23 protein-coding genes and 3 pseudogenes are annotated in these 43872 nt (G+C 42.7%); 9 read left to right on the top strand and 17 right to left on the bottom strand.

Annotation, left to right across the window (positions count from 1 at the left end; translation table 11 throughout):
• Positions 1 to 123: 123 nt before the first annotated feature.
• Positions 124 to 2100 carry a response regulator gene (locus F7734_RS36290; protein ID WP_155749333.1) on the bottom strand — a complete coding sequence of 659 codons (1977 nt, stop codon included), beginning with the start codon at positions 2098 to 2100 and terminating at the stop codon, positions 124 to 126.
• 826 nt (positions 2101 to 2926) lie between these two features.
• Between F7734_RS36290 and F7734_RS36285 the strand changes: the two genes are divergently transcribed.
• Both F7734_RS36285 and F7734_RS36280 read left to right on the top strand, forming a co-directional pair.
• Positions 2927 to 3688 (top strand): DUF4388 domain-containing protein, encoded by a 762-nt coding sequence (locus F7734_RS36285; protein ID WP_347566346.1) that lies wholly within the window; start codon positions 2927 to 2929, stop codon positions 3686 to 3688.
• 152 nt (positions 3689 to 3840) lie between these two features.
• Entirely contained in the window at positions 3841 to 7374 is a 3534-nt protein-coding gene (locus F7734_RS36280) for a caspase family protein (RefSeq protein ID WP_155749331.1), read from the top strand.
• Between the two features lie 255 nt (positions 7375 to 7629).
• Here the strand turns inward: F7734_RS36280 and F7734_RS36275 are convergent, their stop codons facing one another.
• The 3 genes and pseudogenes from F7734_RS36275 to F7734_RS64215 form a co-directional block, all read right to left on the bottom strand.
• Positions 7630 to 8424 carry an Rpn family recombination-promoting nuclease/putative transposase gene (locus tag F7734_RS36275; protein WP_155749330.1) on the bottom strand — a complete coding sequence of 265 codons (795 nt, stop codon included), beginning with the start codon at positions 8422 to 8424 and terminating at the stop codon, positions 7630 to 7632.
• Positions 8425 to 8727: 303 nt separating this feature from the next.
• Positions 8728 to 9099, bottom strand: a complete 372-nt coding sequence (gene tnpA / locus F7734_RS62360) for an IS200/IS605 family transposase (protein ID WP_207714295.1) — start codon at positions 9097 to 9099, stop codon at positions 8728 to 8730.
• A 3-nt stretch (positions 9100 to 9102) separates the two neighbouring features.
• A pseudogene (locus F7734_RS64215) lies at positions 9103 to 9372 on the bottom strand (caspase family protein); the annotation flags it as partial.
• Between the two features lie 235 nt (positions 9373 to 9607).
• Between F7734_RS64215 and F7734_RS36265 the strand changes: the two are divergent.
• Both F7734_RS36265 and F7734_RS36260 read left to right on the top strand, forming a co-directional pair.
• A complete protein-coding gene (locus tag F7734_RS36265; protein WP_155749328.1) occupies positions 9608 to 10072 on the top strand; it encodes a hypothetical protein in 465 nt (154 codons plus the stop codon).
• A gap of 120 nt (positions 10073 to 10192) precedes the next feature.
• Positions 10193 to 11605, top strand: coding sequence for a hypothetical protein (locus F7734_RS36260; RefSeq protein WP_155749327.1), 1413 nt, complete (start codon positions 10193 to 10195; stop codon positions 11603 to 11605).
• 266 nt (positions 11606 to 11871) lie between these two features.
• On the opposite strand, the gene F7734_RS36255 is transcribed toward F7734_RS36260, so the two are convergent.
• From F7734_RS36255 to F7734_RS36215, 9 genes are all read right to left on the bottom strand, one after another.
• The gene (locus tag F7734_RS36255; RefSeq protein WP_347566345.1) at positions 11872 to 12588 is read right to left on the bottom strand and encodes an Rpn family recombination-promoting nuclease/putative transposase; all 717 of its coding nucleotides are present in this window, start codon (positions 12586 to 12588) and stop codon (positions 11872 to 11874) included.
• Positions 12589 to 13029: 441 nt separating this feature from the next.
• Positions 13030 to 14529 carry a peptidase S10 gene (locus F7734_RS36250; RefSeq protein ID WP_155749337.1) on the bottom strand — a complete coding sequence of 500 codons (1500 nt, stop codon included), beginning with the start codon at positions 14527 to 14529 and terminating at the stop codon, positions 13030 to 13032.
• 77 nt (positions 14530 to 14606) lie between these two features.
• Positions 14607 to 15311, bottom strand: a complete 705-nt coding sequence (locus F7734_RS36245; RefSeq protein WP_155749336.1) for a hypothetical protein — start codon at positions 15309 to 15311, stop codon at positions 14607 to 14609.
• Positions 15312 to 15379: 68 nt separating this feature from the next.
• Positions 15380 to 16891 carry a DUF1565 domain-containing protein gene (locus F7734_RS36240; RefSeq protein ID WP_155749326.1) on the bottom strand — a complete coding sequence of 504 codons (1512 nt, stop codon included), beginning with the start codon at positions 16889 to 16891 and terminating at the stop codon, positions 15380 to 15382.
• Positions 16892 to 17085: 194 nt separating this feature from the next.
• Positions 17086 to 19821 (bottom strand): isopeptide-forming domain-containing fimbrial protein, encoded by a 2736-nt coding sequence (locus F7734_RS36235; protein WP_155749325.1) that lies wholly within the window; start codon positions 19819 to 19821, stop codon positions 17086 to 17088.
• Entirely contained in the window at positions 19818 to 23237 is a 3420-nt protein-coding gene (locus tag F7734_RS36230; protein WP_243147279.1) for a TonB-dependent receptor, read from the bottom strand. Before F7734_RS36230 ends, F7734_RS36235 begins: the two co-directional genes overlap by 4 nt.
• A 292-nt stretch (positions 23238 to 23529) precedes the next feature.
• Positions 23530 to 25095, bottom strand: a complete 1566-nt coding sequence (locus F7734_RS36225) for an isopeptide-forming domain-containing fimbrial protein (protein WP_243147278.1) — start codon at positions 25093 to 25095, stop codon at positions 23530 to 23532.
• 6 nt (positions 25096 to 25101) lie between these two features.
• Positions 25102 to 25656 (bottom strand): DUF11 domain-containing protein, encoded by a 555-nt coding sequence (locus F7734_RS36220; protein WP_155749324.1) that lies wholly within the window; start codon positions 25654 to 25656, stop codon positions 25102 to 25104.
• Between the two features lie 183 nt (positions 25657 to 25839).
• Positions 25840 to 28386, bottom strand: a complete 2547-nt coding sequence (locus F7734_RS36215) for a hypothetical protein (RefSeq protein ID WP_155749323.1) — start codon at positions 28384 to 28386, stop codon at positions 25840 to 25842.
• A 687-nt stretch (positions 28387 to 29073) separates the two neighbouring features.
• Here F7734_RS36215 and F7734_RS36210 point away from each other — a divergent pair.
• Positions 29074 to 34602: an ATP-binding sensor histidine kinase gene (locus F7734_RS36210; RefSeq protein ID WP_155749322.1), complete on the top strand. Its 5529-nt coding sequence runs from the start codon at positions 29074 to 29076 to the stop codon at positions 34600 to 34602.
• Here F7734_RS36210 and F7734_RS65630 read toward each other — a convergent pair.
• Positions 34574 to 34708 carry a hypothetical protein gene (locus tag F7734_RS65630; protein WP_279239803.1) on the bottom strand — a complete coding sequence of 45 codons (135 nt, stop codon included), beginning with the start codon at positions 34706 to 34708 and terminating at the stop codon, positions 34574 to 34576. The genes F7734_RS36210 and F7734_RS65630 overlap by 29 nt on opposite strands.
• A 306-nt stretch (positions 34709 to 35014) precedes the next feature.
• Between F7734_RS65630 and thrC the strand changes: the two genes are divergently transcribed.
• On the top strand, positions 35015 to 36319 hold the full coding sequence (gene thrC / locus F7734_RS36205) for a threonine synthase (RefSeq protein WP_155749321.1): 1305 nt from the start codon (positions 35015 to 35017) through the stop codon (positions 36317 to 36319).
• An 84-nt stretch (positions 36320 to 36403) separates the two neighbouring features.
• Positions 36404 to 36679, top strand: a complete 276-nt coding sequence (locus F7734_RS36200) for a MoaD/ThiS family protein (protein WP_155749320.1) — start codon at positions 36404 to 36406, stop codon at positions 36677 to 36679.
• Positions 36680 to 36753: 74 nt separating this feature from the next.
• On the opposite strand, the pseudogene F7734_RS61040 reads toward F7734_RS36200, so the two are convergent.
• Positions 36754 to 39569 (bottom strand): annotated as a pseudogene (locus tag F7734_RS61040) (PAS domain S-box protein).
• A gap of 327 nt (positions 39570 to 39896) precedes the next feature.
• Here F7734_RS61040 and F7734_RS36180 point away from each other — a divergent pair.
• Complete coding sequence (locus tag F7734_RS36180) at positions 39897 to 40079, top strand: DUF433 domain-containing protein (protein ID WP_155749319.1); 183 nt, start codon at positions 39897 to 39899, stop codon at positions 40077 to 40079.
• 15 nt (positions 40080 to 40094) lie between these two features.
• Here the strand turns inward: F7734_RS36180 and F7734_RS36175 are convergent, their stop codons facing one another.
• Entirely contained in the window at positions 40095 to 41186 is a 1092-nt protein-coding gene (locus F7734_RS36175; RefSeq protein ID WP_155749318.1) for a nucleotidyltransferase domain-containing protein, read from the bottom strand.
• Positions 41187 to 41423: 237 nt separating this feature from the next.
• Here F7734_RS36175 and F7734_RS36170 point away from each other — a divergent pair.
• Positions 41424 to 41627, top strand: a pseudogene (locus tag F7734_RS36170) (restriction endonuclease subunit R); the annotation flags it as partial.
• Between the two features lie 292 nt (positions 41628 to 41919).
• Here the strand turns inward: F7734_RS36170 and F7734_RS36165 are convergent.
• Positions 41920 to 43872: polynucleotide kinase-phosphatase (locus tag F7734_RS36165; protein WP_155749317.1), on the bottom strand; the 1953-nt coding region annotated here is incomplete at its 5' end.

The following is a 43872-nucleotide window of genomic DNA, read 5'->3' as shown; positions in this document are numbered from 1 at the left end:
ATTTAAGTCCCTCCCCTTTATAAGGGGAGGTTAGGAGGGGTAAAAATAATGTGCGGCTTCATAGAAAATTGGTATTAGCCATTAGCAATTAGCCATTAGCAATTAGCCATTAGCAATTAGCCATTAGCAATTAGCATTCAAAACCAGCTGTAAATTACTTAACAACTCGTCCAAGGAGAAAGGCTTTGGTAAAACAGTTGTGACATTATCTTTTAAGAATTTTAGCATCTCGTGGTTTGACCCAAGCCCACTAAAACCAACTATCTTAATTGTTGGATTAATCTTTCTTAAAATGCGGATTGTTGTTGGACCATCCATGGAAGGCATCATCATATCAATCAAGACAACGTTGATTTCACGGGTATGTTGCGTGTATAGGGCGATCGCTTCCATCCCATCACGAGCAACTAAAACTTTATATGCATTTTTTTCTAACAAAGTTTTAGTCATTTCACAAATTGAATCATCATCATCAACCACAAGAATCAGTTCTCCATGTCCTAACGGTAAACTATCGTTATCTATTGTTAATACATTTTCTGTTTCTATGGTTTGCTTGACTGGTAAATAGATCTGAAATTCCGAGCCCTTTCTTACCTCACTTTTCACGCTCACAAATCCACCGTGGCTTTTAACAATTCCCATCACTGTGGATAGTCCAAGCCCCGTACCTTGACCAACTTCTTTTGTTGTGAAAAATGGTTCAAACATTCTGTCGATGATTTCTTTGGGAATGCCTATTCCTGTATCAGATATTTCGAGCGCAACATAAGGTCCCACTTTAGCATCAATATTTTTGCGCGTATATTGAGCATCTACCCAAACGTTTTTTACAGCAATTCGTAACGTCCCGCCCACTGGCATGGCATCGCGGGCATTTATACAGAGATTCATCAGAACTTGGTGAAGTTGAGTCGCATCACCATAAATACTCCAGAGGTTTGGTTTGGGAATATCTAAAACGATATTGATAGATTTGGGAAATGATTGTTTGAGAATCTGCTCAACTTCTAAAATTAAATGCCTGAGTTGTAAAGTAGTAAATTGAGTTTCACTACCTTGAGAAAAGTACAATACCTGTTTGACTAAATCTGCAGCCCGTCTTACATTGTTTTCTAATAAAGCAATCCATTGCCGACTTTGCTCCCCCACCATTTTTGTTTCTAACAGTTGAATTATCATCATCATTGGGGTTAGGGTATTGTTGAGATCGTGAGCGATACCACTTGCTAGAGTTCCCAAACTTTCCATACGTTGCGCTTGCAGAAATTGTGCTTCTAGTTGTTTTTTCTCTGTTATATTTGTGTTGACAGTCAAGATAGAATTGGGTTGTCCTTCCACATTATCTATTAACGTCCATCGGCTAGCAACAATAATTGAGTGACCTGCTTTTGTAATTTGATGTAGCTCACCCTGCCAAGAACCAACATCAGCCAAAGTTTGTTGGATATTATCAAGTTGGGAAAGAGTTTCCGGTTTATACAAAATTTCGCAAGTATTTTTGCCAATGGCTTCTTCGGCTGTCCATCCATAAAGATTTTCAGCCCCTTTATTCCAATAACGGATGAGGTTGTTGGCATCTCGAACAAAAATTGCATCTGTGGTAATATCAAGTAATGCAGCTTGTTCTTGAATTTTCTTTTCTGCTTGCTGGCGATCGGAAATTTCTGTTTCCAGACGCGTATTTTGTTCTTGAAGTCTTTTAGTTAAATTTCTCAAGCTGAGATGAATTTTGACTCTTGCTAAAACTTCTTCATTTTCTAGTGGTTTGGTAATGTAATCGACAGCCCCGATATTTAAACCCTTGACTTTGTCTGCTTTTTGTAATGATGCTGTTAGAAAAATGATAGGGATATCCTGAGTTGCTGCATTGCTTTTCAAACGACGGCAAGTTTCAAAGCCATCCATATTTGGCATTAAAACGTCTAACAATATCAGATCTGGGTAAGAAGTTTCCGCTATCTGTATTGCACTTTCCCCATCATCGGCTGCTAAAACTTGAAAATCAGCATTTGCTAGTAAAGCAAACAATATCTGTAGGTTGATGGGATTATCATCAACGATAAGAATGGTGTTTTTTTCTTGATTGCTAAGATTCATTGAATCCTCAGAAAATTGATTTTAAAAATTGTCAATTGATTTTCTAAAATTATAGTCATTATTTATAGCAAGCTTTGATAGCAGTAGAAAAAATCGGAGAGACCCTGTTGAGACAACTATATGCGCTGTCTGTGGGAATTGCAGACGCTTGCTATTCAATTAATTTCTGTCAACTACCTCAGTTATGTATTCATTACGCAATTGAAAGTTAAAATACTTAACGGAAAGTAAACTTAGTTGAAGTAATTACTTACATATAGATTTCATTTAAGTTACATTCTTCTTGTTGATCTACCGTATTAAATTTCAGGGTGAGGGGCAGTCGAAACTTCCTATGACCACCTCGTTCCCAGTAGTAATAGGGCTATGCCGCACAACAACCAATGGTGGGCTTTATCCCTACCTACTGACCCATCAAAACTTGTGTGGCCGACCACTACTACCAAGGGAGTAAAATGTTTGGTAGAATAGAGATATTTTTGTATAAATTTTAACAAGTATTTTTTACTTTGCTTTTCTTCCAGTCATATTTCACTTTTTCTTTATTTTTCTTTACGGAAATTTAAATTATATTTTTCTTATGTTAGGTAACTTAACTATGTAACACTAAATAGATAAAATCTTAAATAGTACTTATATATCCAAGATGAGCCAGTTTAGTATCTCTAAAAGCTGGTAGAAAATGTAGAGTTTGGGGCTGCGATCGCCCAATATTGAACTTATAATCTACCATGGTAGTAAAAAGGGTGTTCAAAATCCCCGGCTTATTTAAGAAGTTGGGGATCTTACCGACTTGAGAGATCGGTATTTTAAGGAAATAACTGTGATGGAACTAGAAGACCCAGACTTTGTTAATGTTAATGAGAGCTTGGCAAGGTTGTCCCAACAACGAGCAACAGGAGAACTATTTCTATCGTCAATCAATAAACACTGGTATTTATATTTTTTTTGGGGACGGTTACTATACGCTACAGGCGGGAACCATCGCGTTCGACGTTGGTATAGAACAGTTGCACAAATATGCCCTAGATGGAATTTTGAGGAACATAACCTAAATTTGAAAAAGGATGAGTTTTGGGAATATCGCTTGCTTAAGTTGGGTCTCGAAAAAAAACAGTTGACCTTAACTCAAGCAAAAAGTATTATTAGCAAGAGTACTGATGAAGTTTTGTTCGATATTGTAGGTTATTCCAAATTAAACAGTTGTTGGTTGCCGAAAAAATTACACCCAATTGCTTTATTAGACGTAATACCATACTTAAATACAGCTGTTGAACGAAAAAATAAATGGCGAAATACAGGGTTTGGGCATTTACATCCTGATGTTGCACTAGTTGTGAACTATCTCCATTTAGAAAACTTTAAATTGTCCAAAGATTGTGCCAAAATCATCCAATATGTCAATAGTGAAAATACAATTTGGGACATAGCTTCACAACTTAAACAAGAAATAACGGAAGTTGTCGATCTCATACAAAATTTAGTCAACCAAAGGGTTCTTGAAGTCTCAATTCTTTCAGATCTGCTATTGCCAAACCAAGGTACAAGTTTAACAATCTCGTTCCCCGGTTCTACCTGCACCTACTGAATGTGAGGCTCTGTGTTGAAAATAGCGGCTTTTCAATCCGAAATCTCAAATGCCGAATGAGTATCACTTATTAAGTCATTGTTAAAGCTGTGTTAATCAACACAGTACTTAGCAAATATTTAAGAACAAAAGCAATATTGGGGTAAACGGACATGGCTAAAAGTATTTACGCGCTGCTTGTCGGTATCGATGAATACGACCCTAACTCAGTCTCTCAAGTCCCTTCATTACAGGGGTGCGTTCATGATATTGAAGCCGCGCAAGAATATCTTAAAGAGCGCACAAAAGACGGCGAATGGCAATTGGTAGAACCTTTAATTCTGAAGAACGAACAAGCTACTCGCGAAGCAATTATTCAAGGTTTTAAGGAGCATCTGTGCAAGGCAGAAAGTAGTGATGTTGTGTTTTTCTACTATGCCGGTCATGGGGGTCAAGAAAAAGCACCAGAGGAATTTTGGGTTTTAGAACCAGACCGTCTGAATGAAAGCTTGATTTGTTACGATAGCCGTACAGCGAATGGGAAAGACCTTGCAGATAAGGAGTTATCTTACCTGATCTCTCTAGTGGCAAAGAAAGACCCTCATGTCTTGATTGTGCTCGATTGCTGTCACTCTGGTTCGGGAACGAGAGATTTAGCACCGGATGTGAAAGTTCGTCGCGGTCCTGTCGATAATCGAGAACGAGATTTGAAGAGTTATCTTTTTTATGAAGACCAAGCGGCATTGCACGAGCTGTTAACGTCTTCTCGCAATCTGGATGACCAGAAAAAGAAAACTGGTGTGATTTTACCACCAAGAGGCAAGCATATCATGTTTTCCGCCTGTCGGGACTATGAGTTGGCTAAAGAGTACAAAGGTGATGACGGTCAGCCAAGAGGTGCTTTTTCTTACTTCTTTATGCAAACTCTCCAACGGACTAATGGTAAGATTACTTATCGAGACTTAGCCAGAAATATTAATGCGATCGTCAGTGGTAAAGTTAAGGAACAATCGCCACAAGTTGATGCAACCAATCCCGATGAATTAGACCAGCCTTTCTTGGGTGGTGCGATTGGCGATCGCGATGTGTTCTTTGCCCTAACTTATAACAGGAATGAAAGAGGTTGGGTCATTGATGGCGGTGCTCTACACGGTTTGAAAGCTTCTCAAGAGACAGAAACTCTATTGGCAATTTTTCCCATAACAGCTAATTCAGAAGAGTTACGCAACCTAGATGCTGCCTTGGGCGAAGTAAAAGTAACTAAAGTACTTCCTCAACGCAGTAAAGTACAAATTATCAAGGGTGAAGAAAAGTTATCAGAAAAAGAAAGTTATAAGGCTGTAGCTATCAGCTTACCACTTCCACCTTTAAAAGTTTACTTTCAGACTGATAAAAGTGATGCAGCAGGTATAGAACTGGCACGGAAAACATTACAAACAGCTGGACTGAGGAATCAACCTTCGTTATATGTGCGTGAAGTAGAGCAAGCCGCAGATGCAAATTACTATATAGTTGCCGCTCAAAGTCAGTATTGGATTTTACAGCGTGAAGACTTAAGCCCTACCGTTGCTCCAATTCCAGAAACTCCAGGAGAAAGTTACACGTCTGAATCTGCTTCCGAACTCATAACTCGTTTAGAGCACATTGCTCGTTGGAAGAATGTTTTAGATCTCTCCACTCCTGCAACCAGCCGCATTAAACCGGATGATATAAAGATGGAGATTGCAATTATTTCCGGACAGCAAGAGTCGCCATCAAGTTCAGAATTGCGCGTAGAGTACACCTATGACAGTAACAACTATGAGTGGCTTGGTCCAGTTCTTCAAGTAAAATTAACAAATCTCAGTTCTAAAACTCTCTATGCCAACATCTTACTTCTCTCGGAAGATTACGCAATCAATGCCGACTTGTTTGAGCAAAAAAGCAGTATTAAGTTAGCACCCAGCGATAGCGGAGGAACCACTTCTGTTGAAAGTGAAGAACTTGTTTTCTACATACCAGAGGCATTTTTGGAACAGGGAATTACAGAGTATAAAGATATTTTCAAGTTGATTGTCTGTACCACAGAATTTAATGCCAGTTTGCTGCAGCAAGATGGATTGAACCCTCCCCCAGGAAATCGTTCGCCAGAACAGTATCGGGGAACTTTGGATCGGTTGTTAGACGGAGTGCATACGCGCAATGCTGTGAGAGCACAAGGCAATTATGATGACTGGATGACAAAAGAAATTACAGTCACTCTCATTCGACCGCAAGATGCCAAAGTCGTTAAGTCTAATGGTAGCACTTCATTACAAGATGGTTTGGTTGAGGTACAAGCCCATCCCAGTTTGCGTGCCAAGGTGAATTTGACTACAGTACCCCAAGCAAGTCGGGATTTGGGTAACTTAATTTTGCCTGCGATACTGCGTCAAGAACCTCGGATTACCGAATCTTTTGAGTTGACAACTAGCCGAGGAAGCGATCCGGGATTGAGTGCAATAGAGTTAAGTGATATCGAAGACTATACTGTTGTCAACAAAGATGCTCCTTTGAAGATATTGCTTGACAAAGGGTTAGCAGAAAATGAATACCTCTTACCATTTGCTTACGATAGTGAGGACAAGTTTTTCTTACCGTTAGGAAAAGGAATTAGAACGGAAAACGGCAAAACTGAGATTGTTTTGGAACGTTTGCCAAAACCAAGTACAAGCAGTCGGAGTTTGCAAGGTTCTATCAAAATTTTCTTGGAAAAAGTTGCCCATAAAAAGTTGGGAAGACCATATAATTACCCTCTTTTACGTTCTATAATGAACGTTGATGAGAAAGATACCGTCACTTACGAAGCTGATAAGGAGACAATTAAAGCACAAGTTGCCCAAGCACAAAAAATTGTTCTCTTCATTCATGGTATTCTTGGTGCTACACAACGCAGTCTCTGCTCCATTAACAAAGCCAAAGTTACGGTTGATGGGCAAGAGTGTACTTTGAAAGAACACTATGACTTAGTGTTAGCTTTTGATTATGAAAATCTTTATACCACTATTGAAGAAAACGCAAAGCTTTTAGGACAACGGCTGCAAGAAATTGGCTTGGGAGCCAATCATGGTAAAGAATTACACATAGTCGCTCACTCTATGGGTGGTTTGATAAGTCGATGGTTTATTGAGCAAGAAGGTGGCAATCAAGTTGTACAACACTTAGTGATGTTTGGTACACCAAACGCAGGTTCTCCCTGGCCTAGCATTGAAGATTGGGTATTTGCAACCCTTGGTTTGGGGTTAAATCAACTGTCAGCCGTTGTTTGGCCCACACAAATTGTAGCTATGTTACTTGAACTTGTGGAAAATAACGATCTGTCTTTAGATCAAATGCATCCAGATTCAGAATTTTTCAAAGCGATCGCATCCTCAAGCGATCCCCGCGTTCCCTATACAATTGTTGCAGGTGACAGGTCATTGATACCGGGGGCTTCAGATGAGAAAACCGGTCAACTCCATCGATTAATGCAAAAGCTATTTGGTAAAGCAATGGATAAAGCCATTGATTTAGCGTTCTTTAAGCAACCCAACGATCTTGCCGTCAGCGTGGCTAGTATTACAAGTGTAAGTAGTGACAGAACACCGCCACCGAGAATATTAGAACCATATGTTGCGTGCGATCACGTAACTTACTTTACTCTTCCACCAGGCTTAGCAGCCCTATCAGAAGCACTATCTCGAAAATAGGGAGTAGGGAGTTTCTCGTTCCCAGGCGGAGCCTGGGAATGCCTACTTGGGAGGCTCCGCCTCCCGTATCCAAGCTAAGGCTTAGGTAGAGCTGTGCCATACAAAATCGAATGTGGGCGATCGCTGGGATTATCGTCAAGAATCAACGTAGGTTGGGTTGAACAAAGTGAAACCCAACACAAGCGAGAATTCATGTTGGGTTTCGTTCCTCAACACAAGCGAGAATTCATGTTGGGTTTCGTTCCTCAACACAACCTACTGTTGAGTATTCTTTCTCACAGTTTCGACATCCAGTTTTAGGGATTCGGCAATTTGCTCAATGCTTAACCCTAACCTCATTAGTGTGGGAATCGTCTCTAACTTTGTCGCTAATGCACCCTCCTCAAAACCTTCCCCAAAAGCTTCCTGATAAACTTTACTTTTTCTCAAAGAATCTAACTTCAGCATTGCTTCAAGTTCCTCCCGACTCAAATTCGCAAACTTATCAATCACTATCGCTTTAATAAATTCTAAAACTTTTTCCTCCAAAGTGGCATCAGTGAGTTCTTGTTGAGCTTGCCCGATCAACTGCCTAGCCAGTTCTCCCGTTTTTTCCTGGCTTTTCTGTTCGACTATTAAACGCATCACTCCTACAGCTAGAGATTGGTTGGGAGTTTTTGCTAGTTCATCCAAATAAAAGCGGCTGAGATTCGGTAGGAAAAAATTCAAGTATTTAGGATAATTCCCTTCATGACTTTTTGTGTCATAAATGACCATAGCGTACCATTCTTCATTGGGAGGTTGGTATTGAGTCAGATAAAGAATGATTTTGGCAACGAACTGGTTGTAGAAATTATCATCTTTATAAGACTGAGCCTCAATAAAGTAAATTGGTTCGTGCGGGTAAGCTTCGTTCGTTGAGAGCAACCCATCTAAACGAAATCCTCTTTGTTTAATTTCTGGAGCGCTGAATTTATAGATGCTTGGGTCTTTTTCTGGTTGACCGATAAGCTCAAAAAATAATTCCGGTATTTCTTTGAAAATCTCATAAAAAAGTGGATCGGCAGTCATGCATTTCTTGCTAATAAAATTGCAGTTTTATTAGTTTAAAATAATTTATTTTTCTTTATTAAAAAGTTTTTGATTTACAGCCATTTTTAGGTAATCTGTAGGGGCGCAAGGCCTTGATCCCCTACAGATGTGTTTCATTTAGGTGAAAACTGCTATAAAATTATACACTTAAAATACGTAGGATGCCTGGTAGCCCCGAAGTATGAACATCAAGAAATTAAATGAATTGATGTTCATGCGCTATTTATATCGGGGCCCAAAGGCGACGCGTCCTGATTTATCAGGCGTAATATTGAGAATTCGTCATTTGTAATGATGTGGATCGTTAATGTACGCTTCAATGATTGCTGAAGACACCTTGCCTGTAGTGTCATAAAAATAAGCGTGAGTCCATAACGTAGGCAATTTCAGCAAGTGAGGAAACTCAAGTCTTAGATATCGAGAAGAACGCCCCTTAAAAGCTTTGACTATTGAATTAATTGGAGTACTCGGATCGTACTCTACGAGTACGTGAACGTGGTCAGGAGCAATTTCTAAGCATTTAATTATCCATTTCTTTTCCGATGCAACTTCAGTCAGTATTTGACTAAGGCGCAATTTAACGTCACCTACTAATACTGGCTTACGTCTTTTTGGTATCCAGACTAGGTGAACTGTGGCTTCTTGCTTGAGCAAACCATGCCCTGCAAAATAGAGTAATGCCGTGTTGGCAATTATGTGACCTTTTGGTTGAAAAAGCCGCTTAATAGCTTCTTCGAGTTCTTGTTTCTGTAGTAATTCTTTGGGATTGACTTCCCGTTTCCCTATGTTACAAGGCAAACGCTGCACCTCAAAGTCGCCACAATCCTCAAGTAGTCGTGCGAGCGCCTCTGCATCCTTTGCCGGTTGCAAGAGATTTGTCATATAAGGGTAACGATTAATACCAACGACCAGGGCTTCCCGCTTCATGGCAGTACATTTCAGGTGACATTTAATATATTTTGATACAAATTTTTACAGAGAAACATTGAGTTTCTTAAAATGTGTCAAAATCTTGTCATTGTCTGTCAACCGTGGAATTACTTTATTTGTTTTTACATTTTCCGAAATCCTGATTATTATTGATGTATACACAGAAAAGATAATAACTTTACCTTGTTTCGCAAAGTTTTAATATTTTTTTATTCTTGATATTATTATACTTATGTCTGCTAACACAACACTACTTGCTCTGCTTCTAGCTCTGAAGGAATTCGATGTTACCTTGACTCCTTCCGAAAACCCTGAATTAGAAACGATTGGGGATCAACTTGCTCTCGACTTTCCCCAACGGTGGAATGATATACAAGAACGCTTGATGACGCTCATTTCATCAAACATTTCTTTATATCAGCGCTATCAAGCGATTAAAGCTAAGTTGGATATTGTGGACAGCCATCTTTTAGCTTCTCTATTACCTAACAAGGATGAGCTAGAGAAGGAGCTAGCAGGCGAGTGTAAACGTGAAGTACGCGGTTATAAACCAACTAAGTTAGCTAAGGCTGACAGCGATCGTGAAATAGTCAACGATATTGTTGTTCCTATTTTGAGAAGTGATGAGCCATCTGAAAAAGTCAAGCAACTTAGCTTTCTTGAGCGTCTTCAGAAAAATCTCCACCTACTTACCTGATACTAAATTGAAAAAAGAATGCGACAGATCGTAGTGTGAAATTTAGTTCAAGCAAAGCTGTCCCAATCCAAAATCTAAAATCTAAAATCCAAAATGGTATAATTTACATTTATCTATTTCATGGCTCATCTAGTCTATCCCACTATCGATTTGTTTCTTTATGACTTGCGAGATGCACTCGGACAAAGTACCGCGAAAGTAGAAGAAAATCGTCAGTCGTTCTTTCAAAAACTACCAACCAATATTCATTATTCAATTCAAGAAAAAGACGAGGAGTTTCAAGTTGAATTGGAAGCTGAGTTTATAGAATTACTTGGTGAAGAGCAAATTACACCTTTAGATTTAAAATCTCAAAATTATGAAGGATATTACTATCCAGTACGATTGAGCGATACCTATGGGCTAGTCGTAGATTGTTCGGTTGCAGATAAGACTTCTTCTTATCCAACTAGTAGCATTAAAGCTTTACGAAACCTGATTTTTCAAAGTATAAACTACCAAGGAGCCAATTTAGGTGAAACCTGGTTGGTTTCTGGTATTATGCCAAAGATAACTTCTCATGACAATTCTGAAATTATTGCTCGAGAATGCTATCAAAACCTAATTCCTAATGCTAACTGGCAGAAGAACTTGCAGGGAAAAGGACATATTTTCGGAGGAGATATCTTTGAATTGCGTCAATACAATTTTAGAAATTTAGAAGTTCCTGTAACTATTGAAGATAGAATTGAGGATAAGCATCATGTTATCATTATCATCTACCCTGATGAGAACGCGGCAGAAAAATCGGGGGAGTTGATTAATGATTGGTTGCGGCTATTTTGTTACAGAAGTAAAATCTTATGGGCATATCATGAAAGCCGACAAATTAAGACATATTTGAAAAAAGATTTTATTGATATTCAAGATTATGTATTCTTATTAAGAAAAAAAGAAGCTGAAAAAATAACATTGAAGCAACTTCATAAAAATTTAGATAAAGCTGAAAATTTATTTTCTCAGTATACAATCGATCTCAATTATCTAGATTATCAATCCAATACCATTGAAGTGAATCTGTATAATTATTCTCAGCGATTGAAGACTATATTAGAAAACTCAACAGCAAAGGGAATTCAAAGCGATTTAGAGTTTTTGAACAAATTTAGTCAGCAAGCACAAGAAAAATATTTGCGGCAATTACAAAAAGATTATCATAATCTGAGCAAAGGCTTGGAAATGTTACATATAGCAGTCAATTTTATACGAGCCGAAGTAGAAGTCGATCGCGCACAAAGCGCTCAAAATTTTCAAAATACAGTTGCGATTATTGGGGTGGGATTGACTGCAGGTTCTATGGTTGTATCTTTAGAAAAACTGGGAGAAGGTAACACAGATCCCCTCAGTATTGCCCTTAACAAATATCTGGAAAATCCAACCCCAAAACCTTGGTGGTTCGATCCCGCTATTCCATTTATATACGGAATTGGTGTGGCGATCGCAGCAGCCTTATTGACTTGGCTAACAATTCGCTTCTGGGCGAGCAAAAAGTGATTGAAATTTGGCGGCTTTTATCAAATGTGGCTGCGTTAACATAAATAATGCTAGCTTACCCCAACTTAAGAAACGCCAATTTATCAATCTCCACTGCTTTAATTTTTATTAAAGCAGTGGACTTTAAACTTTTCCTACTTATACCATTTCGATATGAAGCTGCATAAAATAAACCACTCCTCCCCTTTATAAGGGGAGGTTGGGAGGGGTAAAATAATGTGCAAGCTCACAGAGAATTGGTATTAGGGTCTATTATCAAGTCAGTTTTACTGTTGAGCATTTTTTCTCACAGTTTCAACATCCAGTTTTAGGGATTCTGCAATTTGCTCAATGCTTAATCCTAACCTCATTAGTGTGGGAATCATCTCTAACTTTGTCGCTAACGCACCCTCCTCAAAACCTTCTTCTTTACCTTCCTCAAAAGCTTCCTGATAAACTTTACTTTTTTTCAAAGAATCTAACTTCAGCATCGCTTCAAGTTCCTCCCGACTCAAGTTGACAAACTTATCAATCACTACTGCTTTAATAAATTCTAAAACCTTTTCCTCCAAAGTGGCATCAGTGAGTTCTTGTTGAGCTTGCCCGATCAACTGCCTAGCCAGTTCTCCAGTTTTTTCCTGGCTTTTCTGTTCGACTATTAAACGCATCACTCCTACAGCTAGAGATTGGTTGGGCATTTTTGCCAGTTCATCCAAATAAAAGCGGCTGAGATTCGGTAGGAAAAAATTCAAGTATTTCGGATAATTCCCTTCATGACTTTTTGTATCATAAATGACCACAGCGTACCATTCTTCATTGGGAGGTTGGTATTGAGTCAGATAAAGAATGATTTTGGCAACGAACTGGTTGTAGAAATTATCATCTTTATAAGACTGAGCCTCAATAAAGTAAATTGGTTCATGCGGGTAAGCATCGTTCGTCGAGAGCAAACCGTCCAAACGAAATCCTCTTTGTTTAATTTCTGGAGCGCTAAATTTGTAGATACTCTAATCTTTTCCTGGTTGACCGATAAGCTCGAAAAATAATTCCGGTATCTCTTTGAAAATTTCATAAAAAAGTGGATCGGCAGTCATGTACTCTAGGCTAATAAAATTGCAGTTTTATCAGTTTAAAAGAATTTATTTTTATTTATTTAATAAATATTTTTCATAATAGAAATTTAATATTGCCACTGTTGCACCCAATTTCAGGATTGAGATTGAGGGTAGGGTCAAGTCTAATACTGCTCGGATAAAAATTTTTGTAGGTTGGGTAAACTCGTGGTGACACTCAACAAATTCCTGTGAATGTTGGGTTTCGTTCCTCAACCCAACCTACATGTTTTCGGATTTTTACGCGATCGCTCACCAAAGTATCGCTCATCTCTTAGCGCCTTAGCGCCTTTGCGTGAGATTTATTCAAGTATCTAAGCGGACATGATATTATCAAACCGTCGCATTCTGATAAAAAGCTTTCATATCGGCAAACCAAGATGCCCGAGATTCATCCCAAGCGTAGAACATATGCCCACCCTTAAAATGTTTAAGCGTCAAATTAGAGCGAATCTCCGGATCTAATTTCATCAGATCTGCCAGATGGTTTGAGGAGAAGTAAGGAGTTACCAAATCAAAAAATCCATGAGTGATATACACCCGCATATAAGGGTTTAAAGCCATTCCCACGCGCAAATCGTCTACCGAGCCTAGAAAGCCCTGCTTAAACTCGCCTTGAATTTCAAATTTCCAAGCTTTGAACACTTCAAAGTTCAACAGATGGTAAGACAAATCAGTTTCAACACCCAATGTATCTCTTAAGTGACTGTTAATAGCCCCCGTAAACAAGCGATCCAATCCACCAAGAGTGGGGTCAGTTCCTTCATAATTTACACGATCCGGAAAAGGATCGATCGCAGTGATTGAAGCATCATACAGTCCCACAATCCGTTGGCGATCGCGCAACAGTTCCCTCGAAAAGACTTCAATGCTGACTCTTCCTGCGTGTCTCTCAACAAGTGTCACAGGTAACCCGATCAACCCTGCGAGCTGCTGATATGCCCTCTGGCGTTCCTCTGATGTCACTGCATCTCCCATTGCCAAAAGTGGAATCAGAGTTGTGCGGGCAAATTGTTCTGCAGCCGTCACGTGAGCTTGTAAATTGCCCGGTTCTCCTGCCCATTGAGCGCGTCCGTGATGGGCGGCGGCGGCGGCAAAGGAGGGAATCAGGGTTGCCCAAGATGTGAGGTTATAATCGCTACCTTCGAGCAGACTGAATTCCAAAGCCGGAGAAATCAAAATGGCACCGGAAAGACCAACACCAAATTCCTGCTGTAGTTTGCGGGCTAACCTTGCAACCCGAAAACCACCGTAACTTTCTCCTGCAATAAAGATGGGGGACAGCCATCGCTTTTTTTGGGAGAGAAATCGTTGGATGAACTCTCCGAGTGCTTTCAAGTCTCGCTCGACTGCCCAAAATTCTGTTTCCTTGGGTTTATTTGCTTCTTGAGGGTTGGCTTTCTCTCCGTCTTTACCCTGAGAATCTTTGTCTTGAGGTATGCTGCGGCTAAAGCCCGTACCTATGGGATCGATAAACACCAAATCCGTAAAGCTCAGCCAACTTTCAGCATTGTCTACCAACCGAACGGGAGGTTTGGGCAAGCTGCCACACTCTCCAAAAGAAATGCGCTTTGGACCCAATGCTCCCATGTGCAGATAAGCAGAAGCAGCACCCGGTCCGCCATTGAAGACGAAGGTGAGGGGTCTTTGCGATGCTTCTTCAGCCTCAGCTAAATAAGCCACGTGAAACATTTCGGCAACAGGTTTTTCCTGCTCAAACAGGGTTTGCCACTCAGAAGCAGCTGTGTAGCGGATCTGGCGATCGCCAAGGGATAGCGTATGCTCGGTTATGCTGGGCTTGCGGGTTGTGGGTGAGTTAGGAGTATCGGGCATATATATGCGCGTATTGACTGGATACAAATATTGTTAGTCATATTGGCATCAGTTAAATTGCCCGTTGCTGAAAAAAATTACACCACACTCGATTGCAGACCCCGCCCGGACAGCAATCTTCTAGAAGGAGATTCCTCATAGGAAATTGCTTTTAATTTTGATGTAAAAGACTCAGAACCTGCCCTTGTTTCTGGGGTAAATTGACCGATAGGGGGATTGTTAGTGCTAACTGGGAGTACTTCCTCTGGGTAAAATGGCGAAATTTCTTCCTGTTCCGGCATGAAGTCAACAGATGTATTGAGTTCATGTGTTTCCACGGGGATCGCCTCAACATCAGGAGTTTGTAACGGGACTGTCTCAGGCAATGACTCTGCAACTTGCTGGTTTGTTTCCTCGTACCCTAAAGTAAAAGCAGTAGCAGGGGATAGTTTGGGAGATGCAGTTAGGCTTTGGGGAAATTTGCTGCAAATCAAGCGTTCAAATTCCATGTTAAAATGGAAAATTGTTTGTCCCCTTCTTTGCCAGCAAGTTAAGATTTGCTGCACTGAAATTGCTTTATATCGACCTTGATACAGTGCTTCGATCACTGCTAAGTGCAACCAGTTACCTGGGTATTGCCTTTGCCAAAGTTCAACAAGCTCAATGGCGCTGTAGCCACTAAGGTCAAAACTATAGTGAATTAACAAAGCTATTGCTAAGTCGGCAGAAGTTTCCGGCGGGTTTGCTGTAAACATCTGGCTATCGACTGATGACAATAGACATAAATTTTGCTCCCCTCTCATATAGCCTGTCGTATTTTTAGCTACAGTTTTCTTTGTCAAAAGTTCCCCAGTCAATCAACAGGTGTCTTTTATTCTACTTCCATTATGGGAGGAGAGACGATATAAGGCGAATGAATAGCACCGGCTGTTCCGATTGCTACCAATGCCTGATAAACCATTGCTGCAACTTCAGCTCGTGTTGCTTCTCTATTTCCTTGAATTAGCTTGGGATCGGGAAAATTAACAATAATTTTATTATCTGTTGCTGTCGCAACTGCATTTAGAGCCGCTTTGGGAATGGTGTTGCGATCGCTATAATTAACCAAGTCCTCGCTAAATGTTGCCGACAGGGAAAGCCCGCTCACCAAGGAAACAATTGCCTGCAATCTCAAGACAGGTTGCTCTGGGCGAAAGGTAAGATTGCTAAAGCCACTTACAAAACCGGACTGCGCTGCTATGCGAATGGCATCATAAGCCCAGTACTCTTTTGAAATATCTGTAAATTCAGGAACTTGGCGTTTGGCAACAGGATGAAAAGCACCTGCTACCAAAGCGGCGTATTGAGCGCGAGTCATGGGGGCATCTGGTTGGAAAGTGCCATCAGGAAAAGGACTTATCAAGTTTTTACTCAACAATGCTTCTACAAAAGCCGTTGCCCAATGCCCAGCCATATCCGTAAAATGAGTCTTTATTAAGACTGATTTTTCAGTATTTTCCGTAACAGTGACAAACTCAATCAGTCCTTGTACTTCCTTAGCCAACAACTGATTCCCCACGGAAATTAACTTTTTAGAAGTGACATTACGAACATCAAATTGACCGTTATTGCGAAAAATATTACCTGCGGGGTCTTGAGTGGTGCCTAGATCGGGACTCGCCTCACCATTTACCAACAACCCCTCTTGAATATTCTTTTCTATAAGATTGTGACGCAACACGGGATGAGCATTGCGAGAGAAAGCCATTCCCGTGCGGTTTTCTGATACTTTGTTATATGCTACCAAAGGAGCAGCAAAATCGCTAATTGCTATCCCCAGAGCATTTTTTTGCAAAACATTTCGCAACACTTCCCCCTTGCCATAGCGTGCCATCACCAAACCAGCGATCGTATTTTGCACAAATACATTATCCCGAATCGTTGGTTCGGCAGTGCCGCTCACAAACACCCCTTCGCGCCCGCACTGAGTCAAGGTATTGTTAGCCAAAGTTGGGGAAGCGGATTCAATCCAAACACCAGTTCCCTTTGCCATGGGATTTGTCAGTGTTACACCTATTAATTGAGCATCACCCAGTAACAGTAGTGTAATATTCTGGGTACCAAAACTTTGGCTGTGATACTCACCACTTCCGGAAATCAAAATACCTTTACCTTTGGTTGCTTCATTTCCCAGCACCATTACCCCATCTGGAATCACAAGGGGAAACGCCTCACCACCGATCGTGCTGTAAGTTCCGGGCGCAAGCTGAATCATTTTGCCTGATGCCGTTGCTTTTAAAGCACGGGTTAGAGTTCGATAGGGGTTTGAGCGTGTTCCAGAATTGGCATCATTCCCCATCACTGGGTCAACATAGAGTGTTGCTACAAGGGTAGAGTGAACCATTATCAGTGAACAGTTAACAGTGAATAGTTACCAGTTAACAGTAAACCGGTAACGGTGAACAGTGATAACTTATTTCCTCTGTCTCTCGTTCCCAGGCACAGCCTCTCTCGTTCCCAGGCGGAGCCTGGGAATGCAGGCTGCGAGGCTCTGCCTCGCGATACAAGAGGCGAACCTGGGAACGAGGTGATAGGATTTTATTTAACTTTTCCTCGGAAGCGGATGTAACCAAAGGAACTCGGAGGTGTACCGGAACTTGTGGCATTGGGTACGTCACCTAAGTTAACGACGATCGCACCGTTGGTATTGGCACCTCCACACTCAATCTTAGGATACACGGTTTTGGGGTCTACTCCTGGTGGAAAGTATTGACCGACATCACCGTCTTGAATGTCTGTCAGAGAAACTGGTGAACCATTTTGGTAAAGTAAAATACCTCGGTCAGCACCAGCAACACCACCGGGTGCTGAAGACACGTTGTTAAAAGCAGTGGGGATGAATGTGGTGTTATCGGGAACGCGATCGCATAGCAAAACTTTGGGAGCGGGTGAAGTCCCTGCGGACAGGAAATATATGGTATACTCCAATTCATTATTGGGACTCACATTCCCACCATTGATACCACCGAGAAGGAAACTACTGGGGTTGGGCCATACATTTGTATCGGCGGTAGGATACTGAGGGGGCTTGGGAGCGAGATTTGGTTCTATGTCATTGTCATCGTAAGGATTCGCCGCTTCATTAATATAACCCCCTAAGTTGTCTCCTCCCTTGGAAGTGGTGGAACCATTAATCGCTGTAATTCTTTTAACTAATAATATATTTGGTTTGCTAACAGTAGGAACAACAGTCAATAAGGTTGGATCGTCATCACCTGTTTTAGTGGGGTCATTACCTGTTTCTACAGTATCATCTGAATTTTGTGGGAATGGATTGCCAACACTGGGGGGGTTAGTTGTTGCTCCCGCAGAGTTAGCATCGGTGAAGACAGTTCCAGTGGTTGCGGTACTATCAGGTGTCTTAAAACTAGCACTCGCCTGGTTGCTAATGGGATTTCCGTTATTATGGTTGTTAATTGTGGCAGTCACCGTAATGGTAATAGTATCCCCTACTCGCAAAGTACCGGAATTCGTTAAAGCACCAGAGCCATTATAAGCGGAGTTCAGGGTAATATCATTACCAGATGTTTGGGATGTTATTTCTGCACTGACAAAAGTTAACTGCGCTGGTAATGAGTCACTAATGACAAAATTAGTCGCGTCGCTCTTGCCTGGAGCTAGGTTAGAATAAGTAATAGTATATTGAACGCGATCGCCCACCGTGACAGTCCCACTACCATCCGTGTCAGTTAAAAACCGTACAGATTTTGTACCCTGTACGTTTGCCTGATTTTCAGTCGTAATAATTAAATCCGTAAAGACAGCTTCACCGGGATAGAAAGTCCAAGTGTCTATTCCTTTAAAATCTCCGTAACCACCGCTAAACTCATGTTGTCCTGAGGTACTGTCAATCCCAACAGCAGCATTTCGGGGATTTGTTGGGTTTCCAGGACCGTTCAAGTCAACATCAGTTCCATCTTTAGTTTTGTAGTTGTCATCATTATAGTAAACTGTAAATTTATTAATCCCTGGCGGAAACGGACCGGGCGCATTCATCATTTCAATGACAAATCCGCTAGGGTTGTTTTCAGCATCTAACATGGGGAAGTGATATTCTCCCGCACGGAGCCTAATTCTGGCGTTATAAGGAGCATTTGCAGGACGGGGAAGCAAGTTGTTACCCTGTGCGTCCTTACCATCCCATAAGACAACACTCTTACCAGGAAGAGATACGTTTTGTAAGACTCTATCTACACTGGGGTCATAAATGCCGTTATTATCAGTATCAAGAATAATTTCGTAACTACCCAAACTACTTGAATCAAAGCTAAAGTGACCTCCCGCCCCAACAAAGGTTTGATTTCCACTTGCCCCATTCTTACCAGTAAATTTAAAGTTAGTCGGTTTTGGTGGGATTAATGGCGCACTAGGAATACCAAGAGATGTAAGAGTGGCAACGTCGGGTTTATTGATAAAGACTAAATGAGTCATATCTGTTAGGGTATCAAGTACATCCGGGCGCTGTACTTGTACATCTCCTAAAAAGGGAGCGAGAGTATTACCAGCAGCGCGTGTAGAGCGATAAAGCGTACTGTCTCCATCTTTATATCCACGACTATTTGCAAAGAAAATAAAGCCAAAAGGATCTACCCCATTCATTGCAGTTCGGTAGAGGTAGCCATCTTTTGTTTGAATGAAGAAGTCCGAGTTCAGAGACAAACCATTTGTCCCAAGGTTAAAAGCAAGGTAATTGGTAAAAACTCGTCCTAGTTTCACGTTTCCCTGAGAATCTCTCACCGTGATATCCCAGGCGGAGACGGTTGATGTTTGAGTAGCATCTGTGGGAAAATCCGCGTTTGTTGCTTTGGACGGAGGATTTCTTTGATCGCTTCCTAATTCAGGTGCATGAAACTCGACTTCATACACTCCTGTTTCGTTAGCGACAAAGCTACATGGAGTATAACCTCCAGCGTTTGGTAATGGCCCTGCTTGCTCTTTTGCTAACGTATCTATAAAGCCAAAACCCGTACTTTGTACATCACAAGATCCCTTTTGTCCAGAAGGGCTGCGATAGACAATATCTTGACCATTAAACGATGGGTCACTTGTATGTACGCTAGAACCAAGGTTAACAGTCTCCCCAGCCTGAACGTAAACTTTCAGTAAGGTTTTACGGGTAATATTTGCAGTTGTTAAATTTGGTGACCATTCCAAATAAGGTCTGTGTCCACCTCCTGAGATTAACTCTTTGGAACCTTCCGCTTGGGCTGGTTGTATCCCAGAGCATAAGGCATATAATAATGAAAACGAGAATAAAAGCGATAATTTCTTCATTTTTTTCTCCCCACCATTCCCGCTTTTGATTTCTTCAGCTTCTCCACAAAGGTTTGTACTGTTCCCGCTTTTGCTTTCTTCAGCTTGTTTACAACGGTTTGCACTGTAGATTCTTTATCTTGGCGAGGAGGAACTTTTTGCAAGCCAAAACCATCAAAGAGTTCGTTCAACTTCAAGGTTAAACCCAAATAAGGACCTCCTGCACTTCGAGTTCCAGAGAAATCGCGGTCATCAATATTGCCAAATACGTAACCCGCAGATAATCGCAAGTTGGGGGTCAAGTAATAGCCTGTTTCTATCACAAAGCCCGTTTCGGTATAATCGTTTTGATGAATCCAACGAGTCTCTCCTACCAAGTCCATACTATAGCCCAATCGGTAAGTAGCTCGCAGCTGTGCTAGGTTTGTTGTCGTCGTCCCAATCAAATCCTGGGCTAGGTAAGAAGTACTGTTGCGAAGAGCATACTTTCCGTAAAATTCCCATCTCCAGTTGGGTGCGTATATCGCTTCTGCAGCAAAGGTGTGGTCTTCCGCTCCCGTACCGCTTCCTAAAAGAATTGAGTCGGGAATTGTTGATGGATTTTTACGATATTCGTAACGCAACAAAGCATTAAATTTGTCGTTGTTGGGGTCACGATAGGCTAAACCAAGTCTCAAATTGGCTGTGTCTCCCAACCCTATTAATTTTTGATTGGCGGAATTTGCTTGTTGATAGCGGACGAGTGCTGTCAGTGCGGGGGAAAGTTTACCTGCTGCTGCTGCGGAAATGACGGTGTTGGAACCGCTACTGGAGGTGCGGTGTTCGTACCGGGCGCTTGCTTGGAATTTGGGATTGTCGGTATATTCCAAACCAACGCTGTAGCTATCGCCGCTTGACAGCCCCAAGGCGGATGCACTTTGACCGACTGCGAAGGGTTGAGCATATTGCACTCCCGCCCCGTTACGACCAAAGAAGTCACCAAAAACGTGTTCGTAAGCCAGGTTTAACCGCAATCCTGGGGAAATCGTCCAGCGATGGTTTAATCCGATCGCACCTTGCATGGTCACTTCATTAGCACCACCTAATATGGAGTATCGTCCTGTAAGGGTGGTATCTTTCCCAAGTTTGTGTTCGCCGTTAATACTCAAGTTGGTGATGGAGTTATCTTCAAACTGACCGCGAGTGTAAAACTGTTGGGTTAAACTCACATTCACGCCGGGAGTCACAGCCCAATTTAACCCCAAAAGAGTCCTGTCTGGATAAACAGTATCGGTGTCTGAGGATAATGTCAGTTCGTTCTGTGCTAAGAAGGTGAGGTTTTTTGCTATGGGTACAGTCAGGCGCGATCGCAACTGGTCGGATGTGGTATTCTGGTCACCAACGACCATGCGGTCTTTGCGATTGCGATGCAACCAATCCACATCAACAGTGGCTTTGCCTATGCGTTGCTGAATTCCCGCAGAAATGGTTGTTAGGGAATTATCTACTTTACTCCCTGGGATTGCTTCAGTTCTTGGGGAGAACAGTTCCTCAAAAGTATCCAAGGGTCGGGGAGCGATGCCAAAGTTATCCTCATGGTCGTATTGTACCCGCAAATTGGTACTTTGAGAAACCTGGCTTGTGAGTTGTGCGCCATATCGAGTTTGACCGGGAACAAAGCTAGTGGTGGCGTTGTTGGCAAATCCCGTATCGGCAAAACGATAATAAGCACGTCCAAACAGACCCCTGGTAATTTGTCCTTGCGCTTCCACACGTGCCGCAGAACCGCTGACTTTTCCAACGACATCTGTATCATTGGTAGAGTGTGCGTATTCTGCAATCAACTTGCCTTTACTACCTAGAGAAATTTGTGCATCCGCACCGTAAAGTTCAAAATCCCGCACTCCCTGGTTTTCTCTAACGTAGCTTGTTCCTACCCAACTTTCCCGATTGATTTCGCGAGACAAGTGATATTGCAGGCGACCTGCGAAAATGTTGCTTTTACTGTCTTGGCTATCATATTGATAGGTGGCTACAATCCGGCGGACGAGAACTTGTCCCGTGTTGTCTACATCTGTACGCAGGACGGGTTGGCGGAATAATAATGTCCCGCGATCGTAGTCGATTTCGTAGTCGGGACCTCTGGAAAGCTGTTTGCGTTCCAACACAGTACCGGGCCGGTTGAGTTCTTCTAATTCTATAAAGACGTTTTCGCTACCTGGAACGAGCAATCTTCTGGAAAGGAAGTAATAACCGCTTGTCCCATCGGGGGGTAAGGTATCCCGTTGAAATCCTTCAACGTTGTTTCCGTAAAAACCCGTAACTTGAAGATTTCCTACGTTATAATTTGCTTTAAAACCGTGAAGCTGACGTGTTGTAGCGGTAAATTGTTGGGAAGAACGGGCAAATTCCTCGGTGTTGTAGTCACCCCACATGGCATAGTCAGGGTTAGCATTGGGGATACGTGGCGATCGCTCAAACCGCAGGTAAACGCTATCAACTGAAGGCGTCAAGACCTCAGTTTGAGAACTATCACCATAAACTGGATAGGCTTGCTCGCTAAATTGATAGGATCTAAACAGACGGTTGTCGCAGTTACAATCTTCATTTAGGGCGCGATCGCTATTATAAGCACCAGTAAATAACCATTCTCCTACTGCCCCGGTTGCAAACACGGCAGAACGAATACTTAATTGAGTACTGTTATCTTTATCGGCAGGTAGAAAATCACGGAACCTTCCGTAATAATCCGTACCCCTCGCACCCAAACGTATATCCACAACCCCAGTGGCAATACTCGGACGCAGTGAAGTCTCAAATTGCAACTGGGTATATGCTTCCAACTCCCCAGCTTTCGCTAAAATTTGTACCGTCTGCGCCTTTAACCCAGACTTCAGAGTCGCTGTAAATTCTCCACCCCGTGCTTGTACCTGAAATCCCGGTTGATCTGATTTGTTGTCAGCACCAATGAACTCACCAACTGTTGAGACTAAAGTAACAACAGCATCACGGTTCGAGAGGTTCCCATTGGCATCAAGCAATTGACCCCGGATTGTAGCCGTAGAACGTCCATCTGCAGGAATTCTTGATTCTACCGTCTCTAATTTTATCTGAGTTGGCGCTCCCTTAACTTGTACTTCTATAGTTGCTGTAGATTCCTGAGCACCAATGGCAGTGGCTGTGATGGTATTTTGCCCTTCCTTTAAAGAAACACCGTACCATGTTTGTGTAACTAAATTGGTGGTTGGATCGGTTTCTGTACGACCGACTGAAGAAGAATCTACCAACTCACCATTCACCCGCAATTCCACAGTCACATCCACAGAAAACTGCAAAACCACCATTGTCGCCGGAATATCAAGGACAGCATCGGAGTGGAGTGAGGATTTTGATGGAAGATAGGGAAGATGTCGAGAGGGGGAGGGGGAGATGGGGGAGGGATGTTTGTGCTTTAACATAATAGGATAGAAAACAAGACTTGCTCCTGCTACAACACCATTAACTTTAAATAGGACTTACACATAGCCCCCCTTTGTAAGCTACTACCCCCCTTAGTCCCCCCTTGGAAAGGGGGGAAACTAGATTGAGATTTCCAGTTCCCTTGGAAAGGGAGGAAACTAGATTTCCAGTTCCCTCCCCTTGGAAAGGGGAGGGTTAGGGTGGGGTAAAAACAACGCCGAAAATCCCCATAATACTGTTGAAATTCCGTAAGTCCTGTTAAATTGAAAACATTTACATAACGCAGTCTTTTCATTTTTCGACCTCCTCATGGAAGGCTGGAGTGACTGCGAAGTTCATTCGTACCATTCCACCTGGTTCTAAGCGCACCAGGCGAGATTGGCTGTTACGTTCGCGGAAGTAAAGATTGGGAGCTAAAGTATAACCAGAAAGGCTGCTGAGGTCTAGGACTCCAGTGTGATTTCCTGGTAGGACATTGGCAACAGAAAATAAACCATTAACATCCGTAGTTATACGGTTGCCATCTTCTAGGAAGATAACCGCATTGGGAACTCCTGGTTCTCCTGTTTGCTGTTCGCCATCAAAGTTCTTATCGACAAAGACGCGACCAATAATTGTGCCGCAGTCAGACACAATTCCCGGTCGGACTTTTAATTGATGGGTTGCAGGACCATCTTTAACCGCAAAATTGTTATCAACTCGTTGGGCGTTAACGATCGCCGAATTTCGACCCGAACCACGTACAGAATCGGGTGAGAGTTGAGCAGCATAGGCAATATTAAGTACTTTGTTAGGAGGAATGGGGATTGAGGTTCGCAATCTCACCGTTGCACCTTGTCCTTCCACTGTCACCGTTACGGCTTGACGATCAAACTCACCTCGCACGGATTTGGAAATAAAGGTAAATCCTAGAGGTAAGGTATCGGTAATGACTAATTCGTTGAGTGCAGCATCGCTCTTGTTCTTGACAGACAAGCGGTAAATGACGGTATCACCGGGTTCTGCCGTTGCGCGATCGCCTGTTTTAATAATTTGTACTTGTTGTGTTTGACACATTCCTACATCAAACTCAAAAGCAAACAAATTGAGTCCCACAAGTTCGGCATTGGGAATCAAAACCACAGTTCCTTGATAACTGGTTTCTCCTGTGATGCTAATAGGCTGACCATCTAAGGAAGCTGCAAGATAGCGAACAACATTGTTTTGGGTATTCGCAGCACTTTCAAGAATGGAAATTTTGATTCGCCGTTGGGAGTAGATAGAATTTTCTGGGGGATTGACTACTAAAATATAAGTTTTCCCTGGAGTGACTTGACCCTTGCTAGGATCGAGTAAAAAGTTATATTTTCCCTCAGAAGAATTTGTAAGTACAAAAGGATTGTTGTTGGTGGTATTTGGTTGTACCCCTCTAGCAACAGCATTATTGGGAATATCGGGTAACTCTGTGGGAGTCAGAGAAACCAATCTTCCTAATTCTGTTCCCGTTGGATCGTTGGAGTTAGTTTCGTACAAACCAACAGAAAAACCGTTGTAATCAGAGAGTGGCTGTCCGTTACAGCCTAAAATTCTCCCTTGGGGGTCAATTAATTGAATCGGTTTAATATCAATTTGGCTGGAAATACCTTGAAATTGAGAATTGGTATTAGAATCTGTATAAGTATATGTCGCTTGATTAATGAGGTTCTTTGTCTGGGCGAGTGCAGTTATCGGGTTGCATAATATGTAGGCAGTAGGAACTGCGATCGCGAACCATCCAAACCAATGTTTCTTATTTATAACCGCAGATGCACGCAGACACACGCCGATAAAATGCGTTCGTCTGCGTTCATCTGCTATGGGGTGCGGTTCAATTTCCATAATTCTTCATCGCACCTTGACTTGATAAATTCCTTTGACACTTCCCTTGGCGGGAATTGATGACCCAAACTTCCAACGAATATGGGTATACATTGTGACTGGTGCGGGTTTTGTTTCAACTTTACCGTTGGCAAGGGCAACTTTGACGCTAGGGCTTTCTACATAACTTCGTCCTCCATCAATGCTGTAAGTAATTTTGGCTTCATTGTTAACATTGCTGGTAGCGGAATTCAGTACATACACGGTTCCTAAGGGAATGGGTTGATTGATAATAAGGTTTTTGACATTCCCATTGCTGTTGTTGTCAGCTGTGACGGTGTAGCGCAAGATATTTCCCGGTTCTACCAAAGCCTTTCCTTGCAATGGTTGCCAAGTTGAGGTTTGCTTGCCCTGTACTTGCTGGACAACTCTCTTTTCTACTTCCAAGCGCAACTGCACTTGTCCCTTTGTTTGCGTGTTTTGAGCAATGGCTGTTTCTAACCCAAATTTTGTTTGATTCAAAACAGGAACAGTCGCTAACAATGCGATTGCTCCTACAGTTGCTAGTACAAAATCCTTCATATGAAAATCTCCGGTAGGGGGTAGGGAATGAGGACTTCCTCGTTCCCAGGCTCAGCCTGGGAATGCTTGTTTAGAGGCTCTGCCTCAAGTTATCCTGGTATAGGAGGCAGAGCCTCTCGGAATGCGTTCCCAGGCTGAGCCTAGGAACGAGCCAATCCAAAATCCAAAATCCAAAATCCAAAATCAATTCACTTTGCGTTGGAAGGTAAATGTTCTTTCCTGTCCGGGTGTCACCGTGTCAGTGACGGTATCTACGTATTTGGTCACGTCATCATTAATAGTTGTCCCGGTTTGGTCACCTGTAGAGGTTGTTGCTGGTTTACCTTTAAAGAATGCGATCGTTGCAGCACCAGAATCTTTTGCGGAACCAGCAACATGGCTCGTATCTATGATGCTGTTGTTATCGTTATCTAGAGCCCAGTTGTTACCTTTTGTACCATCCCAAGTGGTACCATCTTCAGTAATAATGACTTTGCCTGCATTTAAGACGATGTTACCAGTACCGGATTGAGGTTCAGAAATGTTTTTGTATCTAATTTGGTACTCAATGATGTTTCCTGAAGCGGGGGTTCTGGGTACATCATCGGGAACATCCCCAATACCAGGTGTTGTCTCAAAGTTATCCTGACCGGTTCTTACTGCGGGACCTGTTCCTTGCAATACGCGCGACAGTTTCACCATCTTCAAGAAGCCAGTGTAGACACGGTCAATGGTGATATTACTGGGTTCGCCTTTTTGGAATCCTGCTGTTTCGTTGTTCTCAATATATGCTGTTATGGGAACTGGGAAGCCACGATTGATATCTGTAGAAAGTCGAGTCCCAGAAGGCAAATTGACTTCCACACCATAATTGGCTGTTGCATTAGCAGCAATATTATTAATTCGGATGGGATTTGTAGCACTAATGTCTTGATTGTCAACCTTTCCTTGCCCTGACTGGAAGACGAAATTTGTCCCATCATATTTATAAGTTGCAGATAAACTGTCGTAACTGATGGTTACGAGTGTATTTACAGGTAAGTCGTCTACATTTGTAGGAGTTGTTGGAATCAGGGAGATGTTACTACTACCCGTACCAGTATTTTTGAGAGTGTTGGTAAAACTAACTCCATCTGGATCGATTGATGTTCCGGGAACTGTACCTGCAGGGACTAGTGAAGATTTGTTGGTGAAGTCTTTATTGTTATCGTTCTCAGCAACAGCATCTGGTGCATCCTTCGGTCCGTTTAAGACAGAAACACCTCCCCCAGCAGTCAGGGTGACAATATTTGCCTCACCACCAGGGCCAGTAGCACTATTATTGTTATTGGTATCAGTGCCAATTTGTTCTAACTTATCAGGAATACCGTTGTTATTGGAATCTGTGGGAGGGATAAAACCATCATCAACGCTATCTGGAGGAAGGGTATCGGGAATTTTATCGCCGTTGGTATCCGTACCAGTGGGGGGATTGGAACCATCAAAATTACTGGGGTTTTGGTCGCCTGATTCATCGTAAACAGGCGCTCCTCCAGGAGTTTTACCAAACAATTGGGCAATATTAGCAATTAAGACAGATTCAGGCGTACCAAGAACTTCAACAATGATTTGGAAGCCCGTAACTGTCGTACCTGGGGCAATACTTTCAGTTCTTACAAAACCAATCCTTTTGACTGTTGCTAAATCTGAGGGTGCAGTGGTTGTCCAAGTTGCCTGGTTAGCGTCCGATGAGGTGTCGGAACTCGTATAAACAATCTGCCATCCTGCAGGAGCTTTAGCACTCGTCAATTTGGTACCTGCTGGAATGGCATCAGACACTAAAATGTTGGAACCTGTTAAACCGGGAATCTCTGTACCATTCAGAGGAGCGGGGCTGATACCATTACCTGTGGGCTCGTTGTTTTCAACTCGCAAGCTTAACTCGTAGCTAAGAGTATCGCCTCCGGGACCAATGACACCAGCACTTGTTTGACTGCTGCGGGTTTTGAGGATTGTTGCAAGAGTGTAATTTTTTAGGTTTGAATCCACCGTGACTTGCTGTGTGGCGCTTGCTTCACGGGTACCATTTACAGGTACACCATTAACTTCACCTTGTGTACCATCAGGATTATCTACAGTATAGAGGTCACCGCCATTTTCACTCCGTGGCTGGTTTTGAGCATCGCTGGGGGTATCGCCTAACTTGACAGATATGGTGCTTCCGCTTGTTGCACCATCAGCAACTTTAACAGGAACCTGCACTAAAACAGAACCGCCAGGTGGAATTGAGTTAGTTAGGGTTCCACCAGGGACAACATCTGTCCAAGTTTTACCGCCATCGTAGCTGATTTGTACAGCCCCATCAAGTTGTCCGGGTCCCGTAACTGTAGGTTGGTCGGGAATGCGGAATTGGGTAGGATCGTTACCGACGTTAGTGACGTTGTAGGTGTAATAAATGGTGTCCCCTACACCAATTTTTCCATCTGTGTTTTGGTCGGTTTTAAATGAAGTACCGGAACCCGTTACGGTAACACCCGCAACTTCGGCGACGGTGACAACCACTGTGTTAGAAGTTGTGTTAATTGTTGTTCCGGGATTATTGGGGTCTTCATAGGTAGCAGTTGCCGTATTGCTAATAGATTGACCCGCATTTGTACCTTCAGCTTTTACTGGGGTGACATATTGAAAAAAACTATGAGCTAATAATCCTGTAGCAATTAGATACAGGTAGAACTTGGTTTTCCCTGGTGGTAGTTTATATGTTGCTGGCATGATGAACCCTAAAAGTTAGAAGTTAAATTAAAACCGTTGTTTAAAGGTAGAACTGAATTGTGCGATCGCAAAATCACCAAGTACGTTTAACTCAAAAGTTGAAATTTTAAGGACTCTTAAAAAGGAAGGTTATACCCAATACTGCAAGGGCTGAGAATTTTAGCTTTGTTGGGTTGAGCACGAGCGTTACCCAACATCTAGAGCAATTGTTGGGTTTCGTTCCTCAACCCAACCTACGTGTTTTGAAATTTATGTCTCAGCCCTTGTAGTATTGAGGTTATACCTAAGTCTTAGCTCCGTTTAAGTAAGGATATTTAGTAGATTGCCCCAAATGACTAAAAAAAGTATCAAGGATAAAGGATGAAGGATAAAAATTTCATCTATCCTTCATACTTCATCCTTCCTCAGCAATTCTCATTAAGAGAAATTGAGCTTACAAGAATGTAACTTTTGATTCCTGTATTTAGCTTCAGTAGAAGTATGGACTTCTTGAAAAATTTATGGATGACAAGCTGTTAGAAAACAGCTATTTCAAACAGTATTTTCCACAGCATAACCAGCTTTGTTGGGTTGAGGAACGAAACCCAACATTTTGTCCAGTAAAAACCTGTATATTTTTGTATAGTATATTACATATAGCAAGCCATATGGGCATAGTAAGAATGTTTATATTGCAGCAAGAAGACAATGACGACAGCTACTTTATCCGGTTATCAACTTCTCGATATCCTTTACTCTGGGGGTAAAACTATTATTTATCGAGGACGGCGAGAAATTGATAACATTTCGGTTATTGTCAAAACTTTGTCCTACGAACATCCACCCTTGGAAGAAATTGCACGGCTGCGTCACGAGTATCAAATCCTTCAACCTTTGCATATTCCTAGTGTTGTTAAACCTTACGAGTTAAAGAATTACCAACACAGTCTAGCTTTGGTTTTGGAAGATGTTCGGGGTTGCTTGCTGAAAGAGGCGATCGCAACTCAAACAACCAGCTTGATGGCTTTCTTGAAGGTAGCGATTAACTTGGCACACACCTTAGGGGAACTGCACGCTCAAGGGATTATTCATAAAGATATTAAACCACAAAATCTTTTGATTGACCCTAACTCTTGTGAAGTCAAATTCATTGATTTTAGTATTTCCTCGCGCCTCGACCGAGAAAATCCTACCTTGAATCATTTGAGTTTGCTCGAAGGGACTCTTGCTTATATGTCGCCCGAACAAACGGGTAGAATGAACAGAGCGATCGATTATCGGACTGACTTTTACTCTTTGGGTGTGACTTTATATGAAATGCTAACAGGCACTTTGCCGTTTCACGCCACCGATCCTATGGAGTTGGTACACTGTCACATTGCGAAAAAACCCGCCTCACCCTGTCAAGATACTGTATGCCGCGTCACAGAGCAAGTGCCAGAGACGATTAGCGCGATTATTTTAAAACTGTTGGCGAAAACAGCTGAGGAGCGGTATCAAAGTGCTTGGGGACTGAAAGCAGATTTAGAGGAATGCTTGTTTCAACTTCAGACGACTGGCACAATTGAAAATTTTGTACCGGGAAGAAGGGATAAATCGGGGCAATTCTCAATCGGACAAAGGCTGTACGGACGGGAAGCAGAAGTCACGCGGTTAATGGAGGCTTTTGAACGTGTGGCTTTTGGTAGCAGCGAATTGATGCTGGTTTCTGGGTATTCGGGGATTGGCAAAACGAGTGTTGTCAATGAAGTTCACAAACCGATTGTTGGGACAAGGGGTTATTTTATTGCGGGTAAGTTTGACCAATTCAAGCGCAACATTCCTTATGCGTCGTTGATTGAAGCTTTCCAATCTTTAATTCAGCAGTTACTGACTCAAAGCGTTGCCCAAATCCAAGGGTGGAAGGACAAACTGTTAACTGCATTGGGGGAAAACGGGCAAGTCATTATCGATGTGATTCCAGAAGTGGAACTGATTATTGGGACTCAGCCACCTGTAGCACAACTGGGTGCCGCAGAATCTCAAAATCGTTTCAATCGTGTCTTTGGGCAATTTGTTGGGGTATTTACGGCTAAAGAGCATCCCCTGGTGCTGTTTCTGGATGACTTACAGTGGGCAGATTCGGCATCTTTGAACTTAATAGAGCTATTGATGACAGATAGCGATCGCAATTATTTATTATTGATAGGAGCATACCGGGATAACGAAGTATCTCCAACCCATCCACTCATGCTGAGTTTGTCTAAGATAGAAACGGCTGGTGCAGTGGTGAATAACATCATCCTGTTACCGTTGCAGTTAAAGGATGTGGAAGCGTTAATTGGCGATACATTGAATACCACTGAATGCAGCAAGGCACTGGCAGAATTACTGTTCTATAAAACTGGAGGAAACCCCTTCTTTTTAACGCAACTGCTGAAAACTCTACATCAAGAAGACTTGTTAACCTACAACTTTCAGTTAGGGATGTGGCAGTGGGATATTCAAGATATACAAGCGATTGGTATTACTGACTTGAATGTTGTTGAACTCATGGCGAGAAACATTCGCAAACTGTCACATGAGACGCAAAACGTACTCAAACTAGCTGCTTGTGTTGGTAACACTTTTAACTTAGATGTCTTGGCGATAGTTAACGAAGCCTCTTGTCTAACGACTGCAGCCCAATTATGGTCTGCACTTCAAGCGGGGTTGATTTTGCCATTAAGTCAAGATTACAAAATTCCTTTAGTGTTTGGTCAGGAAGAATCAGGAGAAATTGCCTTAACAGATGTCAAGGTTGACTATAAGTTTTTACACGATCGCGTACAGCAAGCGGCTTATTCTCTCATTCCCGATGAACAAAAAAAAGCAACGCACTTAAAAATCGGTCAATTGCTTCTGCAAAATACTACTGCGGAAGAACGCAGAGAAAATGTTTTTGCGCTGGTGAACCAACTGAATTATGGGGCTGACTTATTGATATCTGAGTCAGAAAAATACGAACTAGCAGAACTGAATTTGATAGCAGGTCAAAAAGCAAAAGCAGCTACAGCTTATGAATCGGCTGTCAAGTATTTAAATGTGGGTTTAGAACTGATAACTAATTCTAGTTGGCATCAGTATGACTTAACGCTAGCACTTTATGTAGAAACAGTCGCCACAGAATATCTCAACACTAACTTTGAACGGGCAAAACAACTGAGTGCTGTTGTTATTCAAAATGCTCGAACTTTACTGGAAAAAGTTCCCGTGTATGAGACACAAATTCAGTATTATATTGCTCAAAACCAAATGCAAGCAGCAATAGATACTGCTCTGGAAACCTTAAATCTTTTGGGAGAGCCGTTGCCTGAAATGCCAGAAGATTTTAGTGTTTTGGTGCAATTAATTGACCCCAAAAATATCTTAGCTGGAAAGAGCATTGAGGATTTAGCCGACTTACCGCAAATGAGCGATCGCTATAAGATTGCCACGCTACGAATTCTAGTCACAATGATACCATCTATCTTTGTTGCTGCTCCTCATCTGTTTCCACTAGTCATCCTAAAAACGATACATTTATCGGTTGAATATGGTAATTCACCACCATCTATTTATGCATATCCTCTTTATGCTATGAACCTAATTGGAATGCTTTCTGACTTTAAATCTGGATATAGATTTGGTCAATTAAGCTTAAAGCTATTGGACAAAATGAACGCTAAAGAGTTTAAGCCTAAAGTCTATGGGGTGTATAACTTTTTTGTGAGACAGTGGAACGAACCCGCAAGGAACACGATCGAGCCTTTTAAGGAGGGCATTCAAAGTGCGCTGGAAACTGGAGATTTAGAGTTAGCTTGTCGTTGTGCTACTTTTTATTGCAACTCTATCTTTTTTATGGGTGAGCCTTTAGAAAAGGTTTATCGGGAGCAAACTAAGTATTTCAATCTTATTCAAAAATACCATCAAAAATTTGATATTGATTATACCAGTCTATGGATACAAGGAGTCTTAAATTTAACCAAAAAATTTGAGAACACAGAGATTTTGTCGGGAGACTTTTTTAATGAAGAAACAGACGTAAGTGTTTTGACGAACTCTCAAAATCACATGGCTTTGTTTTCTTACTATGTTTTAAAAAGTACGTTATACTATTTATTTAAAAATTATGCTTCCTCCCTTGAATATGCCAAATTAGCCTTTAATTACACCAACACTTTGGTGGGCATGATACATATTGCCCAAACTAACTTTTACTATTCTTTAAGTTTATTAGCTTTATACAATCAAGCCGAGCCAAAGCAACAAGAAGAGTATCTCGCCCAAGTTTTAGCCAATCAAAATGAGATGGAAAAATGGGCATACCACGCGCCATCAAATTTCAAGCATAAGTATGAGTTAGTGGAAGCTGAGAAAGCACGGGTTTTAGGACAGTATGAAAAAGCTGTTGATTATTACGAACGTTCCATGCAAGGAGCAAATAAGCAAGGATACTTACAGGAAGAAGCTCTAGCAAATGAATTGGCGGCTGATTTTCATTTGTCTTTGGGCAGAGAGAAAATAGCCAAGACTTACATAACAGACGCCTATTATGGTTACATTCACTGGGGGGCTGTTGCTAAAGCCAAAGATTTAGAAGAAAAATACCCACAATTGATTGTGGGTAGACGCGAAACGGCTTACCGCGAAATATTGCTAAGTATAGGAAAGCCAGAAACGAATTATTTGGAACTGACTCAGACAAACTCCACGCTTGCAGGAGGCAGTCAAATTCTCGACTTGATGACGGTGATGAAAGCTTCACAGGTGCTTTCAGAAGAAATGGTGCTGAGTCACTTGCTGGCAAAAATGATGAAAATTGTCATTGAAAATGCTGGTGCTATCCAAGGTTACTTTCTGACCAAGCACGGACATCAATGGATACCAGAGGCTACGGGAATTGTTGAAAGTCAGGGCATTAGCGTGACTGTTGACTCAGAAGGTGAAACCAATTCTCCCTTACTCCCAGTTGCTTTATTCAATTATGTAGAAAGAACCAGAAGTCACTTGGTGTTAGACGATGCGGTTAAAGACTTGCGCTTTGCAACGGACACTTACATCATGACGCACCAATCTAAATCAATTTTATGCTTGCCTCTGCTTTACTCTAGCAAACTGATTGGTGTTCTTTATTTGGAAAATCATCTGATTGGAAGTGCGTTCACCTCAGAAAGAGTGAAGGTACTGACTTTATTAAGCGCTCAAATTTCCATTGCCATTGACAACGCCCGTCTCTACACTAACCTGCAAACCTACTCCCAACAACTTGAAGCCAAATCAGAAGAACTCGAAGCGAAAAACGAAGCATTGCAAGCATCTGAAACACGAGAGCGAGAAAAAGCGACTCAACTCGAACAGTACCTGCACCAACTGCAACTCACCCAAGCTCAACTCGTGCAAACTGAGAAAATGTCAAGCTTGGGGCAATTGGTAGCAGGAGTTGCTCACGAAATTAACAATCCAGTCAATTTTATCTTTGGTAACCTGACCCATGCCAAGGAGTACACTCAAGATGTACTGGGATTGTTGGCACTTTATCAGAAACATTATCCATTTCCCCACCTAGAGATTCAGGAACAAGCACAAGTCATTGACCTAGAATTTCTCCTTCAAGACTTACCCAAGCTACTCTCCTCTATGCGAATTGGCGCAGAACGGATTCAAAAAATTGTTGCTTCCCTGCGGACTTTCTCTCGCATGGATGAAGCCGAAATGAAAAGCGTTAATCTTCATGACGGGATTGAGAGTACCTTAATGATTTTGCAACATCGCCTGAAAGCAAAGTCAGACAGCCTTGGTATAGAAGTTATCAAACACTACGGAAATTTGCCATTAGTGGAATGCTATGCAGGGCAATTGAATCAGGTGTTTATGAACATATTGAGTAATGCGATCGATTCTTTGGAATCAATCGGCACAACCAATGCTTTAAAACAGTCATTACCGAGCGAGCGAGAGATTCTGACAAACCCAACTATTACCATTGTCACCGAGCAAGTGGATAATTATCAAGTTGAAATCCGCATTGCCGATAATGGTCCGGGTATTCCAGAATCGGTTCGCCAACGCCTGTTCGATCTCTTTTTTACGACAAAACCTGTGGGCAAAGGAACAGGTATGGGCTTATCGATTAGCTATCAAATTGTTACGGAAAAACACGGGGGGTCTCTTTTGTGTAGGTCAGAACTCGGACAGGGAGCCGAATTCATCATCCGCGTGCCAATTCGGCAACAGTGACTAGAGCTTCGTTATTTATACGCACGCATCGAACTTTGTGGGCAGCCGCCGTTGCAATTGCTTCCTTGTCTCCACCAGATAAATTCTGATAGGTAAGTAAACGCACTACCCCTCAAAATTAATGCGATGAACCAATAGTGGTTCGCCACATTGATTCTGATGAGTGAAACGATTGTCCCTCTCTCGTTCCCAGGCTCCGCCTCGCCATACAGGAGGCGGAGCCTCTCAATCAGGCATTCCTAGGCGGAGCCTAGGAACGAGGTGACAGCCCATCAAAATTAATGTGGTAGACCAATAGTTATTACTATAAGTTTTTCAATCCCGACAAAATTTGTCGGGTATGTTTGACGGGTATTTTCCCTCGTGTTACTATCAAAACCAAAGTTGACGGACATACAGGGAAGGCTGACTTATGACACAGGCGACAACAACTCATACCCAAACAAGCACAGGCACTTTTAAATCCTTGAAGTGTAAGGAATGTGGTGCGGAGTACGAACTCAAAGCTCTCCACGTGTGCGAGATCTGTTTCGGTCCGTTGGAAGTTAGCTATGATTACAGCGCCTTGCGGTCTAAAGTCACCCGTGAAACAATTCAAGCAGGTCCCAACTCCATTTGGCGCTACCGTCACTTTTTGCCTGTCGCCAGCGAAAATCCGATTGATGTGGGAACTGGTATGACCCCACTGGTTCGTTCCCACCGCTTGGCACGTCGCCTTGGTCTGAATAAACTGTACATTAAAAATGATGCCGTCAATATGCCCACCCTTAGTTTTAAAGATAGGGTGGTGTCGGTTGCTCTCACCAGAGCACGGGAATTAGGTTTCTCCACAGTTTCTTGTGCTAGTACCGGGAACTTAGCTAATTCTACTGCAGCGATCGCAGCTCATGCCGGTTTAGATTGTTGCGTGTTCATTCCTGCTGACTTGGAAGCGGGAAAGATTTTGGGTAGCCTGATCTACAGCCCAACCCTCATGGCTGTTAAAGGCAATTACGACCAAGTTAACCGTCTGTGTTCGGAAGTGGCAAATACACATGGATGGGGATTTGTCAATATCAACTTGCGTCCCTACTACTCCGAAGGTTCTAAAACACTGGGCTTTGAAGTGGCAGAACAACTGGGTTGGGAGTTACCCGACCATATCGTTGCACCTCTAGCATCGGGTTCGTTATATACAAAAATTTACAAAGGCTTCCAAGAATTTGTAGAACTGGGTTTGGTGGAAGCCAAGAACGTTAAATTTAGCGGCGCACAAGCAGAAGGATGTTCGCCCATCGCTCAAGCATATAGAGAAGGACGCGACTTTATCAAACCAGTCAAACCAAATACAATAGCTAAGTCCATAGCGATCGGCAACCCAGCAGACGGTGTATATGCTATAGATATAGCGCACAAAACAAATGGTAATATTGAGTCTGTGACAGATACCGAAATCATCGAAGGCATCAAGCTGCTTGCAGAGACAGAAGGTATCTTCACAGAAACAGCAGGAGGGACAACCGTTGCCGTGCTGAAGAAATTGGTAGAAGCAGGCAAGATTGACCCCGATGAGACCACTGTGGTATACATTACCGGAAATGGTTTGAAAACCCAAGAAGCTGTACAGGGCTACATTGGAGAACCCTTAACCATTGAAGCGAAGCTCGACAGCTTTGAAAGAGCACTAGAGCGTTCTCGGACACTCGATCGCCTCGAATGGCAACAAGTTCTCGTCTAGTTATGAGTTAGTGGTTAGTAGATAGTCGAACAACAACTAACCACTAACCACTAACAACTAACCACTAACAACTAACAATTAACCATGTCTGTAAAAGTTCTAGTTCCTACTGCCCTTCAGAAGTTTACAAATAACCAAGCTGCCTTAGATTGTCATGGCAGTACCGTTGCCGAACTGTTCGATTCTTTAGAAAAGAACTGTCCCGGTATCAAATCTCGGTTATGTGACGAAAGCGGACAACCGCGCAGATTCTTGAATTTGTATGTTAACAGCGAAGATATCCGTTTTTTGGATGGGACATCTACACCATTAAAAGATGGTGATGAAGTCAGTATTGTGCCTGCAGTGGCTGGTGGCTAATTGCTAATGGCTAATTGCTAATGGCTAATTGCTAATGGTTAATGGCTAATGGCTAATGGTTATCTGGTGAAAAGTCAGTTTCCAATTAAACTCGCGATCGCCTGCACAAGCATCTCTGGCTCGATTGGTTTAGAAATATGCTTCTGAAATCCGGCTTTTAGTGCCAATTGCCGATCGCTCTCCCCAGCAAAAGCTGTGAGGGCAATTGCTGAAATTGGCTGACTTGGTGACATTGCTCGAATGTGTTGCATCAGCATATAGCCTCCATCTCTGGCATTCCAATGTCACTCAGGAGCACAGCAGGTTGAGACTGGGCTATAACTTCCAGTGCAGCTAGAGCCGAGGGCACAGAGGTGACGATCGCTCCTTCCTGTTCTAGAATAAAAGCAATTAACTCGCGAGTGTCTACCTCATCATCAACAACAAGCACTCGAATACCCATGAGGGGGAAATGGGGAATGGGTAATGGGGGGGAGTTGTCTTCCCTACTCCCTACTCCCAATCCCCTACTCCCTACTCCCAATTCCCTACTCCCTAATAACGGCAACTTGACGGTAAATGTTGCCCCCTTTCCAACACCGGGACTCTCGGCTTGAACCGTACCTCCATGCAGTTCGACAATTTGCCGTGCGATCGCCAGCCCCAACCCCAATCCGCCAAATTTCCGGGTCGTTGCGCCATCTTCTTGCCGGAAATGTTCAAAGATATAAGGTAGAAAGTCAGGATTAATGCCAATTCCCGTGTCGGTTACTTGAATTTGGGCATGAGTTCCAGCGACTGTTAATGCGATCGTAATCTGACCCCCTGGAGGAGTGAATTTGACTGCATTCGATAAAAGATTCCACAACACCTGTTGCAACCGCCCTGCATCTCCGCTAATCGTTCCAACCGTAGGTGGAATTGCCGTCTGAATTTGCAGTGACTTGGCTTCTGCTGCTAATCGAACGGTTTCAAGAGCGGCTGAAATCACTTCACTCAGATCGACAGGCATCACATTCAAACTGAGTTTGCCGCGTAGAATGCGAGAGATATCGAGCAAATCCTCAATCAGTTGCACTTGTAGCTTGGCGTTGCGCTCAATGGTTTCCAATGCATAAGCGGTTTTTGCTGCATCTAGCCTGCTGTTGCGAAGTAAACTAGTCCAACCCAGGATAGGGTTAAGGGGTGTGCGTAGCTCATGGGACAGCACTGCTAGAAATTCATCTTTGATGCGGTTTGCCGATTCTGCTTGCTCGCGGGCAGATTGCGAGAGTTGCAGCAGGTGTTCTCGTTCCTCTACCTGCCGTTTGTGCTCGGTAATGTCAATAGTAATGCCATCAAAGCGCTTTGGGATTTGATTCATATCGTAGGTTACTCGTCCAACGGCGCGAATCCAACGCATTTGTCCATTGGGAGCAACAGTGCGGTAATCCACGTCATAATTAGCCCGCCTTTCAAGAGCATCAGCAACGACACGTTGTACTCGTTCTCGATCGTCTGGATGAAGCAGATCGTAAAAGGTGTCGATTGAGACTTCAGCATCCGATGGCAGCCCAAAATGCGTTTTGCACTGGTCATTCCATACTAATTTGTCTAGTGGCAAGTCACAGTACCACAACCCGACTTGAGCGCCTTCTATAACAAGATCGAGGCGATCGAGGCTGAGCTGCAACGCTTCCTCTATTTGTTTGCGCTCCGAGATGTCAATCACCGAGCCGATGTATCCTTTGAACTGACTATCGTCTCCAAACCAGGGACTACCTGCATCGATACAAGAGCGATACTCACCATCCTTGCGTCGCAATCGGTATTCCAGTCTAAATGCATCGCCCCGCTTGTTGGCTTCTAGGAAAATATTCTTAGAGTACTCGTAATCCTCTGGATGCACAGCATCCAACCAACCGAATCCTAGCCCTGTTTCCTCAGTTTGACCTGTAAAGTCATACCAGCTTTGGCTGAGGTAGGTGCAGTAACCAGTTGGATCGGTAACCCAAACCATGAACGGAGCATTGTCTGCCATGTTGCGAAACCGCTCTTCACTTTCTCGCAGAGCAATTTCTGCTTGTTTGCGTTCGTCTTCAATGCGTTTGCGTTCGGTGACATCTTTGAAAAGTATTGCGACTTTGCGGCTCTCAGGCTCCCCAACACGGAATGCATAAACGTCGAACCAACGGTTCATCACTGCGGAGCCATTCTCAAAGCGAACGGGTTCGCCCGTCAGCGCGACTTTACCGTAAATCTCAAACCAATGATCTTCGAGATCCGGAGCTAGCTGACGCGCCGTTTTTCCCTCTGCTTGTTCGAGTCCCGTTTGTTTCTCAAATGCCGGATTGATTTCCAAAAAGCGGTAGTCGAAGGGCGTGTCGTTTTCATCAAACAGCATTTCGATGACGCAAAAACCTTCGTCAATGGACTCAAACAGAGTTCGATAGCGTTCCTCAGATCGACGAAAGGCAACTTCTGCTTGTTTGCGATCGCTGTCAATGCGATGACGAGCGGCAGCTTGGCGCGATCGCCCTGCCGCTTGAACGGTTCGTGCTCCGGTGGTGTTGAGTGCCAGTTCACGCAGCATACGGAGACGGCGATCGGCCAAAACCCGTTCTGTTGTTTCTCTAACCGTACAAAGAATGCCACCGATCTGACCGACTTCATCCCGAATGGCACTGTAGGAAAATGAAAAATACGTTTCCTCGTCATAACCGTAGCGACGAATCATGAACCGCATATCTTCAGACTTAACCGTTTTGCCTGTCTCCAGAACACGCCCAATAATGCGCTCAACCGTTTCCCACGCTTCCGATCGGCAATCGCTTATTCGCTGCCCCAATGCTTTCGGATGTTTACTCCCTAACATGGGTATATAGGCGTCATTGTAGAACTGCACCAATTCGGTTCCCCAACAAATCAGCATGGGAAAAGCAGATTCCAGGCAAATGCTCACAGCCGTTCGTAAGCTAGACGACCAACTTTCTACTTTCCCCACGGTCGTCGTTGCCCAATCAAATGCTCGGATGAGTTCCCCCATCTCACTGTCGTTGACAAAGCTGAATTCAGAGACCATATCTGGTTCTTGAGCCACAGTTCCTACTCCCAAGCATATTTACTTCCCAACCTAGAGGAGCTTAATGTTTACTTTATAAATTATCTCTTATATATAATAGAAAAAAATCGTAATAACTAAGTTAACAAATATAATGATTACCTTAGTCCAAAACCAGTCAGTTCCGACCCAGAAGTTATGGGCGGTACGTTGGTATTCCGAGATACCAGAGTTCCTGCCCAATCATTATTAGAGTATTTAGACGATGGATTTTTTCTTTCAGAGTTTTTAGAGAATTTTCCTTCTGTCAATCGTACAGATGCGGTAAATTTTCTAAAACTTGCTCGCGAACACTTTCAGTATGAAAATTATTCTGGATGAGAATTTCCCAAAAATCTAACTCCATCCTTGCATTTCAACAAGTTCCATACACAATTCATTAATTTGTTCTAAATTAGGTCGTTCTGGCAAAGTAGAGACTTCGTACACCTTGTCCATTTGAGCAACTAAATCCTCTGCCATTTTCATGACTTGCTCGTAGGAATATCCACCCCTAAGAATTGCTTTTAAATCCTCTGCATCACCTGCAATTTTCCGGTCTACAATGACCTCTCCTGTCTGCAAAATTTCTAGTCCACTCCGTAACAACCTGATGCAGTGCATTCCATGTTTGAGGTCATAACCGGATTTTCTTTCCATTTGTGCCCTAGCCGGATTTCTATTTTCCTGCCATGATAGGTAAGCTTTCCATTCTCTTAAAGCCACTTGATAAGTTTGGCTTTTTTTCAACAAGCGAATAAAATCTTTATGGCTGTTTGTTAATTTTTGCGTGTATTCCAGAGCTTCATCAGCTAAAGGGTACTGTTTGAGCACACCTTTAAAATCTATATCTGCTGTCAGCAGCTTATACAATTGTTCTGCTTCTTCTAGGAATTCAATTTTTCCTCTAATTAATTGATAAAGATATTCTAGAAAAGCGTGTAACTCGTCTTTTGTGAGTGGTGCTTCATCTTCTATTCCATAATCAGATGGTAAGGGTTTCTTTTGTGGTGGATTGAGCAGCCACTTGCGATGAGTTTCCATCTTCTTAATTTGGGCAAAGGCATAACCGGAATAAGTGTGCTTGACTTTCTTGGTTAAAAATATTTTTCTATGATTAAGTAACTCTTGACCCACAGCTGTTAAAACAGGATATTTTTCCAACCATAATAATTCTAAAATATTGGGATTGGCTCCTGCCAGTAACTGTATTATTTTCCTAATTTCATATATAACCGTATCTTTATTCCCATCTAAAAATGGAAAGATTCCCGGTTCATCCCATCCACTGTCTTTTTGTTCAATAATGTCAAATCCTAAATAGTAATTTTTGGTGGCTACAAATACACCTCGATAGTCATAATCTGAATCGGGTCTATTTAACCCGTATCCGTGGCTACCTGCTAGCCCGATTAAAATTGTTCTTTTTTCAACTTCTATTCTTTCCATATCAGGATGCGTGGATTTTAGATTTTGGATTTTGGATTGGGAAAGCTTTACCTAGAGTAAATTTCACACTCCTATTTGTCTCATTCTTTTTTCAACTTGGTATGAGTGGTGGAATTGCGATCGGCTGGATACAGCTTGCGCGGCTGGGCGATAAGCTGGGTAAGGCTTGCGCTTCGCGAACGCATCTCAGTAAGCTATCATTGTATTATATTGTAATATGTTTTTTTGAAAATTAGGTATGTCATAGGTACTCCTTATTCAGATAAACCAAGCTATGGCATGATTACAACTGGAGGAAGTTTCATCTTTATCAAATTAGTGAAAGGAGAAATACCAGAGTACGGCACATCTAATGTTTTTGATATTCGCAATCGTGGAAATGACTTGTACAATGTATTGCGGATTTTAAAACGCCTCAGTCAATTGGTGATTGGTACATGAGAGGATGTTTGTAAAAGGTCATTGGTGTAGGGACTGAATGGGGGAATGCGGTAAAAGTTTTTCGCTCGTTTACAAGGATATCTATGTATGCAAGCCAATCAACAACAGATTGCAACTTGAAGATCGGGATGACTTCAAACGGTGCTCATCTGCCCTCTGCCACGCGAGGCGGAGCCTCGCATACTGCATTCCCAGGCTGAGCCTGGGAACGAGAGACGAGAGCAAGGCTGAGCCTGGGAACGAGAGACGAGAGCAAGGCTGAGCCTGGGAACGAGAGAATGAGGAATGTGGGTTACAATCGTGGGTCAACTGGCTCGCTCTCTAGGGCTAAAATACCAAAAACGCATTCATGAATGCGGCGTAGGGGTGCATGAGCTACAAATCGCTCTAATGCTTCAACACCTAGGGCAAATTCTCGCATGGCAAGGGAACGTTTGAGGGAGAGTCCCCGGTGACGCAAGCGTGCTAAATTTTCAGCTTTTGAGTATTCGAGTCCGTAGATAATCCGCAAATATTCCCGCCCGCGACACTTGATTGCAGGCTGCACGATATCGCGATTTTCTTTTACTATAAATTGCATTGGCTTGACGACCATACCTTCTCCGCCTGCATTTGTCAGTTCTTCCCACCAACGCACTCCATCTGCTTGGCTGTTGGCGTCGGTTAAATCTATTACCTTGTAGTTTGTCGCCAGAAGCAGGTTCGGATCGGACTGGCAAATTTTGGCGATTTGTTCCATGTGCCAGAGATGGTCTTTATCGGTATGGGCTGCTCCTTCTGTTGCTAGTATGTGGAAGGGGGCAAGTTTGAGGTGCGAAATATCACTAACTGGCCAGCAGTAACGACGGTAGGCATTGACGTACTGATGTGCCATTTTGACTCGTTCTTGGTAAGAACTGAGTTGGTTGCTGACATCTACACCCCGTTGACTTGCTTGTTGTAATACGGTTACGGCATCAGTTAAGGAAAGGCGCGATGCAATTCCAACAGGCGCGTACTGTTGCTGTAGCAATGCTTGGGCTTTGGCAGACCACGGCATCAGTTCGCAATCCAAGCAAACCCACTCTGTATTAAATGTTTCCCAAAAACCGCTGTGGGAAAGGGCGGTATTTAATCGAGTCAAAAATTCTTTCTCTAGGCGTGAATTCTCGAAAAATTTTCTTCCCGTGCGGGTATAGCAAATTCCAATGCCCTCATCAACTACACCAAATCGTTTTCTGGCTGCTGTCTCATCTCGACAGACGATCGCAACCGCCCTCGAACCCATGTGCTTCTCTTCGCAAACAACTTCAGTAATTCCCCTGCTTTGATAGTAGGCAAAAGCTTGCACTGGGTGTTCTAAATAACCCGGTTCTTGAGATGTTTCTACAGGGGACATGGTAGGTGGTAAGTAAATCAGCCATTTGGGGTTAGCAGCAAAACGGCTCATCACCTCCAGGGCTGCGATCGCATTTTCTTCTCGAATCGTAATCTTAGATTTAAGTTGGGTATTAATGATGCGCTTGCCAAGGACATCCTCAATATAAAGCACATCATCATATTCCTGCTGCAAGGAAGCGCCATTCCGTGTATTCCCAATTGGTTTAACAGGTTCGCAATAAGTATGAAAAGCAGGAATGCTAACCAGTTCTTTTTCTGGATAGCGCAATGCAGTCAATTTCCCACCAAACACACATCCCGTATCAATATCGATAGTATTATTCAACCATTCGGGTTCTGGAACAGGAGTATGCCCGTAAACAACAATCGCTTCACCGCGATAATCCGCCGCCCAATTGTAACGAACTGGCAAACCAAACTCATCAATTTCTCCAGTGGTTTCACCATATATAGCAAACTCCCGTACAGCCCCAGAACCCCGTCCGTGCATTTCCTGTTTTAATCCTGCATGAGCAACCACCAGATGTCCCTTATCTAAAACATAATGACTTATCAGGGAATCAAGGAACTCACACAACAGTTTTGTAAAAGGTTGACGCACATCTTCCGGCAAAGCCTCAATTTCAGCTAAAGTTTGCTCCAATCCATGATTCACCTTAACATTTTTACCCCGTAATTTCCGCAACAACTTGTTTTCATGATTACCAAGAATACAAAAACCCGTTCCTGCCGCAATCATGTTTCGCACGAGTTTTACTGTATCTAATATCCGAGGTCCCCTATCCACAAGATCACCTAGAAAAATTACTTTGCGTCCTTCAGGGTGGTAGTAGGTGGGGGTAGCCACGGGGGCCAAGGGGGACAA

The sequence above is a fragment of the Scytonema sp. UIC 10036 genome (assembly GCF_009725235.1).
The sequence above is the reverse complement of the archived record's forward strand: the minus strand, read 5'-3'. Positions and strand labels throughout refer to the sequence as shown.

Excerpts from the sequence above, each read along its gene's own strand:
- F7734_RS36280 (WP_155749331.1), top strand. The coding sequence starts at position 3,841 with ATGGCTAAAAGTATTTACGCGCTGCTTGTCGGTATCGATGAATACGAC.
- F7734_RS36215 (WP_155749323.1), bottom strand. The coding sequence starts at position 28,386 with ATGCCAGCAACATATAAACTACCACCAGGGAAAACCAAGTTCTACCTG.
- F7734_RS36290 (WP_155749333.1), bottom strand. The coding sequence starts at position 2,100 with ATGAATCTTAGCAATCAAGAAAAAAACACCATTCTTATCGTTGATGAT.
- F7734_RS36285 (WP_347566346.1), top strand. The coding sequence starts at position 2,927 with ATGGAACTAGAAGACCCAGACTTTGTTAATGTTAATGAGAGCTTGGCA.
- F7734_RS36225 (WP_243147278.1), bottom strand. The coding sequence starts at position 25,095 with ATGGAAATTGAACCGCACCCCATAGCAGATGAACGCAGACGAACGCAT.
- F7734_RS36240 (WP_155749326.1), bottom strand. The coding sequence starts at position 16,891 with ATGGTTCACTCTACCCTTGTAGCAACACTCTATGTTGACCCAGTGATG.
- F7734_RS36235 (WP_155749325.1), bottom strand. The coding sequence starts at position 19,821 with ATGAAGAAATTATCGCTTTTATTCTCGTTTTCATTATTATATGCCTTA.
- F7734_RS36265 (WP_155749328.1), top strand. The coding sequence starts at position 9,608 with ATGTCTGCTAACACAACACTACTTGCTCTGCTTCTAGCTCTGAAGGAA.
- thrC (WP_155749321.1), top strand. The coding sequence starts at position 35,015 with ATGACACAGGCGACAACAACTCATACCCAAACAAGCACAGGCACTTTT.
- F7734_RS36245 (WP_155749336.1), bottom strand. The coding sequence starts at position 15,311 with ATGAGAGGGGAGCAAAATTTATGTCTATTGTCATCAGTCGATAGCCAG.
- F7734_RS36175 (WP_155749318.1), bottom strand. The coding sequence starts at position 41,186 with ATGGAAAGAATAGAAGTTGAAAAAAGAACAATTTTAATCGGGCTAGCA.
- F7734_RS36210 (WP_155749322.1), top strand. The coding sequence starts at position 29,074 with ATGACGACAGCTACTTTATCCGGTTATCAACTTCTCGATATCCTTTAC.
- F7734_RS36275 (WP_155749330.1), bottom strand. The coding sequence starts at position 8,424 with ATGACTGCCGATCCACTTTTTTATGAGATTTTCAAAGAAATACCGGAA.
- F7734_RS36180 (WP_155749319.1), top strand. The coding sequence starts at position 39,897 with ATGGGCGGTACGTTGGTATTCCGAGATACCAGAGTTCCTGCCCAATCA.
- F7734_RS36250 (WP_155749337.1), bottom strand. The coding sequence starts at position 14,529 with ATGCCCGATACTCCTAACTCACCCACAACCCGCAAGCCCAGCATAACC.
- F7734_RS36220 (WP_155749324.1), bottom strand. The coding sequence starts at position 25,656 with ATGAAGGATTTTGTACTAGCAACTGTAGGAGCAATCGCATTGTTAGCG.
- F7734_RS36260 (WP_155749327.1), top strand. The coding sequence starts at position 10,193 with ATGGCTCATCTAGTCTATCCCACTATCGATTTGTTTCTTTATGACTTG.
- F7734_RS36230 (WP_243147279.1), bottom strand. The coding sequence starts at position 23,237 with ATGTTAAAGCACAAACATCCCTCCCCCATCTCCCCCTCCCCCTCTCGA.
- F7734_RS36200 (WP_155749320.1), top strand. The coding sequence starts at position 36,404 with ATGTCTGTAAAAGTTCTAGTTCCTACTGCCCTTCAGAAGTTTACAAAT.